The following is a 57212-nucleotide window of genomic DNA, read 5'->3' on the forward strand; positions in this document are numbered from 1 at the left end:
GCCGCACTCCACAGCTGACGAGCACCAGGCAGCTCAGCAATATTGCGATCGGGCGGATCACGTCGCCGCTCCGGAAACCGCGCGCACGATGTACTTTTGGAAGAACATGTAAACGATGAGGACGGGTAAGGACGCGAACACCGCCTGCGCCATCAGGTAGCCGAGACCGGCGGACTCGGCGAAATTCTGCTGGGTGGAGGCGATGCCCACGGTGAGCGTGTACATCTGCTGATTGGTGCCCGACACCATCGGCCACCAGTAATCGTTCCATGCGTGCAGGAACGTGAAGATGCCGAGCGTCGCTTGCGCCGGCAGCGTCATCGGCAATAGCACGCGCCAGAAGATCTTGAAGCGCGACGCGTTGTCGAGCATGGCCGCCTCGTCGATCTCGGTGGGAATCGCCTTGAAGTACTGAGTCATCAGAAACACGCCGAACGGCGCCGACATGCCCGGCAGCATCAGGCCCGCATAGGTGTTGTGCAGATCCAGATCGCTGAACAGCTGATGCCGCACCAGGATCACGGCCTGTTCGGGAATCGCCAGCCCGAACAGCACCAGCACGAAAATCACATTCCGTCCGGGAAACTCGAGACGGGCGAAGCCATAGCCCGCCAACGACGACAGCACGAGCACGCCCAGGCTCATGCCGGTCGAGACGATGATGCTGTTGAGCAGCCACCGGAACACGCCGGAGCCGATCAGGATGTCGTAGTAGTTGATGAGCGTCCACGGCGCTTTCAGCACCGACTGGGTATCCACCAGCAACTCTTGATTGGTCTTCAGCGACAGGCCGACCGCCCACAACATGGGAATCACCATGACGATGGCCAACGCAATCGTCGCCGCCAGGATCAGTCGATCGCCGAACGCGCGCCCCACGGCGCCCGATGCGAGCTGCGTCCTCATCAGAATGCCTCCTTGCGGCGCGCGACCAAATACTGCGCGAACGCGGCGATCGCGATGAAGCCGAACAGGATCTGACCGGCCGCCACGGCGTAGCCGACGTCCCAACGAGTGAAGCCCACCTCGAAAAGGAACAGCACCATGGGCCGCGACGCGTTGTTCGGTCCGCCCTGGGTCATCAAGTACGCCTGACCGAACAGCTGGAATTGCAGCACTACTTCGATGATCAGCACGAGCGCGAACGTGCGTCGGATCGATGGCAGCGTGACGTGCCACAGCGTCTTCCAACGACCGGCGTTGTCGAGCGCCGCGGCTTCGTACAACTCGCGAGGCACCTGCTGTAACGCTGCGAGGAACAGCATCATCGGCAATCCGATGCACCACCAGATCGTGGTGATCGCAATGGCCGGCAAGGCCAGCTCGGCGCTGCTCAGGAAAGCGATCGGCGGACGGCCGAAGGCTTCCAGCAGATTCGCGAGAAAGCCGCCCTCGGGCGCGAACACCACCTTCCACAGCAGCGTCACGATAGTCACGGACAGCACTGAGGAAGAAAAGAAGACGCCGCGCAACACGGCGGCCGTGCGCGTCTGGCGGTTTAACGCGAGCGCCAGGCCGAGGCCGATGATCGCCAACGCCGGCACCGTGAGCACAATGAAATAGAACGTGTTGCCGACGGCGCCGAGGAACACTTGGTCGTTAGATAGCCGTTCGAAATTCTCAAAGCCGACGAAGCGTCGGCCGCCGAAGAGATCGGCTTTGTGCAAGCTCAACCAGAAGCCGGCGAAGAGCGGGTAAACGAGTAACGCCGCGTACAAGAACAGAAACGGAGCCACATAGAGCATGTGACTCCAACGACTCTGCTGAGCACCGGCGCGCGCGGGTTGAACGCGCGTCCGGCCCAGATCGCTCAGCTGTCCAGCCGCGGTGCTCACGTCGCGCTCCCGTCCAGCACAGCGTGGTGGCCGCGGTCCTGATCATCGAATAGATGCGCCTCGCTGCCGTCGAACTTCACGCCGACCTGATCGTTGATGGCTACGCGGCTGTTGCCGGCGTCTTCGGCCACGATGGTCGCCCCATCGGCCAGCTTTACGTACACAAGCGTGCGATCGCCCAATCGCTCGACGAACTGAGCCACGCCCACTGTCTCGCCCTGCCCGGCCGGACAAATGTCCAGCGACTCCGCTCGAATACCCAGCTTGAACGACTGGGACGCGGGCAGCGACGCCTTGTCGATGCGCGTCGCGACGATCGCACCGTCCGGCAATCGCGCCGATACAAATCCATTCGGCCCATCGCTCAACTCGACCGGCGAGAAATTCATGGCCGGCGTGCCGACGAAACTCGCGACAAACGTGGTCGCGGGTCGCGAATAGATCTCCATCGGCGTGCCGATCTGCTCGATCTTGCGGTTGTTCATCACGACGATGCGATGCGCGAGCGTCATCGCCTCGATCTGATCGTGCGTGACAAAAATCATCGCCGCGTCGACGCGCTGGTGAAGTTGTGCGATCTCCAGGCGAGTGCGCACGCGAAGCGCGGCGTCGAGGTTGGAAAGCGGCTCATCGAACAGGAACAGATGCGGCTCTTTGACGATGGCGCGGCCGATCGCCACTCGCTGACGCTGACCACCGGAAATCTGCCCGGGCTTGCGATCCAGCAAATGCGTGATCTCCAGCATCTTCGCTGCCGCATCGACGCGCTTCTCGATCTCCGCATCGGGCAATCGAACGTTGCGCAAGCCGAACGACATGTTCTCGCGCACCGACATGTGCGGATAAAGCGCGTAGTGCTGAAACACCATGGCGACGCGTCGCTCGCCCGGCGCCAGCTGATCGACGCGGCGATCGCCGATCCAGATCTCGCCGGCGTCGACCGACTCCAGGCCAGCGATCATGCGTAACAACGTCGACTTGCCGCAGCCCGACGGGCCCAGGAACACCATGAACTCGTGCGGCCGGATGCTCAGCGACACATTGTCGATGACCGTGGCGGCCCCGAAGGTCTTGGTGACGTTCTTTAGCTCGATACCAGGCATGAGAAATCGCCGATGAAAAGTGAGATGGGGCGGAGCTAGGACTGCACGACCGGCCAGCCGTCGGCAGTCCATTCAATCGGCGAGATCCGCAGCGTCGCCCGGCCGTCGAGTTCCGCGTCGTACGCGTGGTACACGAGATAGTCGCGATCGCCATCGCGCAGGATCGCTTGATGCCCGGGGCCCCGAAACCGCCGGTTGCCTCGAATCACGACGGTGCCGTAGCCATCCATTTGCGACTTACCGTCACGGCCCACGTAAGGGCCAGTCACCTCGCGCGAGCGCCCGACGACGACGTAGTACGAACTGCTCGCTCCTCGGCAGCAGTAATCGAACGACGTGAACAAATAGTAGTAGCCGTTGCGCTCGACAAGGAACGGCGCTTCGATCGCGGCCGGCGCGTTTTCCGGCGCGGGCCGCCGGGCCAAGGAATATTTGCGCGAGTCATTCGAGATCGGCTTGCCGGTCGCGGGATCGAGCGGGAACAGCTTAATGCCGCTCCAGAAACTGCCGAGGCAGAGCCAGTGCTTGCCCTCGCGATCGATCAGATGGTTCGAGTCGATGGCATTGAAGTCGTCCTCGAGCTCGGACTTCACGACCAGCCCGCGATCTTCCCATTTGAAATCCTTGGACGCCCGATCCAATGTCTTGTTGGTCACCAGGCCAATGACGGAATGATTCGAGCCGAATCGCGAACACGAGTAGTAAAGGTGATAGAGCCCGTTGAAGTACGCGATATCGGGCGCCCACATGCCGCGCGTGCCGGGCACCGCGTCCTGCGCCCATTTGGGAATCTCATCGAACACACGGCCGTTGAGCTTCCAATTCACCAGATCCTTGGACGTGCGCCAGGGCAGCAGGCCGGTCGGATCATGGGCCTGACCGGTGCAGAATAGATGATAGGTATCGCCCTGCTTGACGATGCAGGGGTCATGCACGGGCGAGAGATCGCCGGCGAGGCGGTCGTTGAGACTTTGCTCGGGGGTAGCGGCGCTGGCCCAGACGCCGGTGGACAATCCCAGCGTCGAGCCCATGAACAGCGAGGCGCGTAGCAGGTCGCGCCTGTGGACGCTCACGTTCCGCACGTGAGCCTCGACTCGCCGTCGCGGCTTTGCATGGGTCCCCCGGTCATTCACGATTGTTCTGAGCAATATAACTCAGACAATTCATGGTAACGGCTTTCGATTTGTCAGGCAAACCGTGCCGCGGCATTTTGCAGATTGGCCGGGCGCCGACGCAATCGGCGCGGGCGATCCGGTGCAAATCGTTGCGGATCCTGCGAAATCCGCGCGCGGCGTGCGTAAACTACTGTCGTATGACGCTGCGCGCCGGGCCAAATACCCGCAGGCGTCGCGAGGGAAATCATCGATGTCGAGCAAAAAATCATCCGCGGCGAGGGCCAATGCACGGGCCCGACGCAAATCGTTGCGGCTGCATGGAACCATCGCGCGTGACCTCGGGGTGTTGATCGTGTCGGGCCGCTACAAGCCCGGCGACATCCTCAATGGCGAGATCGATGCGAGCGATCGGCTGCAGGTCTCGCGCACCGCCTATCGCGAGGCAGTCCGTATCCTCGCGGCGAAAGGCCTGGTGGAATCGCGGCCGAAGGTGGGCACGCGCGTCAGTCCGCAAGCCCGCTGGCACATGCTCGATCCCGATGTTTTGTCGTGGATTTTCGAGTTCGAGCCGGACGACAACCTGCTCGCGAATCTGTTCGAGCTGCGCAAGATCGTCGAGCCCGAGGCCGCCGCCCTGGCTGCATTGCGCCGGACCAATGAAGAACTGGAAGCCATGGAGAAGGCGCTCCAAGGCATGGCCGCGCACACGCTGGCCAGCGAAGCCGGCCGGCTCGCCGACCAGGAATTCCACTCGGCGATGCTGCGCGCGAGCGGCAACGCCTTCATCGTGTCGTTGACCAGCGGCGTCGGCGCCGCGGTGTCGTGGACGACGATCTTCAAGCAGCGGCACAACCCTCTGCGCCGCGACCCGATCCCCGATCATCAAAAGGTGTACGAGGCCGTCAAAGCCTCCGACCCGAAAGCCGCCCACGCGGCGATGTTGAACCTGGTCGAGCTCGCGCAGCTCGATACGACCAACTCGCGCAAACCCAAGGTCGCCAAGACTGCGACTTCGGCGCGCAGCTGACGTAACCCGCCCCCGAAACTCCCGCTGGTCGGCCCGAATTGAGGCTGGCCAGCGATGGATTTTGCGTCCGAGTCCCCCACCTTTCGTTGCACGGTCTTGTTGACGGCGGCCTCGGATGTCTTAATGCCGCAGGCGTTGTTAACGCTACCTTGCGCCCAGCGAGCCCTGGCAATTGCCCGCCACGGCATACTGGGATATTGTCTGAGTAAATCAACGGTACAAGTTTAGGCGGAGATCTCCCATGCCCCTGACCGGTCAGCTATTCATCGGTCGCGAACGCGTCGCGACCTCGCAAACCTTTCGCGCAGCGAACCCCACTACCGCCTCATTGATCGACCCGCCCTTCAGCTCGGCCGGCGCCGCCGAAGTAGAGCGCGCCTGCCAGCTGGCCAGCGAAGCGTTCGATCAATACCGCGCCCTGGATAACGAAACGCGCGCGAAATTCCTGGAAACCATCGGCGATCGCATCATGGCGCTGGGCGACGAGCTGCTCGAGCGCGCCAATGCCGAGTCCGGTCTGCCGCTCGCGCGTCTGACGGGTGAGCGCGGCCGTACCGTCGGTCAGCTGCGTCTGTTCGCGGACGAGTTGCGCAAAGGCGGCTGGCAGGGCGTTCGCATCGATCCGGCAATGCCCGATCGCAAGCCGTTGCCGCGCGCCGACCTGCGTCAGCGCAAAGTGCCGCTCGGCCCTGTCGTTGTATTCGGCGCCAGCAATTTCCCGCTCGCGTTCTCAGTCGCCGGCGGCGACACCGCCTCCGCGCTCGCGGCTGGCTGCCCCGTCATCGTCAAAGGTCACTCGGCGCATCCGGGCACGAGCGAACTGGTCGCGCAGGCCATCAGTGAAGCGGTCGCTCAGTGCGGTCTGCATCCGGGCGTGTTCTCGCTGTTGAACGGCGATAAGCGCGACCTGGGCGCAGGCTTGGTCGCCGATCCGCGCATCAAGGCCGTTGGCTTCACGGGCTCGCGTGGTGGCGGCGTCGCGTTGATGAAGATCGCCGCGGCTCGCAAAGAGCCGATTCCTGTTTACGCCGAGATGAGCAGCGTGAATCCGGTGCTGTTGCTGCCCGGTGCACTTGCCGCTCGCGCCGAAGCGCTCGGCAAGGAATTCGTCGGATCGCTCACCATGGGCTCGGGTCAGTTCTGCACGAACCCCGGTTTGGTGTTCGCGCTCGAAGGTCCGCACGTGGATACGTTCATTCAATCGGCTGCCGCAGCGCTCGGCGGCGCGGCCCCTCAGGTCATGTTGACCGCTGGCATCTACGATGCGTTCCAAAAAGGCGTGGATCGTCTCGCGACTAACAAGTCCGTGAAGACGATTGCTCGCGGCGCCGATACTCAAGGTGCGAACTGCGGCCGCGGCGCTTTGTTCTCCGTGCCTGCCGGCGCACTGACACACGAAATCGCCGAAGAAGTGTTCGGTGCTTCTTCCGTCATTGTCCGCTGCGCCAACGAAGCGGAGCTGGTCGATGCACTGGAAAAGCTGGAAGGCCAGCTCACCGCCACACTGCACGTCACCGAGCAGGATTATCCGATTGCGCAGAAGCTGCTTCCCACGCTGGAACGCAAGGTGGGCCGCATTCTCGCGAACGGCTGGCCGACCGGTGTCGAGGTCTCGCACGCCATGGTTCATGGCGGTCCGTACCCGGCGACGTCCGACAGCCGCACCACCTCGGTGGGCACGCTCGCGATCGAACGTTTCCTGCGCCCCGTCTGCTATCAGGACCTTCCGGATGCACTGTTGCCGCCGGCCCTGAAGCGTGACGCTCAATCTGCCACGCCGCATCGCTTCGACGGCGTCTACCGGAGCTAATATGAGTTTGCGTTTGATACAGGTGCGCGCTGCCGATGGGCAGCGCCTGGTGGCCGCCATCGACGACAACGGCGTCGCTCGTAAAGTGAAAGATTGCGTCAGCACTTATCAGCTGGCGCAAACCGCGCTGGACGGCGGGACGTCGCTGGAAAAGTGCGTGGCCACGCGGCTCTCCGACGAACGGCTCGATCTGGAGGAGTTGCAGAACTGGAATCGTCTGCTCGCTCCGATCGATCATCCGGACGTTGCGCACCTGTATCTCACCGGCACCGGCCTGACGCATCTCGGCTCGGCCGAAGGTCGCGACAAGATGCACAAGGCCGCTGCCGGCGGCACGCTCACCGACTCGATGCGCATGTTCAACATGGGCCTGGAAGGCGGCAAACCTGCCGCCGGCCAGGTCGGCGTGCAGCCCGAGTGGTTCTACAAGGGCGACGGCTCTTGCGTGGTCGGCACAGGTGAGGCGTTGCCCTCACCTGACTTCGCGCTCGATGGCAGCGAGGAGCCGGAGATCGCCGGCATCTACATCATCGACGCCGCGGGCAATCCGCGTCGCATCGGTTTCTGTCTGGCCAACGAGTTCTCGGATCACATCACCGAGCGTGGCAATTACTTGTGGCTGGCGCACTCCAAACTGCGCCATGCCGCGTTGGGCGCGGAGTTGCTCGTCGGCGAGTTGCCTGCCGACGTTCGCGGCATGAGCCGCGTGCTTCGCGATGGCAAGACGCTGTGGGAAAAGCCGTTCCTCACCGGCGAAGCCAACATGTCGCACACCATCGCGAACCTCGAGCATCATCATTTCAAGTATCGACTGTTCCGTCGGCCTGGCGACATTCACGTGCATTTCTTCGGCACGGCGACGTTGTCGTTCTCCGAAGGCATTCAAACCAAGGAAGGCGATGTGTTCGAGATCGAAGCGCCGCCGTTCCGCCTGCCGTTGCGCAATCCCCTGAAGCGCAGCGAAGCATCGACCGTGGCTGTGCAGGCGTTGTAAGTCATGAGCCCGATCAAACTCGCCATCGTCGGCTTGGGCAAGATCGCTCGCGATCAGCATCTGCCCTCGCTGGCCGCCAATCCGAACTATCAGCTGGTGGCCGTCGCCAGCCCGCACAACAAGCTCGAAGGCACGCCGAGCTATCCCAACATCGAGACCATGCTGCGCGAGCAGCCGGAGATCGAAGCGGTTTCGCTGTGCTGCACGCCACAGGTTCGTTACGAAATCGCGAACTATGCGTTGGAGCAGAACAAACATGTGATGCTGGAGAAGCCGCCCGGCGCGACGCTGAACGAAGTCGCGGGCCTGATGGATCTCGCCCAACAACGCCGGCTCGCTTTGTTTGCTACCTGGCATTCGCGCGAAGCCGCGGCCGTCGAACCGGCGCGCGATTGGCTCGTCGGTCGCAACATTCGCAAAGTGCAGGTGACCTGGAAGGAAGACGTGCGCGTGTGGCACCCGGGCCAGGCATGGATCTGGAAAGCCGGCGGTCTGGGTGTGTTCGATCCTGGCATCAACGCGCTGTCCATCATCACTCGCATCCTGCCGCAGCCTCTGGTGCTCAAAGACGCCGAGCTGCACGTCCCCTCGAATTGTGAAACGCCCATTGCCGCCGAACTGACCTTGCAGGGTCCGGGCGGATTGCCGGTGCGCGCGGAATTCGATTTCCGCCAGACCGGCCCGCAGAGCTGGGACATCGACATCGAAACCGACGACGGTCATCTGCTGCTCTCCAAAGGCGGCTCGGTGATGCACGTCGACGGCAAACAAACGGTGTCCGCGCCGGATCGCGAATACGCGAACCTGTATGCGCGTTTCGCCCCGCTGGTTCGCGAGCGTCGCATGGATGTCGATCTCGCCGCCTTCCGCCTGGTCGCCGATGCATTCATGTGCGGCCGGCGCTCCGTCGTCGATCCCTTCATCGAATAGAGGACAACAAGATGCCGATTCTTCAGGGGGCTCTCCGCCTGACCGCCGCGCTCGGTCTGGCGACGCTCAGTTTCGTTCCTTTGGCCGCCGGCGCCGCCGAATCGGCCGCCGTCTCGGTGACCATTCAGGCCGACAAGCCGGGCGCCAAGATCGATCGCAATCTCTACGGCCAGTTCGCCGAGCACCTGGGTCATGGCATTTACGAAGGCATCTGGGTCGGCGAGGACTCGTCGATTCCGAACACGCGCGGCTATCGCAATGACGTCGTCGCTGCGTTGAAGAAGTTGAAAGTGCCGGTCGTGCGTTGGCCCGGCGGCTGCTTCGCCGACGAATATCACTGGCGCGAAGGCATCGGCCCGCGCGACAAGCGGCCGGTGAAAGTGAACACGCACTGGGGCGCGGTCGAAGAGCCGAATACTTTCGGCACGCACGAGTTTCTGGATTTCGCCGAACTGATCGGCGCCGACGCTTATGTGTCCGGCAACGTCGGCTCCGGCAGCCCGCAGGAAATGGCGGAGTGGGTCGAGTACATCACCTCCGATACGAAGTCGACGCTCGCCGAGCTGCGTCGTAGGAACGGCCGTGAGAAGCCCTGGAAGCTGCCGTACTTCGGTGTCGGCAACGAAACCTGGGGCTGCGGCGGCAACATGCGGCCGGAATATTTCGCGGATCTCTACAAGCAGTTCGCGACCTTCATCAAAGCCCCGCGGGACAACACTCCGTTGAAGATCGCCAGCGGCGCGAATGTCGCCGACTATCACTGGACCGAAGTGATGTTGTCGCAGGCGGCCAAGCACATGGATGCCTACTCGCTGCACTACTACACGTTCCCCGGCCGTTGGGAGAACAAGGGTGCGTCGACCGGCTTCACCGAAGATGCGTGGGCGTCGACGCTCAATCACGCGGTGCGCATGGAAGAATTGGTGACCAAGCACTCGGCCATCATGGACAAGTACGACCCGGACAAGAAGGTCGCGCTGTATGTCGACGAGTGGGGCACCTGGTACGACCCGGAACCGGGCCGCAACCCGGGCTTCCTGTATCAGCAGAACACGCTGCGCGACGCGCTGGTCGCTTCGCTGACGCTCGATATTTTCCATCGCCACGCCGACCGCGTGAAGATGTCGAACATCGCGCAGATGGTGAACGTGCTGCAGGCGATGATCCTCACCGACAAGGAGAAGATGACGCTCACGCCGACGTATCACGTGTTCGAGATGTACATCCCGTTCCAGGGCGCGACTTCCCTACCCGCCGAAGTTCAGTCGCCGACGTACTCGCGTGGCGAGTGGTCGCTGCCGCAGGTGTCGGTGTCCGCTGCGCGTGATGTGAATGGCAAGTTGCAGATTGCGTTTACGAACGTCGATCCGAACAAGGGCGCTTCCGTGTCCGCGAAGATCAATGGCGCGAATGTGAAGTCGGCTTCTGGTCGCATCCTCACTGCATCTGCGCTCGATGCACGCAATACGTTCGATAAGCCTGAGGCTGTGAAGCCGGCGCCGTTCAAGGCGTCGAAGAAGGGAAATGAGCTCCGCGTTGAACTGCCGCCGAAGTCGGTGGTGGTTGTCGCTGTAGAGTAAAGGTTCTCTCAGAGGCTCAGTGGTTCGCGGTGCCGGGGTGGGTCCTCCCCGGCACCGCGCCCTCTCGGTCGCTCATCAAAACCCTGAATCCGCGCCGTCGTGCCGGATGTTCTGTTGACAGGCTCACGCGAGCGCTGAGATCGTATGGGCCAGGAATAATCCGGCACAGGATTGATCGTCGGCCTTTCAAGGAGGGATCCCCATGAACGTTTTGCTTCGATCCGCGGTCCTCGCAGTCGCATTCTGGTTTTCCGGAAACGCGATGGCTACGTGCACATCGATTTCTTGTGAGGATGAATCGATTCTCGCGATGATGACTACGTCCACCGGCGACGTCTACGTGAAAACGAGCGGCGACATGAGCAGCCTCAGCTGTACGCGATCACAGGGAGTGTATGCAACGCTGATTCATGGAACAGAAGGATTCAAGCAGATCTACGCCACGTTGCTCGCGCACTATATGGCGGGCATGCCGATCTCGATCAGAATCAACGAGAACTCGATCGGCTGCACCATCGGTTACGTTTATACCGAAGCCGGCTCCTGAGGCGGGGCATGCCTCCGTCTCAGCCGCCAAATAGTCCGGGCGGCAATCCACGCACCCCGCCGGCATCCACTTCGAACAGCGAACCGGCGAATGTTTCCTTACTCCGATCGAGTCCCTTCGCCGCCGAAGTAACAAACATCCGATCCAACTCCGGTCCCGCAAACGCGATGCTCGTAATCTGCGGCGCCGGCAATCGAATCTCCCGATCCAGCTTCGCGTCCGGCGACCAGCGGCTGATCCGCGAGCCGCCCCAGTGGGCGATCCAAAGGAACCCTTCGGCATCCGTCGTCATCCCATCGGGGAACCCGAGGTCGTCGGGGAACTTCAGCCACTCCTTCTTGTTGCTGAGCTCGCCCTCCGGCGACAGATCGAAGCGATAGATCGTCCGCGCCGGTGTATTGGTGTGATACATGAAGTCCTGCTTGGGACTGAACGTGGGTCCATTCGTCACCTTGTAGCCCTCGTCGACGCGCAGCACGCTCATGTCCGGCCGCAAGCAATACAGCGAGCCGGTGGTCTCGACGATGGCGGCATCCATCGTGCCCGCCCAGATCTGCCCGTGACGATCCACCTTCGCATCGTTCAAGCGATTGCCCGGAAGCTGCGGCTCGGGGTCGACGATCAGCCGCAAAGCCAGCGGCTCCAGGTCCAACTCGTAGAAGCCGCTTTGCAAGCCCGCGATGAAGCCGGGTTTACTGCTGCGCTCCACCACCCAACCGATGTTCTCGGGCATCGACCAACGGCGGATGCTGCCGTCGGCGAGCGAATAGCGATAGAGGAAGTGAGAAAGGATATCCACCCAGAAAAGGGCGTTGTGCTTTGCAGACCACAGCGGACCCTCGCCCAGCTCGTCCTTCTCCTCACGAGCAATGACTCGCCATGCTTCCGCCATGTTCTTACCCTCTCTACAAATGAAAAAGCTCCCGCGCAAGATGACCTCGCGCGGGAGCCCGAGAGTTTAAATCAGTGATTGTGTCGCGGCACGCCCTTGGTCTGGGCGAGGCGCTGATACTTCACTGCGGACTCGAGCACGGCGCCCGTCTCGGCCTGGCCGATGTCGGCGCGCTGCATTTCCTGCCATGGCGTCTGGCTCGGGGGATACGGGAAGCCGCCGGCGTCCTTCAACGCCTGACGGCGCTGATTCAGCTCTTCCTCGCTGATGAGGATATTCGCCTCGCCCTTGCGCAAGTCGATGCGCACGCGGTCGCCCGTCTTGAGCAACGCCAGGCCACCGCCCACTGCTGCTTCCGGTGAAGCATTGAGAATCGACGGCGAGCCCGACGTACCCGACTGCCGACCGTCACCGATGCACGGCAAGTTGTGAATGCCCGCTTTGATCAGGTTCACCGGCGGACGCATGTTCACCACTTCCGCCGCGCCCGGATAGCCAACCGGGCCCGCGCCGCGCATGAACATCAGCGTGCTCTCGTCGATGCCCAACGACGGGTCGTCGATACGCGCGTGATAGTCCTCCGGACCATCGAACACGATGGCGCGCCCCTCGAACGCTTCCGGATCTTTCGGATTCGACAGATAGCGCGCGCGGAACTCGTCGGAGATCACGCTCGTCTTCATGATCGCCGAATCGAACAGATTGCCGCGCAGGACAGTGAAGCCGGCGCGCTTCTTCATCGGCTCTTCAAACGGCTTGATCACCTTCGTATCGATGATGCTCGCACCGCGGCAGTTGTCGCCCAGCGAGCTGCCGTTCACCGTCAGCGCCTTCTCGTTGATCAGGCCCTGACGCATCAACTCGGCCACAACGGCGGGCACGCCACCGGCGCGATAGTAGTCCTCGCCGAGATATTCGCCGGCCGGCTGCAGGTTCACGAGCAAAGGGATATCCAAGCCGTACTTCTGCCAATCGTCGATGGTCAGCTCGACACCGATGTGCCGGGCGAGCGCATTCAAATGAATCGGCGCGTTGGTGGAGCCGCCGATCGCGGAGTTCACGCGAATCGCGTTGATGAAAGCTTCGCGAGTGAGGATGTCCGACGGCTTGCGATCGGCCCACACCATCTCGACGATCTGCTTGCCCGTGAGATACGCGCATTCCTGGCGATCGCGCAGCGGCGCGGGAATGGCCGCCGAGCCAGGCAGCGACATGCCGAGCGCCTCGGTCAGGCTGTTCATCGTCGTCGCCGTGCCCATGGTGTTGCAGTACCCGGTCGACGGCGCCGACGATGCGACCAACTTGATGAAGCCCTGATAATCGATCTCGCCCGCCGCCAGCAACTCACGAGCACGCCACACGATGGTGCCCGAACCCGTGCGCACGCCTTTGTACCAACCGTTGAGCATCGGGCCGACCGACAGCGCGATGGCCGGCATGTTCACCGTCGCCGCCGCCATCAAACAGGCGGGGGTGGTCTTGTCACAGCCGACCGTGAGCACGACACCGTCGAGCGGATAGCCGAACAACACCTCCACCAGACCGAGGTAGGCGAGGTTGCGATCCAAACCCGCAGTCGGACGCTTGCCGGTTTCCTGAATCGGATGCACCGGAAACTCCAGCACGACGCCGCCCGCCTCGCGAATGCCTTCACGCACGCGCTCCGCCAGCACCATGTGATGACGATTGCACGGCGACAGGTCGCTGCCGGTCTGCGCGATGCCGATGATGGGCTTGCCCGACTGCAGCTCTTGCAGCGACAAGCCGAAGTTCATGTACCGTTCCAGGTACAGCGCCGTCATGTCCGCATTGGCGGGATCGTCGAACCAGGCGCGCGAGCGCAGGCGACGCGTTGCGGACGGATTGGAATTGGATGGGCTCATGGGGTTCGCGTCAGGTTCGAAAGCTTAGGGAGCGGCGGAGAAACGCAGCACCATGGTGTTCACGTACGTCTGGCCGGGATTCAGGCGCGCGTTGGGGAAGTCGCTGCGATTCGGCGAGTCCGGAAACACTTGCGGCTCCAGACAGAAGCCATCGCCCTGCCGGTACACACGCTGGCTCTTGCCGGTGCTGGTGGCGTCCAGGAAGTTGCCTGAATAGAACTGCACGCCCGGCGCGTCCTGAAGCAACTCCAGTACGCGACCGGAGGTCGGCTCCTCGACGCGAGCTGCCGGCCGCAACTTCCCGGCCTCGCCGTCGACGATGTAGTTGTGATCGTAGCCACGACCGATGCGCAGCTGCTCGTCGCGGCCGTCACGAACGCGCTCGCCGATGGTATGAGGTTTGGTGAAATCGAACGCGGTGCCCGCGACAGCGCGGCGCTCACCCGTGGGAATCAGAGTTGCGTTGACTGGCGTGTACTTGCTCGCGAACAAGGTCAGGCGATGCCCGAACACGTCGGTGGGCGCCGCTTCACCCGCCAGGTTGAAATAGCTGTGGTTGGTGATGTTGACGATGGTCGGCTTGTCGGTCGTCGCGCGGTACTCGATCGACAGCTCGTTCTTGTCGTTGAGCGTATAGGTCGCCGTCACCTGCAGCTTGCCCGGATAACCGCCTTCGCCATCGGCGCTGCTATAGGTAAGCACCGCTTTGGCCGGCGAGCCGGCGCTGATGGACTCGATCTTCCACAGCACTTTGTCGAATCCCTGCTTGCCACCGTGCAAGTGATTCGGGCCGTCGTTGGTCTCGAGCTGATACTGCTTGCCGTCCAGCGAGAACTTGCCGGCAGCGATGCGATTGGCGTAGCGGCCGACCGTCGCGCCGAAGTACTGCGGCTGGTCCACATATTGTTGAGCGGTGGCATAGCCGAGCACCACGTCGGCGGATTTGCCGTTGCGGTCTGGCGCCTTCAACTCCTGAATGACACCGCCGAGCGCGAGGATGCGCACCGACATGCCCTTGGCATTGGCCAGCTCGACCGACTCCACTTTGCGGCCATCGGCCAGCGTTCCGAACTCGCCGCGACGGGCTTCCACCGCCCCCGCGACCGATGCACCCAGACTATTGACCACGAGCACTCCCACCAGCCATCGACCTGCCCTCCTGACACCCTCGCGCCGGTACTGACCGGACGCCATTGGGACCTTGCCAACCGCAGTGTTGCGGCCCGACGAAACTCGCTGTTCTTGTGTCACGAAAACCCTGGCCGGCGACTTGGATGGGACATTCTAATACTCAGACAAAATGTCATCAATTGTCTCGGCAGACAAGCCGGATTTTCCCGCCAAAAAGCCCGATCCAATGCGCCCGGCTGGCCGTTTGACGCGCCGATCGAGCACAATCCGCGTGGCGCCCCACCGCGCCCCCCCTCATGGAGCTGGTAGTGAAAGGAAGTCAAAAGGTCGGCGCTATGGCGCGCCTGGCAACCGGCGCCGCCGCCACTCTCGTCGGCCTGGCGCTGGCTCATCCGGCCGGGGCCGCGGAGCTCGTGATCGAGCAAGTGACGGTCGTGTCGCCCCAGCTGGCCGCGGCTCAACCCAAACAGAATGTGCTGGTTCGCGACGGCCGGATCGTGTCCGTCAGCTCGAAACCAGTCAGCGCGGCGGCGGGCGCAGTTCGCCTCGACGGTCGGGGCAAGTTTCTCACACCTGGACTCATGGACTCGCATGTCCATGTCGGCGACGTCCCCGGCTTCCCGGGCGGCGCCGACGCCGACCCGGCGATGGGCGCGATCCGCGATGCCTACGTGCGCCAGCAACCTCGCAGCTATCTCTATTACGGCGTCACGCAGGTCGTGAATCTGCTCAGCACACCCGATGCCGCCGCTGCGTTCGAAGCGCAGCCTCAGCATCCCGATTTTTATCGTTGTGCGGCGACGTTCGTGCTCGATGGCTATCCCTCGGTATTCATCGAAGACAAGGCCATTCGTTATCGCGCCATGCCGGACTTCATCTACGAGCCGGCCAACGCCGCGGAACATCCGCTACCCGCCGGCATGGACGCTGCTCAACACACGCCTGAAGCCGTCATCGGCAAGCTCGCCGAGAGTGGTGTCCGTTGCATCAAGATCTTCATCGAGAACGGTTTCGGCCCCGCCTCCGACTGGCCGGTCATGAGCAAAGAAACATTGCAGCGAGTGCGCGCCGAGACCCGGAAGCGCGGCTTGCTGCTGCTCGCGCATGCCAACGCCATCGACATGCAGCGCCTCGCCGTCGAGGCGCAGGTCGACGTGATCGCGCACGGCTTATGGAACTGGAATGAATATTCAACCGATCAAGGCGTGCCGCCGGCCATCGCCACGCATCTGCGCGAGATCCACGCGAAGAAGATCGGCTTTCAATCGACGCTACGAGTGATCGCAGGCCTGGCCGATTTGTTTCGTGAAGATACGTTGAAAGATCCGGCATACGCCAAGGTCGTGCCGCCCTCCTTGCTCGCGTGGTATGCGACACCCGCGGGGCAATGGTTCAAGGAAGAGGTGCGCAAGGGCATGGGCGGCGTACCGGACATGAAGGCCATGCACACCTACATGGTCATCAGCTCGTACGGCATGCGTGCCACCAAATATCTGTCCGACCTCGGCCATCCGTTGCTGCTCGGTAGTGACACGCCGTCGGCGCCGACATTTGGCAACCAGCCCGGCTATGACACCTATCGCGAGATGCGCATGATGGCGCAGTCCGGCGTGCCGCTACCTGCGATCTTCCGCGCCGGCACCATCAACAACGCCCGTCAGTTCGGCCTGGACAAGGAATACGGCACCGTGGAAACCGGCAAAGTCGCGAACCTGCTGCTACTAACGGCAAACCCGCTGGAAACCATGCGCGCCTGGACCAGCATCGACCGCGTCATCCTGCGCGGCTCGGTCATTAAACGCGAATCGCTGGCAGCGCCACGCGAATAGTTCCGCCTGACGGCATGGAGCCGCGCCGTTACAGAAGTGCAAAGATTCTTAACATTCATTAGTGCCATTTGGGCCGGGCGCGGATAGACACCCGCGCGGCCGCGGACGAGACTGCCCGGATAGAAGAATTACTGGCTCTCTCACAGGGGTTCCCAGCAATGAGCATGAAGCACGGATCCAAGCTGCTCGGTATCGCTACTGCCCTGGCGCTCTCGGGCGCAATCAGCCCGGCGTTGGCGCTCAATCCGGGCGACACCGTCGACAACTTCCGCCTGCTCGATCACACCGGCGCATCGCGCCAGCTCTACTATCTTTCCGACATGAAGGCCGTCGTGCTGATGGCCCAGGGCAACGGCTGCGAAGTCGTTCGCAAGTCGCTGCCGGAAATGCAGGCGCTGCGAGACAAATATCGCGCGCAGGGCGTCGAGTTGTTGATGATCAACTCCAACCTCGCCGACACGCGCGACGCCATTGCAAAGGAAGCGAAGGCACAGGGCATCGACCTGCCCATCCTGCTCGATGAGACCCAGATCATCGGCGAGTCGCTCGGCCTGAAGCGCAACGGCGAATTGCTGGTCATCAACACCAAAGGTTGGAAGGTTGCCTATCGCGGCCCGGTGTCCGCCGGCGGCACACCGTACGCGGCCAATGCGCTCGATGCAGTCATCAATGCCAAGGCGGTGACCACCGCGCAGGTCGATGCCAGCAACGGCAAAGGCTGCGACCTGAAATTCCCCGAAGCCGATCGCAAACAGGCGCACGCGAAAATCTCCTACGAGAAGACCATCGCGCCCATGCTCATCGACAATTGCGTGACCTGCCATCGCACCGGCGGCATCGGCCCGTGGCAGATGAGCAGCTACGACATGATCAAAGGCTTCAGCCCGATGATCCGCGAAGTGGTGCGCACCGAGCGCATGCCGCCATGGCACGCCGATCCGCATTACAACGTGTTCTCCAACGATCGTTCGCTCAGCAAGGACGAGATCAAGAACCTGGTGCACTGGATCGAAGCGGGCTCACCGCGCGGCAGCGGCAGCGATCCGCTCGCGGAACTGAAGAAACAATGGCCGGAGTGGGCGCTGGGCGAGCCGGACCTGGTCGTCGAGATTCCTGCGTTCGAGGTGCCGGCGACCGGCGTGATTCCGTATCAGATGCCGATGGTCGACAACCCGCTGGATCATGACGTATGGGTGCGCGCCGTCGACTTCCAGCCGGGCGATCGCACCGTGCTTCATCACATCATCGCGACCATGGGCACGAATGCCGAAAGCGTGCGCGATGGCGGCAGCCTCGGCGGTTATGTGCCGGGCGCCGGCCCGATGATGCTGCCCAAAGAGACGGGCGTGCTGATCAAGAAGGACGCGAAGTTCTTCTTCCAGATGCACTACACCGTGAGCGGCAAGCCCGCACGCGACGTGAGCCGCATGGGTCTGTATTTCCGGAAGGATGCGCCTGAATATCAGATGCGCAGCGCCGTGCTGCTCAATCCGCGCCTGAAGATTCCGGCGAACACCAAGGAGCACACCGAGTCGGCCTCGAAGACCTTCGACCACGACGTGATCGTCTACAACCTGCTGCCGCACTCGCATTTCCGCGGCAAGGCGTCGGACTTCATCGCGACTTATCCGGACGGGCGCACCGAAGTGCTGCTGTCAGTGCCGAACTACGACTTCAACTGGCAGACCACGTACGAGCTGAAGACACCGAAGCTGCTGCCCGCCGGCACCAAGGTCACTCACCACACAACCTGGGACAACTCGGTGCAGAACAAGGCGAACCCGGATCCCAACCGCGTTGTGCCCTGGGGTCAGCAGACTTGGGATGAAATGCTGTACGGCGTGGTTCGCTATCGCTATGTGAATGAGAGCGATGCGCCGACCGCGCCGCCGGCCAAGGTGTCGCAGACGGCGAGCGAATAGTTCTTCAATGAAACAACTGCAGCGCCCGCGGTATTGACGCCGCGGGCGTTGGCTTCCCTTCCAGAATCGCCGAGATGATGTCGATGCTCGGCGGCAGATCGGCCGGGTTGTAGGGCTTACCGATAAAGCCCAGTGCCAGATCCTGATTCTCGAACGCCGATGGATGTTGAGCACTGACGAACACGGCGGCGACGTGCAACTCGCGCAGCCGCTTCGCGAGCTCGACGCCGTCACCGGCGTGCATCAAATCGATATCGATGAGAGCGAGAGTCGGATGACCGGAGCGGGCCAGCTCCAGGCCCTCTTCAAGCGTGGCGGCGGGGCCTAATGTCTTGTGTCCTGCATGCTCCAGCTCGGCAACCGTGCTCAGCGCGCAGATCGGCTCGTCCTCTACTACCAGTATCAACATCTTCGTTTTGACTGCGACAGCATCTCCTGAAAATGCCAACGTCGCACAAACGCGAATCGTTCCTGCCCGAGAACGCAAAGTTGTGCGACGGCAGTCGGAGAATCAATCACATAGGCACTCGCGACTACGCGAAAGCCGAAGCGCTCAATTCACATAGATGGGATTGCCGAGCAGCGCCAGGTTGCCGGCGGCGTCGCGCACATCGATGCGAATCCAATGATGCTTGCCATCGGATGTTTCCTCGAAGGACCACGAGTGCGTGGCCGCCGGAATCGCGGTGCGCCGAGTCATTTTCCCGTCGCGAATGATTTCGGCGGTGCCGCCCGTCATGCGCTCGATGCGAGCCGTGAAGGTCACAGATTGCTTTTCCGGCACTGAGAGCTGACCGCCCATCGCGACCGTCGATTCCCGATACGTGGCGCTCAGCTCGAGCTTGCGATCGCGCGAACCCGCGGTGTCGACGAAGACATTGCCGGCGCGAATGCCCGCCATGATTCCATCGATGCTCAACTCCTGCGCATACACGACGGTCGTAGGTATGCCGATTCGTCCCGGTGGAGGGACGCTCTTCGACGTCACATCATGAGTGTCGCTGCCGCCGATCGCGGTGAGGCGATGGCCCTTTTGCAGTTGCTCGTGCCAGAACGGAATGCCCGTGACGGGGCTTTCCACATCGTTGCCGTTCACGACCTCTACGGCCTGGACGAGCGACAGGTCCGCCGGCGGATTCGGCGACCAGCCGCAACCCATGCAGGCTTCGCCGGTCGGCACTCGCGGATGATTGATCGACACCAGCGCGCCTTTGTTTTTTGCTTCCGTGAGCAGCGTGTTCCAATCGGGGACCTCTGCGCTGCCGACACGGAAGTCGACGACCTCGCGCAGATTGAATGCATTGGCATGACCTTGAAACGTCGTCATCTCCATGCCGGGGATCAAGAGCAATCTGTCGAAGTATGGCTGCAGCGCGGTCAGCTCTTTGACATGCGAATTGGTGTTGTGGTCCGTGAACGCGATGAAGTCGAGCCCGCGGTTGGCGGCCGCGTCCAGCGTCAGGAACAACGGACAAGGCACCCGCTTCTCGCCGCTCTTGGTCGCACAGTTGCCATCGCTGTGCTCGCTGTGCATGTGCAAGTCGCCGCGATACCAACCGGCTTCCGATTTGAGCGGCGCCGGCTCGGTCGGAAGCCCGTGCTTCTCGTTGCGCTGGAAATAAACTTCCGCGGTGAATTCGGAAGTTTGGCCGTTGCGAATGTTCGGCACACCGAGCAGCAGTTGCCATCGCCCTGGCGTGACCGGCCCGGATAGATAGGAAGGTGTCGCGTCGCTCGCCGAGAGCGTGAATGACCGCTTGTTTCCGCCGCTCCAGCCGCGGAACTCGTTCTCGAACTTTTCGCCCGGCCCGAGCAAGCCCACGTCGATCGTCGTGCGCGCTTCGCGGCCGGTGTAGTCGAAACGAATCTCCAGCGCCTTTACTCCATCCGGAACGTCGAACGGCAGCAGGCGATAGGTGCGATACGCCTTATCGGTGATGGTGTCGCGAAGAATGAGATCAGGCGCCGGCGTGGCCGCGTGCGAACTCGTCGCAACAGCCAAACAAACCAGTGCAAGCAGGGTGGCAAATCGCATAGAACCTCAAACGAAAAAGGGCGGCACGAAGTGCCGCCCCCTCAATCATGCCCGCGGTCGCGTTAGAAATCCCACGTCAGCGAGAAACGGAAGTTCCTGCCGTAGATCGGGCGCGCGATGAAGAATGGCGAATTCGCCTCGCCGCTGACGAACGTGCCAGCGCGCGGGTTGCCTTCTGTCAGGCCCACTTCATTCAACAGGTTCTCGCCGCGTACGTAGACCGTCATGCGCTCGATCGGCGACCAGCTCAGGTTCGCACTGAGCACGTCGTACGAAGGCAGCTTCGTGACGTTGGCTGCATCGGTAAAACGATCGCCGAAGTACTGATAGTCCACCTCGAAGCGCACCTGCTCGGCAAGTTTGAAAGCCGGCGTCACCCGATAGCTCACTTCCGGCACGCGCAGCAGGCGGTTGCCGGTGAAGTCGACCGTCGTCGGCGTGCCGTTGACCAACGTGGTCTGCACGAAGTCGCCGAACTCCGGATCCTGCCAGGTCGCGCTGAAGCCGATGTCCAACCAATCGGTCGCGACGACCGTGCCTTCGAGCTCGACACCCAGCGTTTCGGTATCGGTGAAGACGTTCACCTGATCGTAGTTGCCGGTCGTCGGGTTGTAACGAGTATCGCCGAACCGGAACTTGTCGTACTGGGTCTGGAACAGCGTCGCGTACAACGAGAAGCGGTCCGAGTCGTATTTGTAGCCGGCCTCGATGAAATCCATCGTGCGAATCACCGGCGTCGCGAAGGCGTTGGTGATGTAATCGCCGACGCTCGGCAGACGGAACGTCGAGGTATAGCGCGCGAACACGCCCATGCTCTCGAGGAATTGCCAGTTCACGCCCGCGGTCCAGCCGAAATCGTCGTAATCGGTGTCGAAGCGGTCGTACACGCCGGTGCCAGCGAGGACGGCGTCATCGGCCGTGCTCTGCAAAATGCCCAGGTTGCGCGCAGCGGACTGCTCTACCTTGCCTTCGACGTCGACCTGCTCATAGCGCGCACCCAGGTCGATGCGCCACTGGTCGTTCAAGCTCCACTCATCGGAGAGATACAACGCCTTGGTGAACGACTCGCCCTCGCCATTCGCGAACTCCGAGCCATAACGAATGAAGCCATTGTCGCTGAGCGTCCGCACCGGATTGCCCGCGGCGTCGACGGCGACCAGGTCGAGCAGGCGAGCATTGTCGCGAACGTCGATGATCGCATTCGCCGAGTAGCGATCGAATGCCTCGTCGACCTTGGCCAGATAGACGCCGATGGCAACGTCATGCTTCTGGCCCGCGATCTCGAAATTGCGCATCAGGCGCAGATCGTTGAGCAACTCGTCGAGGGGCACGTGCACCTGGCGGAAGGAACCGTCGCTGGTGAGCCCGTTGCCGTTCTGGTTCGCAACGTTGAAGACCTCGTTCGGCGCGTTCACATAGCGAAGTTGCACATCCACCGCACCAGGGACGAGCGTGCCGATGTTGGCGCGCGCCGCTGCGAGCCGAGCCGCGGCGGTGACCGGCGTGTTCGGGAACAGGCCGATGCGCGAGCTTTCCGATTCGCGATAACGCGTGCCATTGCTCAATTTCCAATCGCCAGGCAGCTGATATTCGAACCGCAACGTGTACTGAGTGAGCTCGACATCCGTGCCGCGATCGATATCGAGCGGGAACGTGCCATCGGCATCGCGCAGCGTGACCCGGCGGGTGTCCGGACCCGACAGCGTGCCGAAATGCTCATCGATGCCCGGCACGCCGACCACATCGCCGTCGGCGTCATAGGTCAGCGGCAAGCCGGTGTAGAAAATGACGCGGTCATCGATGCGCTTGACGTTGAAGTCCACCGAGCCGTTGTCGAACGAACGGCCGACCGCAAAGCGCAGCTGACCGCCCTTGTTCGCGGTGTAACCCGCATCGCGCACGCCATCGTCTTCACGATAGAAGCCGCCGAAGCCGAGGCGCCAGTCGCCGACCGGCAAGTTGTACCAGCCATCGACGCGACGCAGGCCGTAGTCGCTGCTCTCGACCTTGACGGTGCCGCCCGCGACGTCGCCGGGCTTGCGAGTGATGAAGTTCACGACGCCGCCGGGCGCGTTCGACGAGAACATCGATGCCGGTCCGCCGCGCACCACTTCGATACGATCGATGGTGTCATCGAGGCGGAACGATTGATCGGCGTTCAACCAGCCGAGGCCGGGATCGTGCTGCACCGGCAGGCCATCTTCTTCCATGGCTACCGCCGAGAACCCTTCTTCGGGAATGCCGCGCGCACGAATATTCGCGCTGGCTTCACCGCCGGTGGACTCGACCCAGAAGCCCGGCACCGAGCCGAGGGCGTCGGCGACACCGAGCGGTGCATCCATGCGCAACGATTCGGCATTGATGGTCGTGACGGCATAGCTCACTTCCACCTTGCGGATCTCTTCCACACCGGCACGGCCGGTGACGACGACTTCTTCTAAGTTGGCGGAGGTGCCGGCGTCCTGCGCCTGAGCAAACCCGGCAACAAACAAGGGCAGCGCTATGACGAGTTGACGACGAATAGCGTGGCTGAGCTGCGACATATGACCGTGGCGTCCTTCTATGTATTGTCGAAAGCGGCCGAGGCCCTTTCGACACGTCCGGCAAAAGGCGTGACTTTTGCCGGACTCTGCTTCGGAAATGCGGCGCATGCTCGTGCGAGCACGTTAAGGATCGATGACAGCATAGTGACGTGGGCGTGACAATCGTCAGTTTTCAGAAGAAACAAAATGTGATTTCCGGCCGACGTCCGTTGGAACGCAACCAATGCGTCATGGATTTACCCCGGTTCGTTTCAGGAGGTGATGCTCATGAACAAGTATGTCGGTCTCGTCGCAATCGCTGCCTTGATCGGCGCCTGTGGTCAAAAAGAGCACACCGCTCCGACCTCCGACGCGCCACCGCCTGCGGGCGACGGTCCATCGGTTGCAACTACTACCGAACCCGAGACGAGGGCGACCGCCGAAGCCACCGCTGGAGCGGCCGTGAAACTCTCGCCCACTCAAGGCAACACCGCGAACGGCGCGTTGAAGATCACCGCCGCGGGCACGGGAGTAAAAATTTCAGGAATGGTCCAGGGACTGAAGCCCGACAGCGAGTTCGGTTTTCATTTTCATGAGAAGGGCGATTGCAGCGCGCCCGACGCCACCAGCGCCGGCGCCCATTTCAATCCCACCAGCCAGGATCACGGCAACCCGCAAGCCCAGCCGCATCACGCCGGCGACATGTTGAATGTGAAGTCGGACGCGCAGGGCGTCGCCGAGGTCGACATCGACAATCCCGAGGTCTCACTGCAATCGGGTCAGCCCAACGATGTCCTCGGCATAGCGCTCGTGGTGCATGCGAAGCCCGACGACTACACGACGCAGCCGTCCGGCAACTCCGGCGACCGCATCGCTTGCGGTGTCATCGCGGTTCAAACGAACTGATCGATTCAGTCGAAACTCGAGGCGGCGGCGCGTAGCGATACAGCGCCGCTGCTTTGCCTTGCGCCACGCATTTCGCATTCGGCTTGCCTCGCACGATGAACCACTCCATGCGATTGGCCATGCCCAATGACTGGGCGGCGGTTTCGCCGAAACATAGCTGCCGGGCGTAATCGTTGACGACCAGCTGGCGCTGCTCCGAGCCGCTCAACCACAGCGCCGCGTCCGCCGCTTCCTGATCCGCTTCTCTCCAACGCGCGTGCCCGAAGTGAACGATGGGACGATGCACGTTGAGCAGATACTGCTCCTTGAAGCCGACGAAGCCGAGCTCGGCGGTGGGATCGTCGATCTGCTCGACCCGCTTGATGAAGGCAGCACCCGAACGAGTGCTGTTCATCACGGGATTGACCCAGTAGCTCACCGTGAGCAACGCGGTGGCAAGCAAGCCTGCGTAAGCCAGGATTCCCCGCGCCGGCCTGACGAGCGCGCAGATCAAGACGCCCGCGATGCCGATCGACAGCAGCGGACCGAAGACGTCGATCTCATAACTGGCAATGAGCTCGAGGCGCTTGGCCGGTTGTATCTGAACGTACGACGCGCCGAGCAAACAAAGCAGTGCGATCGCCGCGGACAGAATGAACAACGTTCGCTGCACCGAGCGACGTTGCATCAGATCCAATAGATAGGGACCGCTCGCGAGCGCGACCGCCGGCAGCGCGGGCAGAATGTAGACGCCGCGCTTGCCGCTGCTGAAACTGAAGAACAACACGACCAGCACGATCCAAGCCGTCAGCAGCCCGACGCGCAAGTCGCCCGCCTGCCACGCTTTGCGCCAATGAGGCACGAGCCAGGGCAGCAGCAACGTCAGCGGCAGCCACAAGCCGGGAATCACTTCGACGATGAAATACCAGAACGGCTCGCGGTGATGCCACGCATCCGTGTAGCGGCCGACGGTTTGATGAAACAGGATTTCGTCGCGGTATGCCGCGAGTGTCGGATCGCCATTGGCTGCCAACAGCATCGGCACGAGCCACGTGCTCACGGCCAGCAGAAATGCCAGCGGCCCGATGAACCACAGCCCGACACTCGTGCTCCGCATGCGTGGCGACCAACGCGGGCCACGCATTGCTGCGAAGGGAATCAACATCAACAACGGCAGAAAGCCGACGCCCTTGGTGATCACACCAAACCCGGCGGCAGCCCAGCCCAGCGCGTACCAACCCCACGCTGGCCCAAGTAATAAATGCCGGACCAATCCATAGAGTCCGAGCACGACCCAGAACAACAGTGTCGCGTCGATCTGCGCCTGGCGCACTTGCCAGACAAATTGAACGGTCAGCAGCAGCGCCAGCGCGGCGGCGAGGCCCGTCTCGCGATTCCACAGCCGACGGCCGAGGTCATGAATAAGGAGCAGACAGGCGAGGCCACTGAGCAATGACGGCAATAAGAACGCGATGCGCAACGAGCCGGTCGCCAGCAGCGACAGCCCCATGATCCAGAAGTACAACGGCGGCTTGTCGGCATAGACATCGCCGCCGACGCGAGGCAACAGCCACTCGCCGGTCGCCACCATGTCACGGACGATCAATGCGAAGCGCGGCTCATCCGCAGGCCAGGGGTCGCGCAGCCCGATGCCGGTCGCGATCAGTAGTAACCCAAGCCCCAGGAGCCAAAACAAGTCGAGCCGGACATCGCGCGCGCCAGTGTCGCCGACGCGAAACACCTTCTGGATCCAACTCGCCTGCATCTTTCACCTTGCGTCTGAAAGTGCGGCGATTATGCCTAAGCCGCCGCAAATTGGTGTTGGACGAGACTTGTGGAAAAAACCAATCGCGTTCGGCGCAAATTTATTTTCGATTGGGCGCAGCGCGGCCGGCCGTCCAACGGTCGATGCACACACAACACCTTCCGGCCGCGCCGCTCCCCTTATCCCTACGGCTTCGCGAGCGTTGGGCCGCTGGCATTCCCTGCTCCTCCGATGTCACGTTCGCATTCGGCGTGTCATTCATTTGGCTGGCGCTGTACAACGTCCGCTTCTGGGAGCTGTCGGCCGCGGCCATGTGGCATCCGAGCGCAGGCGCGGTGCTGTTCATGGCGTCTCTGTTCGTGCTCGCCTGGGTCGTGCTGGCACTGCTGCTGCTCTTGTCGCCGACTCGCGGGGTAATGCGCGCCGCCGCCAGCGCGATGTTCGTCATCGCTGCGTTCAGCGCGTATTTCATGAGCGAGTATGGCGCCATCATGAACCAGGAGATGATGCGCAACGTGCTCCAGACCGACCACGCCGAAGTCGCAGCACTGTTGAACGCAGACATCGCTCTGCATGGTGTGCTGCTCGGAATCGTCCCGGCCCTGCTGGTATGGCGGGTGCGTTTGCCGGAAACGAGCTGGCGCACTCAAATAGGTCAACGCGCAATAGCTGTTGTTGTCGCACTCGGCGTAGCGGTCGCGGGGATGTTTGCCAGCTCGGCCGACTACGCCACCTTCTTTCGCGAGCACAAGCCGGTTCGTTACACCCTCAATCCGATGGCGCCGATCGTCAGCATGGTCGGCCTGGTTGCCGGCAGCAACAAGACGAACGCCAACGCGCCGCTGATCGATCCCGCCGGCAAGATCGAGCGCACAGCCGCGCCTGCAGCCAAACCGCTGGTGTTGTTCCTGGTGATCGGCGAAACGGCGCGTGCCGCGAACTTCCAGCTTGGCGGATATGCGCGCGAGACCAACCCCGAGCTCGCGCAGATCTCCGGGCTGACCTATTTCTCGAACACCTCGTCGTGCGGCACGTCGACGGCGATCTCCGTGCCCTGTCTGTTCTCGCACCTGCCGCGCACCGCGTTCAAAGTCGATGCGGCCGGCCGCTACAAGAACCTGCTCGATTCGCTGGTCCAGGCCGGCTTCGACGTGCAATGGCGCGATAACAACTCCGGTTGCAAAGGCGTCTGCGCGCGCGTGACCAACATCGACTACAACCGGCAGCCCGATCCGAAGTATTGCCACGACTCGAACTGCTTCGATGCCGTCATGCTCGAGGACCTGCCGGAAACCTTACGCAAGATCGAGCGCGACACCGTGATCGTGTTTCATCAGAAAGGCAGTCACGGTCCGTTCTACTCGGAACGCTATCCGCCGCGGTTCGAGAAATTCCAGCCGGCGTGCCGTTCCAATCAGCTCCAGCATTGCAGCCAGCAGGAAATCGCCAACGCGTACGACAACACGATCGCGTACACCGATCATGTGCTGGCCAGCCAGATCAGGCTGCTCCGGGAGGCCAGCTCACGGGTCGACAGTGTGCTGATCTATGTTTCCGATCATGGCGAATCGTTGGGCGAGAACGGCATCTACTTACACGGCATGCCCTACGCCTTCGCCCCGGCGGCCCAGAAAGAGGTGCCCATGCTGCTGTGGACCTCCGAAGGTTATGTCCGACGCGCGCACGTCCAGCCGGACTGCCTGCGCACCGAGGCCAAACTGCCCGTGAGTCATGATTTTTTCTACCACACGGTGCTGGGGGCGGCCGAGTTGCGCAACCAGGCTTATGATCGGCGCCTGGACCTGATCGCCGGCTGCCGCCGCGGAGGTGGCAGCGAATAGCGACGATTGATTTATCGACGGTATCCGTCCTACTGGTTGAAGTGAGCTCCGAACCAAGCACCGACAGCGTATTGATCGCCGCCATGTTGCGCGGGGACGAGGCCGCTTTTCGCCGGTTTTTCGAGACTTATTTCCCGCGTGTCTACCGGTTCGCGCTGCCGCGGCTGGGTAACGATGCCGAGGCCTGCAAAGAAGTGGTGCAAGCAACCTTGGTCAAAGCCATGCGCGGCCTGGCCGGCTTTCGCGGCGAGGCGGCGCTTTTCAGCTGGTTGTGCCAGATCTGTCGCCGCCAGATCGTCGATTACCTGCGCGCTCACAAGCGCCACCATGAGAATGTAGTGCTGATCGACGACACTCCGGGCCTGCGCGAAGCGCTGGAATCCATCGCCGCGCCGGCCTCGGACGAGCCCATGCAGGGCTATAGCAACGCCGAAGCGCGCCGCCTGGTGCAGTCGGTGCTCGATCGGTTGCCGGCACGCTACGGCGATGTGCTGGAATGGAAATATATCGAGGGACGCAGCGTCGAGGAGATCGGCGATCTGCTCGGCGTGGGGCACATAGCGGCGCAATCGCTGCTGGCCCGCGCCCGCACGGCATTCCGCGAGGCATTGGAAACGGTTTTCGGTTCGACTGCGAGCGATGTGCTCGCCGGTATGAGAAAGTAGCGCCATGACGACGGTACGAGACGAACCCGAGTCTAACGACGCCAGCATCGAAGCGTTGCTTCGAGAGGTTGGCGCGCGCGACGAGCCTTCCGCCTCCGCAACGAGCGAGGTCATGTCGGCCGTGCACGCCGAATGGCTCACCATCGTGCAACAACGCCGGCGGCAGCAACGCGTCGTTGCCTGGCGGCTCGCCGCGGGTGTGGTGCTCGCTGTATTGGTCACCACTTTCGCATATCGATTCATGGCGCCCGGGCCCGAGCAATTCGCCAGCATCGCAAGCGTCGATGGGCGCCTGCTGGCAAGCACCGGCGACACGGCGGTCGAAGCTCGCGACGTCGGGCAGCTCATTCGCGTCGGCGACACCATGCAAACCGATGCCCGATCGCGCGCCGCCGTTTCATTCCCTGACGGATTGTCGTTGCGGCTCGATCACGATACCCGGCTCACCGTGGCCGCGACCGATCGAGTCACGCTGGCGTCGGGCGCTGTGTATATCGATGCGCCTCCTGGCGTCGGCAGCGCCAACGCTCTGACGATCGACACGACTGCGGGATCGGTCCAGCACGTCGGCACTCAGTACGAAGTGCGGACCCACGCCGACGCCATGGTGGTCAGCGTGCGCGAAGGCCGCGTGCTTGTCAGCAACGCTTCGACCTCGAACACCGGCGAAGCCGGTCAGGTGCTGCGGCTGACGACCAGCGGCAATCTCACCCGGACCTCGCTCGCGGCCAGCGATCCTCACTGGCAATGGACCCTGGAAGCCGCTCCCGTTTTCGACATCGACAACCAGTCGCTCGCAGCTTTCCTGCAGTGGATCGCCCGTGAGACCGGTCGGCACGTCGTTTACTCCACGCCGCAAGCCGAAGCGGCTGCGGAAGCCGTGAAGCTGCGCGGCTCCATCGCGGGCCTCGATGCCGACGTAGCTTTGACCACCGTGCTTGCGACAACCCAGCTGCGTCGCTATCGAACAGACGCGACCGAGATCGGCATCGAGCTCACGCCGATTGATTCGAGCGCAGCCACGCGTCAAACCCACTGAGCGCCGAGCCGGACGCGAATCATCGCGGCCGAATACGGCGGCGATGGGGGCGCGATGAAATGTTTCACCAGGATTGCCGTTACGACCGCCGCGTCGACGCTGCTCGCCGCACCGCTGGTTCACGCCGCCGATGCGCTGGTCGCGATGCTTCCTGGCAGGACCGCTCTGGACCAGTCACTGCTCCCCTCGGATGCCGAGCTCGAGCAACGCGGCGCCAGCATCGGGCGTATCGACATTCGAATCGACGACGTGTTCGAAGATACCGAGTCGTTGTCGGCGCCCTATCGCATGGTCAATGGCTTGCATGTCTCCACGCATAGCGAGACGGTGCGTCAGCAGTTGCTGTTCCGAAGCGGCGAGCCCTTTCACCGCCGCGTGCTCGACGAGACCGCGCGCATGCTCCGCCATCAGCGCTATTTCAACGAAGCCTCCGTCAACGTGATCCGTTACAACGAGGACAACACCGTCGACGTCGAGGTGCGCGTTCATGACGTGTGGACGTTGAGTCCCGGCTTTTCCTTCGGCCGCAAGGGCGGCGAGAACAAGACGCGCCTGGAATTCGAGGACACCAATTTCCTCGGCTTGGGCAAACAGATCGCAGCGGAGCGCACCAACGACGTCGATCGCACTGCCTGGCGCCTGACTTACACCGATCCTCATCTGTTCGGCAGCTGGTGGACGCTCTCCACCGCCTACTCATCCATGAGCGACGGCGCGGAGCAGGCAATCGGTTTGTCCCGGCCGTTCTACGCGCTCGATTCCCGCTGGAGCGCGAACCTGGGCGCCTCCGACGTCGACAGTGCGATCTCGCGCTACTCGCTCGGCAAGCGCATCGAACGCTACGACATGCAGGAACGGCAGTTCGACATCGGCGGCGGTATTTCTTCCGGCCTGCACGATGGCTGGACCGTGCGGTATCTCGGCGGCTTTCGCTACGACGCGCGCGCATTCGCGACGCGCTTGAACGAGCCCGACGTGGCGATTCCGGACGATCGCACCGTGGCCTATCCCTGGGTCGGCATCGAAGTGCTCCAGGACAGCTATCTGAGCACCCGCAATCTCGATCAGATCGGCCGGACCGAAGATCTCCATCTGGGCCGTAGCGCCCGTCTCGAAGCCGGCTTCGCAAGCACCGCCTTTGGCTCGACGCGCGACGCCTTCATCTTGAACGGCGTGTTGCAGGCGGGCGCCGATCTCGGTCACGAGCGCTATCTCATCAACGGCCTGGGCTGGCGCGGACGCCTGGAAGACGGTTCGCTCCACGACGCCGTGCTCGACGCCAGCAGCCGGTTGTATCTGCGTCAGTCCGAACGACGCGTGTTCTTCGCGTCGATCTCGGGATCGATCACGTCACACCTGGACCCGGAGAATCAACTCCTGCTCGGCGGTGACAATGGACTGCGCGGCTACCCCCTGCGCTATCAGGCGGGCAAGACCAATGCGCTGCTGACGCTGGAAGAACGTTTCTACAGCTCATGGCAGCCGCTGAAGCTGTTCAACGTCGGCGCCGCGGTGTTTTACGACGCCGGTCGCGCGTGGGGCCAGGACGAATATGCCGCTCCGCCGGCAGGCTGGCTGCAGGACGTAGGCATCGGTCTGCGGCTTGGCAGCGCCCGCTCCGGCCTCGGCAACGTCCTGCACATCGACCTGGCGATGCCGCTGAATCGACCCGACAACATCGATTCCCTGCAACTGTTGATCGAAACCAAGAAATCCTTCTGAAGCATGCCGACTGCAATGTTCTATTGGCGCCACGTGCGCGCGCCCTTGGTGATGTTTGTAGTGCTCGCCGCCCTGCTCGCCAGCACCAGCCTCGATATCTCCATCGCGCATGCGCTGTACTTCGACGAAGCTCACTCGCGCTGGCTGGGCGCGACCAGTTGGTGGACCAACGAGCTGATCCACCGTGACGGCGCCTGGCTCATGCGCAGCGTGGCGGCGCTGGCGCTGGGACTTTGGATAGCGACCTGGGTGCATCCCCAACTGCACGAATTGCGTAGACCCGCTCTGTACTTCTTCGTTTCGATCGTGCTGTCGGTGGGTCTGGTCGGGCTGCTGAAATCGCTGACCAACGTCGATTGCCCGCGCGACCTGACCGAGTTTGGCGGGGCGTTCCCGTTCATTCATCTGTTCGAGCATCGTCCCGCAGCGTTGCGTCACGCCCGTTGCTTCCCCGCCGCGCATGCCAGCTCCGGTTACGCGCTGCTGGCCTTATACTTCGTGCTTCGCGAGCGTAGTCGAATAGCCGCGCGCTTCGGCCTGGCAGCCGGCCTGGCGATGGGTCTGGTGTTCGGCATCGCTCAGCAGTCGCGCGGCGCGCATTTCGTTTCACACGATGTGTGGAGTGCGATGCTCGTATGGACGGTCTCGCTATCTCTGTACACTTTCGCTTTCAAGGCCCGGCTGTGGAATGCCGCGCCTCCTCGATCTCAATGGGAGTGCAATGAAGTCAGCGCTGCGGCGCGTCGCCTGCCTGTCGACGGGACTGTTGATGTGCCACCCAGCGCTGGCGCAACTGCAGGGCCGTAACGTCGGCGATGTGCTCAAGGATCTGCGCGCCCAGGGCCTGATCTTTATTTACAACGACCAGATCGTGCCGGCGAATCTGCGCGTCGAGGCCGAACCGGGCGCGACTCGTGGACTGGAACTGGCTCGGGAAATCCTGGCCGCGCACGGATTGTCGCTGTCCGAGGCGGCGCCGCGCGTTTACGCAGTGGTCCGCGATTCATCCAACGCTTCGACGCGACCGCCGCCGCCGCGAAAGCAGGAGCCCGAGCGGCTGGAAGAGGTCGTCGTTCAAACCAGCCGTTACGTGCTGGCGACCGATAACATCGCGCCCAAAAAATTCCTGACCCAGGACGAAGTGCAGGCGATGCCGCGCCTGGCGGATGAAACATTGCGCGCCGTGCAAAGGTTGCCTGGCGCGGCGACCAACGGTGTATCGAGTCTCGGGCCGATTCGCGGCGGCGAACCGAACGAGACCGCCATTCTCCTGAACGGGCTGCGGTTGTACGAGCCGTTTCATCTCAAGAATTTCTACAGCCCGGTCAGCTTGCTCGACTCCCGCCTGATCGACGGCATCGAGTTCTACTCGGGCGGCTTTCCTGCGCCGTACGGCGATCGCATGAGTGCCATCATCGATGCGCGCACCATTCGCCCGGCGGAGCGCTATTACGAAGCCGGGATCAGCTTCTTTCATACCAGCGCGCTCGCCGCGACCGGCTTCGGCGACGGCCGCGGCCGAGCGCTGATCTCCGCCCGTCGCGGCAACCTTGGCGATCTCGCGCAGTTCGCGGAGGAGGACTTCGGCAAGCCGGACTATTCCGATGGGTTCGCGCGTGCCGAATACGCGCTGACCGACTCCACGCACATTTCCTTCGACGCACTCGCCTCCGGCGATCAGATTACCGCCAAGCGCGACGATGGAACTCAGCAGGCCCGCGCCAGGTATCGCAACGCCTATCTCTGGCTCACGCTCGAGCACGATTGGTCGCCCGACCTGTCGAGCCGGGTCATCGGATCATTCACCGACCTGGTCAACGAGCGGCGCGGCTCGGTCGAGCAGCCCGGCCAACGCTCCGGCCGGGTGAAGGACGACCGAACCTTTCACATCGCCGGACTGCGCTTGGAAAACACCTGGGACACCGGCGCATTCACGCATCGCTTCGGCGGTGAAATCCGCAAGCTGTGGGGCGACTACGACTACTCGCTCGATCTCACCGTCTCGCCCGACTATCCGTTCCCTGGCTCGCCAGGCTCCGTGACTACGCGTCGCGCCTCGCCGGCGCCGGAGGGCTATGAGAACTCGGCGTATTGGGACATGCGAACGACGCTCGGCCAGCGCTGGACCATCGAGACCGGCCTGCGCGTCGATGTGCAGACTTATGACGGCAGCGACGATGGCGAACAAGTGAGCCCGCGCTTGAGCGTGCTTTATCAACTCTCGCCTGCCACCACGCTGCGCGCCGGCTGGGGACGGTTCTTCCAATCCCAGGGCATCAACGAGCTGCAGGTCGAAGACGGCATTTCGACGTTCTATCCCGCGCAGCATGCGGACCACGTCATCGCCAGTCTCGAACATGCTTTCGACGAAGGGTTCAATCTGCGCGTCGAGGCTTATCGAAAATACTATCGAGAGCTCAATCCGCGCTTCGAAAACATGTTGGATCCGCTGGTCTTGTTTCCGGAGGCGGAGTTCGATCGCGTCAAGGTCGACGCGCGTGGCGCACGCGCCGAGGGCATCGAAGTACTGATGCAGATGCGGCCGCGAGGCCCTTGGAGCGGTTGGCTCAGCTACACGTGGTCACAAGTGACGGATCGCATCGGCAGCGAAGACGTGCCGCGCAGCTGGGACCAGCGACATGCCATCAATCTCGGCGTGACCTGGGCGAGTGGCCCGTGGACCGCCACCGTCATCAACAGCTTTCACAGCGGCTGGCCGACCACGGAACTTCCGATAGATCCCACCACGGGAGTGCCCCGCATCGACGTGTCGGTGCGCAATCGCAGCCGTCTGGAGGACTTCAATTCCCTGGACATGCGGCTGACTCGCACGTTCCTCATGCCGCGAGGCGCGCTGGACGTCTTCATCGAGCTGACGAACGCGACTTCGCGGGACAATCCTTGCTGCGTGGAGTATGAGCCGCGGCAGAACGCGGACGGCTCGACCAGCTACGTCCGCGACTTCAGTTCCTGGCTGCCGCTGATCCCGTCGGCAGGAGTGCTGTGGCGATACTGACGATCGCGGAAAATACCTAGCCGCTTCTGCTTCCGATCGTGACCGAGCGCACACGCCGCGCTCGCGCCGGTCGCGAAGATTCGCAACCGCAGCCAGTATTAGAAAACTCCCTGGATCGCCCATCCGGGGCTGCGAGGAATAGAGGTTAGATGAAGATCCTGCATCTCGAGGACAACCCGAGCGATGCGCTCATCATTGAGCGCGGCATTCAGCGACAAGGCATCCCGGCGACATTCATTCAAGCACGCGGTCCCAGCGAATATTCCGCCGCCTTGCAGGCCGGCGGCTTCGATGTGGTGCTGGTCGACAACAATCTGCCGGGCTACAGCGCCGAGGATGCGATCCTCGAAGCCAAGACGGCCTACCCCGATGTGCCGGTGATCGTGTGTTCCGGGGCGGCGCTCGAATCCGAAGTGGCGGCGAGCTTCGCGGCCGGCGCCAACGACTACGTGCTCAAGGATCATCTTTGGCAGCTGAGTGCAGCACTGCGCCGGAATATCAAACCGCCCGCGCCGGTGGTCGCTCCTCCACAAGCGGCGATGATGTTGCTGGTCGATGTCGTGCAGAAGCTGTCTCTGGCTCGCGGGCTCGACGCCATCGTCGACATCGTTCGCAAGGCAGCCCGCCAGCTCACCGGCTGCGACGGTGCGACGTTCGTATTGCGCGATGGCGCACACTGTTACTACGTCGACGAGGACGCGATCTCGCCGCTGTGGAAAGGCCAGCGCTTTCCGCTGGAGACCTGCATCAGCGGCTGGGCCATGCTCAACAGCCAGTCCGCCGTCATTCCCGACATATATAAGGACTCGCGCATCCCGCACGCCGCCTATCGGCCGACGTTCGTGCATAGCCTCGCGATGGTGCCGATCCGCTCTTACGCACCCATCGGCGCCATCGGCAACTATTGGGCGAGTGAACACGAGTGCACACCCCAGGAATTGATGCTCCTGGAAGCCCTGGCCAACACGACCGCGGTGGCGATGGAGAACGTCGAGGTCTATCAAAACCTGGAACGTCAGGTCCGCGAGCGCACGCGCGAGTTGCAGACGGTGAACCAGGAGCTCGAAGCGTTTTCATCGGCGGTATCGCACGATCTGCGGGCGCCGCTGCGAATCATGAATGCGGAGCTGGATATGGCTCGCGAGCATGCCGGCGTGCTGCCAGCATCGTCGGTCGCTCGACTGCGAGACTCCACAGCGCGCATGGGTTCGCTCATCGACGACTTGCTCCGCCTGTCTCACATCGCTCGCACCGAGCTGTATTTACAGACGACCGAGCTCAGTGAAATCGCCGGCAAGATCATGACCCGGCTGCGCAACGCCGAGCCGAAACGGGATGTCGAGGTCAGCATCGCGCCGGGTCTGAAGGTGACGGCAGATGCGGGGCTGATGAGCGTGGTGCTGGAAAATCTGCTGTCGAATGCCTGGAAGTACAGCTCCAGACGCGAGCGCGCCCGCATCGAGCTGAGCTCCTATGTCGACGGCGCGGGCCGGGTCGTTTATCGGGTGCAGGACAACGGCGCGGGCTTCAATCCGAATCAAGCGGACCGGCTGTTCAAGCCGTTCACTCGCCTGCACGACGCTCGGCAGTTCCCGGGTGTGGGTATTGGCCTGGCCACCGTCCAGCGTATCGTGCACCGTCACGGCGGCGAGATCTGGGCGGCCAGCGACGGCCGCACCGGCGCGCAGTTCATGTTTACTCTTGGCGAGCAAACATGATTTCTTACTTTGCGGCGTCTTCGAAACCTTGCAGGACGTGCGCGACGTTGTGACCGATCTCGGCGACGGCATAGCCGCCTTCGAGGATGAACACGGTCGGCAGGTTCAGCGCCGCGATCTGCGCGCCAAGTTTCAGATACTCCGGCTCGCGCAGTTGGAACTTGGAGATCGGATCGTCGGCGAAGGTGTCGACGCCCAGTGAAATCACCAGCGCGTCCGGCTTGAACTCGTTGATGCGCCGGACCGCATCGCCCAACGCATCGAACCACAGCGCATTGCTGCTGCCGGCCGGCAATGGATAGTTCTTGTTGTAGCCGAGACCTTCGCCGCTCCCGGTCTCGTCCGCGTGACCGAGGAAGAACGGATACTCGGTGCGCGGATCGCCATGGATGGAAAGGAACATCACGTCGCTGCGATCGTAGAAGATGGTCTGCGTGCCGTTGCCGTGGTGATAGTCCACATCCAGCACGACGACTCGCTTGGCGCCGTTGTCACGGAACGCCTGAGCCGCGACCGCGGCGTTATTGACGAAGCAGTAGCCGCCAAAAAAATCCGGCCCCGAGTGGTGCCCGGGCGGCCGCGACAACGCGAACGCGGCGCGCTCACCGCCACCAACGATCTGCTGCGCGGTCAGCGCGATATCGGCGCCGGTTTTTGCCGCTGCCCAGGTGCCCGCCGTAAACGGCGTGCCGCTGTCGTAGGAATACAAACCGAACTTGCCGGCGAAGTGATCGGGCTCGATGTCAGTGCGGTGACCGCGCACTGGCCACACCGCCGGCAACGCATCGTTCGTGTAACCCTGAGCGCTCCACAGATCCCACGCTTTTTCGAGAAAGCGAATGTAGCGAGGCGCATGCACCCGCTCGATGGCGGCGACCGCAAATTCCTTCGGCTCGAGGATCGGCCCGAAGTTGCGCGCTTTCACCGCGTCGTACACGAAGTCGGCGCGCTCTGGCTTCTCGAAGCACGGCACCAGCTGGCCACGATACATTTCCTTGTCACCGGCATGCAGTCGGTGACGGTCGCTATAGATGATTTTCATGAGCGCGCCTTGAGACCCACGGCGACCAGGTTGGCGATCTCGCGGGCGATGTGTTGCTGTTGTAGTGGGTCGGTAGGCACGTCGTCCTTGACCAGCCAGCTGAGCAGGCCGGGCAGCATCAGTGCGCGCGCATGCACGTCCACATCCTTGATCGTGCTTTCGCGCATGCCTTGACGGATCAGCTCGTGATAAGCGTCGCCGAGCTGATCGGAGCGCACCGCGAACTTCGCCTGACCTTCCGGCGACAACGCGCCGTGCCCGACGAGCGGCGACAGTGGATTCAAGTCTTCGTTGGGATAGGCGCGCGCCAACGCATCCATCGACGCCGACAGCGCTTCCATCCGCGTACCCGAATATTCGAGCATGCGGTCTTTGATAAAAAGAAAGATGCGAAACGCGCGCTCGTAGCACGCCGACACCACTTCCTGCTTGCTGCCGATGTGATGATGGAACGTGCGCTTGGTCGTACCCAACTGGCCGGCGATCTCTTCGAGCGAGGTTGCGTCGATGCCCTTGCGATTGAACGCACGCGACGCGGCTCGCAGCAGCGCTTCGCGCTTGGCCTCGAGCGCGGCATCTCGATCGAACGCGCTCACGACTTGGGGCGCGAGCGCGGAAAGATCCAAAGGCTGATAATTCGGCAACTCCGCCCGCGTCGAAAATCCTTCGAGCACAGTCGCCATCACCGCGGACCGCAGCCGTTCCGCGCCCATGGGACCGACGGCGTGCGCCCACGGTCGAGCCAGCGGCGCCCAGGTGACCAGACTGAGAATGACTCGCGCGTTCACCTCGATATCGCAGGCTCGCAGGACACCTTCGCGGTGCCCGGTCTCGAGCAGGTGCGCCAGGCGGGCGGTCAGCGCGTCGTACAGCCCCTGAATGGTGTCGCGCTGAGTCTGGTTCATCATCGCGATCTCGGCCCGGGCCGCGATTTCCGGCTCTTTCGGGTCGAGCATGCGGCTGATGAAATCGACCAGGATGTTGGCCGAGGTGCCGCCGACGCGCTCGGCTTCCCGCAGGTGGCGCGCAATGATCTCGGCCGCCCGGCGATAGCACTGGAACACCAGGTCCTCGCGATCGGCGACGTAGTGGTACATCGCCCCACGCGTAACGCCCAGTTTCGCGGCAATTTCCGCTAGCGAGGTGAGCAGCACGCCCTTCTGATTCAATTGACGAGCGGCCTCGTCGAGCACGCGCTCGTGACGATTGACCGAGGTTGGCGCCTCGGCGGTGGGCTGGGCCGCGCTGTCTTTGGAGTTCGAGGTCATGGCAGTAAACCGGAGTTACCCATAGTAACCCGCAGCGACGCTCCCGTTCACCCCGCCCGCGTTGTCTGCCATTGGCGGCGCCTCACGGGGCGACGAGAGCCGGTTCACAGTTCCGCAACCGCAGCGGCACGGACGGGGGCTAACTTTCCTACGGCTGCGGTACGCTTTACCCCGAATCCCGGGTGACGTAAGCCACTACCCGCTCGCCTGCCACAACCAACAACACGGCTGACATGGAGTCTTTTTTCAGCTCACAGGGCCCCTCCTCCGACGCTGGGGCGACTCGTATCAAGGCCATGCGCTGGCCGGCCAGCGTGCGCCTGGGCCATGCCACCGTGCTGGCCGGCAAGGCCATTCAGATTTCCAACACCGGCGTCGGCCTGCTCATGGATCGGACGATTCGGGAAGGCGAGACTGCGCTGGTGCGTGTCGACGCCTATGTGAGCGGCAACCCGGTGCGGTTACAGGCGCGGACCAGCGTGGTCTGCTGTACCTGTGTGGGAATGGATGGGTTCCGGATTTCGCTGCGCTTCCAGGAACTGGACGAAGACGCGCAGAACGCCGTCGAAGCGATGCTGCGCGCCCGCTGACGCGCAGCAATCAGATCGGATCCGAGCCGGATCACTTCAACAGACTGCGCAGCATCCACGCGGTCTTTTCGTGCACCTGCAAGCGCTGGGTCAGCAGATCGGCGGTCGACTCATCGCCACCTTTCTCCGCAGCTGGGAAGGTCGCACGAGCGGTGCGCGCCACCGCCTCGTGACCGGCAACCAATAGCCGAACCATATCCATTGCTTCCGGCACGCCCTCGGTCTCCTCGATCGAGGTGAGACGGGCGAATTGGCTGTAGGTGCCCGGCGCCGGGTAACCCAGCGAACGAATGCGCTCGGCCACCGCATCCAGCGCGTTCCACAACTCCGTGTACTGCTCCATGAACATCAGGTGCAGCGTGTTGAACATCGGGCCTTCGACGTTCCAATGGAAATTGTGCGTTTTCAAATACAGCGAGTAGGTATCGGCCAGCACCTTGGCGAGGCCGTCGGCAATCTTTTCCCGGTCCTTACCGCTGATGCCGATGTCGATGGCAACCGCGCTGCCTTTGCTGCCGTTTTTCTTGGAACTTTCTTTGGCCATACAGATTCTCCTGACGAAGCCGAGCTTACGGAACTGAACTTATTCATGATCGTACTCAATCGTTCCACAGCGCTCCAACAGCGAAGCTCTATGTTGACGATCGACGACATCTCGCCGCTGGTGGATGCGTGGCTGCCATATTCAGTGAGCATTCATAGCGCATAACTTGCAATACGCGTGGCGGGCCCGCGGACGCCACGACCACGAACGGATGAGACATTTCGATGACAGTGAAATTTATTTTTGCCGCGCTGGCAGGTAGCGCGTGTCTGCTGGCGACCGCCGGCGTATTTGCCAACGACGCCAAGGACAAGGTCGCGGTTTCCGGCTCCTTCGCCACGTTCGATCGCAATGGCGACAATCGCATCAGCCGCTCGGAAGCCGGCTTCGACCGTAAGCTGTCGGAGACCTTCGCCGAGCTCGACACCGACGGCGACGGCTTCGTGTCCGCTGCCGAATTCGCCACTGCCGAAAAAAATCGCACCACTGTCGGCAAGCTCACGCAGCAGTAACCGCTGCGGCCGCTTGACGATCTATCGGCCGGCCGCGCGCCTGCCAGGCTTCGATACCTCCGGCCAGCGGCCGGACTCGCTTGAAACCCAGCTCCTGAAGCTTTCTCGCCACGACGGCCGCCGAAGCGTCGTTCGGGCAATCGCAGTAGACGATGACGTCCTCGCCGGGCTCGAGTCGTAAGTCGGAGACGTCGCGCACGCTGATGCTTCCCGGAATCCAACCGGACGCCGCGCGGCGCTCCGGACTGCGCACATCCAGAATGGTTGCGGCCGAGCCGGAGTCGAGCAGCGTCGTCAGCTCATCGATGGAAATGCGCGACATGCGGATCTGCGCCATGAATCTCTGGCGCTGCCACCACTTGAACAACACGAACAGCGCGATGGCGACGATCAACAACAACAGCGCGAGATGACCCAGCTGCTCCAGTTGCGCCAGCAACGCCTCGACGGCTTCGTGAAACATCGCGCCCAACGCGATTGCACCAGCAGCCCAGAGCGCGGCGCCGATGCCGTCATAGACAATGAAGCGCCGCCAACTGGTGCCCGACTCGCCCGCGAGTGTCGTCGACACCGCCGCGAAGCCCGGAATGTATTTCGCAAGAATCAACGACGGCGCGCCCCACTTCGCATAGATGTTACGAGTCATGCCGACACATGAATCGGGTGACAACGAGACACGGCACATCAAGCGCAGCAGCTTGTTGCCAAAGCGCCGCCCGCCCGCGAACCACGCCAGATCGGCGAGCAACGCCGCCAGCGTCGCGACCAGCAACACCGGCCACAGCGACTCGTGTTTGTCGGTGGCGAGCGCGGCGGTCACGATCATCGGCGCATACGAAGGAAACGGCAGGCCGCCCTGATCCAGCAGCACGCAAAAGAACACGACCCACAGGCCGTAGCTCTCGATGACGTGCAGCAGCGTATCCATCCAACCTCACTGGCGAATTGTGCACCCGATGTCGCGCGCGAACTGGCATCGGCGTGCGCTTATTGTGCCGGAATGAGGCTGTAGTTATGGCAGCAAGCGCGTCTTTTCAATATCGTTGGGGTCGATGACCAGTCGCTTCTGATAGTTGGCGCCGCCGTGCTTGAGCTCGCCGCTCACCCGGACCCGTTGCCCGAGGAGGTCCCGGTAGCGCTGGAACTGCTCCGGCGTCAGCGCCAGCTCGATCTCCAACTGGATGACTTCCCTCGGATAACGAGTGTTGGCGTCGACGCAGATGCGCTCATCGAGCTGCAACACCCAGACAGTGCGCGGCTCGTCGCCCTTGGTCACACTCTCGTAATCGGGCGGCCCCGCGTAGGTGTGTCGCACGATGGTGCCGGCGATGTCGATCGGGCCGTACTGAAGACAGGCATATTCCAGCGCCACCGCCGGCAGCGCGGGACTGAAAAGCACGATGACAAGCAGCGCCCGCCACCTGCGCCTATCACGGCAGCTCATAACGCAACTCACCATCGCCCGTCACGTCTACTCGGCGCCAGCCTGCCCTTTCATAGAAACGCGAGGCGCGAGTCTCGGGTCCGGTCGTCAGCCATAAACGATCTTGGCCCTGTTGCCGGAGCCAATCGACCATCGTGTCGTGCAGCTGGCGGCCGTAGCCTTTGCCTTCATGCCCAGGCTCCACGAACAGCGCCCAAATACCGCCGGTCGCGGCGTTGCCGACAGCGAAAGCGACGATGTTTCCTTCCAGCTCGATCACCCAGCCCCGGCCCGTCGTTTCGATCTCTACCCGATAGTCCTGTTCGGACAACTGTCGAGACACGAGGCGGTTCTCGAGCACGGACATGCGCACGCGATGCATGCCCGCGATATCCGAAGCGACTGCTTGCCTGATGATGTCTGCCGGAGTGTCCATAGATTTTGGGCGGATGCGGAGCGCGACAAAGCAACCAGCGCAACCGGCCATGGGGCTCGCATCCTGCCAATCTCCGCTATCGTTCCCTGACCTGGAGTATGCCCCAATGAGTCGATCCGATCTTGACTGAACCCCTTCCCGCCAAAGTCCTGCAGCTCGGCGCAGATGAACGGCCGCAGCTGGTCTGGACCAATGAGCGCGGCGGCACGACGTATCAAGCCGGCACGCGCTTCATCAAGTGGAGTCCTCACACGACGCGGCTCGATCTGGATGGGGAACGACGCCGGCTCGAATGGGCGGCGCCTTATCACAATGTTCCTCGCGTGCTGGAATGGGGCTCGAACGACGAAGCTCAGTGGCTGGTCACTGCGGCGCTCGCCGGCACGGGCGCCGTGATGGAACCTTGGATCTCTCAACCGCTGGTCGCGGCGCGCGCCATCGGACGGGGCTTGCGCATGCTTCACGAAGCACTGCCGGTCGCTGAGTGTCCGTTCGAATGGTCGCCCGAAAATCGCACCGGTCGACGCGTTCCTTGGGCGGAGCTCGGCGTACCCCCGATCGACCGCCTGGTCGTATGTCACGGCGACCCGTGTTCCCCGAACACCATCATCGGGGCCGACGGCAGCCCCATCGGCCACGTCGATCTCGGCTCACTCGGCATCGCCGATCGCTGGGCCGACCTGGCGGTGGCGAGCATCAATCTCGATTACAACTACGGCCCGGGCTGGGAACAGGAATTCTTCCGCGCCTACGACATCGAGCCCGATCCGAGGCGGATTGCCTACTATCGTTTTCTCTGGGACAACGAAGACCGGATCGGTGTCTCGCCCGAAGCGGCACGCGACCTGCGAGCCAGCTACAGTTCATCCTGACGCAGAAGGAAGCTCACATGACGAATTGCTGCTCCAGAATCGCGCGCCTGGCTTCGTTGATTTTTGTAGCTGCATGGATGACGGTCGTGCCCGCCGCGCACGGTGAGCCCGGATCCGGCTCGGTCACGCCCCTGATTCGGCAGATGGCCGGCAACTGGCGCGTCGAGCCGAAGATGTGGCCGGGGCCGGACGCCAAGGCCATCGAATTGCCGAAAGCGACCGCTCAGCGACGCATCGTGAATGACGCGTTCCTGGATGAAGAGATGACGCCTGCGGCGGACTCGCAGCAGGAAGCGTTCACGCGCGTCGCCTATGTGAGCTTCAACACCATCAACCAGCAGTACGAATATTTCTCGCTGGATAGCCGCTTGCCGCAGATGATGAGTTACACCCTGCCGGGCGCCAACGAAGCACACGCCGGGCAGCTCGAGCTGCGCGGAACCAGTTTTGTGGCCCCGGTGTGGGGCCAGGCCAGGAACGTGCCCTTCATGTATCGCCTCACGATCGGCGCAGTCGAGGGCGACCGGCAGATCGTGCGCTTGTTTCTCAAGGAGCAGCGGGCACAGGCCAACGAGTTCCTGGCCTTCGAATATCTATATATCCGTCAACCCTGACTCAAGTCGACGGCAACAACCGGCGCCAGAACTGACGCAACGTCCCCGTCGACGAGGAGCGAACGGCCGGCGCGGGACGACCCACGAACGCCTGTTTGCGAGCGCTGTACGCCGCCTGGTTGCCCGTCTCACCGTAGATCGCGCGACCCTCGTACCGCTGCTGCTCCACCAGCTGCAAACTCGCGTTCTCCAGGCGAGCGAGCTGCTCGTCGCTCACGTGACGCTCGAACACGCCGGTGGCCGTCTGCCATTCCCACACCGTGCGGTTTTCATCGAACACCGCGCGACCGGACTTCCGCTCCGATCCCGGCGCCGACACCGGTTTCTCTGCCGACTGACTCATGACTCTCCCACTTCTTCTTGTCCGGCGGTCCCGCGAGCACGTCGTGCCCGTTGCTGATCGGGTAACTCACCAGTAGAAGGAGTTATCGTTGCGTAAGGGAAAATCGTGGATGAGATCAACCCTGAATGCACCCCTAAGGTCGACTATCAAGCGAGCCTTACTGCGGATCCTCCCCAGTCTCACGGCGGCCCCTTGCCGCCTCGCGGCAATCCATTGCCGCATTGTTCAGTCAACGTTTCTCTGTAGGCGCGAGAACTCGCGAGGTGTAAGTCCAGTCATTCGTCGGAACGTGCGCGTCAAGTGGCTCTGATCGCAAAAGCCCAGTGACGCTGCGATCTCGCACACCGGCCGATCGTCCTGTAACAGCATTTGTTTGGCGCGCTCGATGCGCGACTTGAGCAGGTAAGCCATCGGGCTCTCACCCATGCTGACGCGAAACAAGCGTGCAAAGTGAAAGCGACTGACTCCGGCCTGGCGCGCCAGATCGTCCAACGTGAAGCGCTCCCCCAGATTCTCGGCGATGTAGCTGCAGGCTCGATTGAGCGCCCGGCGACTGAGTCCTCGTGGCGTCCTGGCGACGCGATGGCCGGCCAGGCTGGCGAGATCGCTCCACGCGCGCGGCGGCAGAGTGTCATGCGTCTGTAGTTGCGTAGTCATGGATCCTCGCGAGGACAGCGGATGACATCGATAGTCGTTCAGGGCCGCGTCGGCGAACACCCCAGAAGGAGCGGACGGGACATCACCCGATTGGGGAAGTGACTGCTACGCCCCGCCCGCCACCACGCCAGTGAATACCGCCCTGCTATGATCGGCGCGAGATGAGCGACACCGCCCCACCGATCCGGATCCTGACCGTCGACGATCACCCCATGCTGCGCGAAGGAGTCGCGTCGGTGATCGAAGCCCAGCCCGACATGGTGCTGATTGGCGAAGCCGCCAACGGCCGCGAGGCGATCGAGAGCTTTCGCCAGCATCGTCCCGACGTGACGCTGATGGATTTGCAGATGCCGGACATGAACGGCATCGACGCGATCAACGCCATCCGCGGCGAATTTCCCGATGCCCGCATCGTCGTGCTCACCACCTATAAAGGCGATGTGCAGGCCTTGCGGGCGTTGAAAGCCGGCGCGATGGGTTATCTGCTCAAGAGCATGCTACGCAAAGAGCTGCTGGAGACCATTCGCGCGGTGCATGCCGGCCGCCGCCGCGTGCCGCCGGAGATCGCAACGGAGATCGCCGAGCATGCCGCCGATGACGCGCTCACCGAGCGTGAAATCGTCGTGCTCAAGCGCGTAGCGGTCGGCAGCGCGAACAAACAAATTGCCGCGACGCTGGGCATCTCCGAAGAAACCGTCAAGGCGCACATGAAGAGCATCATGGCCAAGCTGTCGGCCAACGATCGCACTCACGCGGTGACGATTGCCCTGAATCGGGGCATCATCGAGATGTGACGTCTCGCAGCTCCCGGCCGGCGGCCAGGCAGGCGCTCTTCACTTCTTCCTTGATGATCTCCGCCAGACGCAACGCGCCCGGCCCCGCGCCGTCGCGATCAGCAAACGCCAGGTACAAGGACTGCATGCGATGGGTCATGTCGCGCATCGGCAGCAGCTTCAGCTCGCCCTTCTGTAGCTCGGTGCGAATCTTGTCTTCAGGCAGCCACGAGAATCCGTAACCGCGCGACACCGCGCCAATGGACGTGGCCATGTTGCTCACCGTCCAGCGACGCGCCACATCGAGCGTCAACGCTTTCTTATCGCGCTTGGCGCTGGAGTCGCGCACGATGATGTGACGATGCTTGCGCAGGTCGCGATATTCCACCGGCCGGCCGAGCTTGTGCAGCTCGTGATCCGGATGGGCGACGGCACTGGCACGCACCATCATCAAGTGCTCCGCCGGCACCCCGGGCGGCACGATGCCGGTGATCGCCAGATCCGCCTGGCCGGTGCGCAACGCTTCGGGCGTGCCGTCGAGCACGGTTTCGAACCATTCGATGCGAGTCTGCGGACTCTCTCTGCCGAACCGGTCCAGGCATTGAAACATCAGCCAGGTTGGAAACAGAATCTCCACCGCAATAGAGATTTCTGCCTCCCAGCCTGCCGAGGCCCGACTGGCGGCGCGCTCGATGGCGTCGGCCTCTTCGAGCAGCAGACGCCCACGTCGATACAACATCTCGCCAACCGGCGTGAGCTTCGCCTTGCGGCCCTGGATCTCGAAAGCTTTCACCTGCAACGTCGATTCGAGCTTCTGGACGGCGTAGGTCACGGACGACTGGCTCTTATGCAACGCCTCCGCCGCGCGGGCGTAGCCGCCGGCCTCGACGACCGCTATCAGGCAGCGCCACTGCTCCATGCTGATGTGGGGTAACCGCATGGTTTGCAACGGCTTTTTGGCCGTCTCCGCAGGTGCTTTGGTAACCATCTATCGAGCCATTCGATGAATAACCTCGAAATCTTCGGCTTTTTTATCGACTCACTCAATACTTAAATAGTGACCACTGAAAACAAAGCCGATTCGGAGGTCACATGAGCACTTTGCTACAGATCAATGCCAGCCTGGCCGGCGCCAACGGTCAGTCGTCCCATCTGGCCCAGCGCTTCGTCGCCGACTGGCAGGCCAAGCATCCCGAAGGCCGCGTCGTTACGCGCGACCTCGCCAGCGATCCGGTGCCGCACCTGACGGCCGACCGCTTCCAGGCGTTCCTGTCGCAGCCCGACGCCCGCACCGATGAACAGCGCGCGCACGCTGAGTATTCGGATGCGCTGATCGAGGAGATCAAGAACGCCGACACCATCGTGTTCGCCGTGCCGATGTACAACTTCAGCGTCCCCTCGACGCTGCGTGCGTACTTCGATCACATCGCTCGCGCTGGCGTGACGTTCCGCTACACCGCCAACGGTCCGGAGGGATTGTTGAAGGGCAAGAAGGCGTATGTGTTCATCACTCGCGGCGGCTTCTATGCCGACGCGACCGACACGCAGACGCCGTACCTGAAGCAGTTCCTGGGCTTCATCGGCATCACCGATGTGAACTTCGTGTTCGCCGAGGGTCTGGGCATGGGCGAGGAGTCGCGCGAAAAGAGCCTGGCTCAGGCGCACAACGCGATTGGAGAGTTGCTCCCTCGCGCAGCGTAACCGCCCCGCTAACGGACATCTTGACAGCCGCACGTTCGTCCACGAACGTGCGGCGCATGCGCGTCCTGCTGGTTGAAGATGACAACATGATCGGTCAGAGCCTGAGGCAGGCACTGGCCGAGAATGGGCTGACCGTCGATTGGGTGAAAGACGGCGTGCTGGCGCAAGATGCGCTGGCACAGGGCGGCTATGCCGCCGTGTTGCTGGACCTCGGATTACCGCGCCGCTCGGGGCTCGAAGTCCTGCGGCGAGCCCGACAGGACGGTGACCGCACACCCATGCTCGTGCTGACGGCGCGGGACGGCGTCGATGATCGCGTCGAAGGTCTCGATGTCGGCGCGGATGATTATCTCGTGAAGCCCTTCGAGATGCGCGAACTGCTCGCTCGCATGCGGGCCATCGTTCGCCGCGTCGGCGGCCACGCACAATCCACCATCGGCACGGCGCAAACCCAGCTGGATCTTTCCAGCCGCGAATTGACTCACGCCGGCGCTTCGATCCTGCTTTCCGCGAAGGAATTTCGTCTCATGCACGCGCTGCTCGAACGGCCCGGCGCGATCCTGTCTCGCACTCAACTCGAAGAACGGCTGTATGGCTGGGGCGAAGAAGTCAGCAGCAATGCCGTCGAAGTGCTCATACACGGCGTACGACGCAAACTCGGCGCGGACGTGATCCGCAACGTCCGCGGGCTCGGCTGGCGCGTCAGCAAGGATGCGTCATGAGAAAGGATTCGCTCCGCAAACAACTGATGACCTGGCTGCTGCCGCTGTATGTGGTGGCGGCAATCGTCGCGGCGACTGTGACGTACTACGTGTACGGCAACATGGTCAGCGTCTTCATGGACAACCAGTTGCGCTTGTTCGCCGATTCGCACGCCGGCGCCTCCGGCTCCGCGCCGACTTTGCGTCCGCTCACTCGTCACAACGTGGTCGAGAAGGGCGACATGTTCGTGCAGGTCTGGGATCGCCGCCATCGGCTGGTCGCAACGTCGTGGCCCGAGCTGGATTTGCAGCGCCAACCTGCCCAAGGCTTTCACGATGTCACCATCGGCGACTCCCGCTGGCGCGTTTACACCTTGCAGTCGCCGGATCGCACCGTACAGAGCGCGCAGAGTTTGCGGTTCCGCCGTCACCTGGTGAAGTCACAGGCTTTCCAGGTCGCTCTGCCCGTGCTGCTGATGATTCCGATCTCGGCCTGTTTCCTGTGGTTCGGCATGCGCCCGGCCGTTCGCCGGCTGGAACTGATTTCCCGGGCAGCGGCGCAACAGGACGAGCATCGTTTGACCGAGCTGCCCGCCGAGCATGCGCCTTGTGAGATTCGGCCGCTCGTGCTGGCCGTGAATACGTTGCTGGCACGTTTGCGGAATGCTTTCAGCGCACAGCGACGGTTCGTGCAGGATGCGGCACACGAGCTGCGCACGCCGATCACGGCGATGAGTTTGCAGCTGGAGAATCTGAAATCCCGGATGCCGGACTCGGCCTCGACGGAGCAACTGAAGCAGCTCGAAGCCGGCTTGGCGCGCACCAAACGCCTGGTCGAGCAGTTGCTTCGCCTCGCACGCCAGGAATCGCCGCGACCGGCCGATCCGCCGATTGCGATTCAGTTGGATGGGCTGCTGAAGTCGACCATCGCGGACTTCATGGTGCTCGCCGACAAGCGCAATATCGATCTGGGCTATGCGGCCGATATCGATGCGACCGTGCATGCGAACGAGGACGAGCTGCGCAGCCTGATCCATAACTTGCTGGACAATGCCTTGCGCTACACACCGCCCGGCGGGATTGTCGATGTGACGTTGCACCGGGACACAGGCGTCGTGACCATCGAGATCGCCGACAACGGCACCGGCATCCCAACGGAGCTGCTGCCGCGCGTGTTCGACCGCTTCTTCCGCATCGAAGGCGCGGAGACCGAAGGCAGCGGACTCGGCCTTGCCATCGCCAAGAATGCGGCGGATCGGAATCGCATTGGCTTGGAGCTGATCAATCGCGTCGATGGCTCGGGATTGATTGCCCGGATGCGTTTCGAAACAGCGACGATCACACCGCCGCCTGTCGCCAAACCGTTAGTTACGGATTCGGAAGAAACAACGTCCGCACCGGAGCTCGCTGCCGAAACTCAGCCGCCGGCCTGACGCGAGCGCGCTAAGTCTGCGCTAAGTCTCCTTCCCTATGCTGGTCTCGCCTATCGGGAGACCGCCATGCACTTGCCTCGCCTCGCGCTGCTGATATTCAGCGGCGTCGGCCTTTGTTACGCCGGAACTCTGCTTGCTCAAAATCACGACGACGCACACGACGAGTCGTGGCAAGTCAGCGCCGGCGCTGGCGTGATCGCACGGCCGGACTTTCCGGGCAGCGACTCGGTCGAAGTGCTGCCGCTGCCGGCACTCAATGTCACCTATGGCGACCGCTGGTTCCTGAATGCAGACGGGTTAGGTGCGTATCTTGTCCAGCGCGACCACAGTTCGTTGACCTTGTCGCTCGCACCGGATGTCACGCAGCGCGATGAATCCGACTCCTCTCACCTGCGCGGCCTCGGCGACGTGGACCGCACGGCTGTCGCGCGACTCAAGGGCGCGTACAACATCGGCCCGGTAACGGCGACTGCAGCCGTGTCGACTGACATTGCCGATCAAGGCCACGGCACGGTCGCCGAAGTGACATTGCAGAGCCGCTCGGATATCACGCAACGATTCTCACTGAGTTACGGAATCGCGGCCCGCTGGATCGACGACGAATACGCGCGAAGCTTTTTCGCCGTCGACCCGCAACAAAGCCAACGATCGGGGTTATCCCTCTATGAGGCGCAGAACGGCATCGGCGACGCGCGGCTGTTCGTCAACGCCGTCTACGCACTCAGCCCGCGCTGGATCGTCGCCGCCGGCGCATCGGCGGCGCAGCTACAAGGCGACGCGCAAGACAGCCCGATTGTCGAAGACGATTCGTACTTTCAGTTCGATGCGGCCGTGATGTATCGATTTTGATCCGGAGGCTCGAGTGATCAAACTTGCCCCGGCGAGCCTTGCCAGCGTAGCGCTGCTGCTGATCAGTACTGCGACGCCGGCTGCACCCGACTACATTCCCGCAGTCTGGCGTCAGCAATCACTCGAGTTCGCGTATCAAGGCACGGCGACCGCCTATTCGTGCAATACGCTGCAGCGACGACTCGAAGCCATCCTCCGCAGCGTCGGCGCTCGCGATGGGATCTCCATCGTCATGCAACGATGCACGGATCAAGCGGACGCGTACATGCAGATCAAGTTGGAGTCGCCGGTGGAAGCGACGGAAGCGAACATCGCCGCCGTGACTCAGCACACCCGCACGGACGAGTTGGTCGCCAAGGTTCGGCATGAGGCGTTGGCGACACCAGAGAACATTGAGCGATTTCCTGCCGAATGGAAAACCGTTTCCATGGCGAGAGATACAACGCTCAAGCTCGACGCGGGAGATTGTGAGCTGGTGAAACAGCTCCGACGCGATGTGTTTCCGCGCATGTCGATACGTGTGGTGCACGACAACTTGCGTTGCTCGGTGGCGTTCGGCAACTTAGGTCAGCCACAGCTCTCCGTAGCTGCATTAGTGCCCTCGCCACTCGCGCCCTGAATCGGAAGGCTTCGGCTCATTCGCATTATTTGCGCGAAGCAAATATATCGTTGGAGTGGAACAAATGGTTTGGTCGACGGTTCCGTCGGCACGCCAAGGAGATTCTCGTGCCACTGACGAAACATTTGCAGAATCGTCACTACGCGGTCCTCGAAGCGCCATCTACGCTGGGACTGCGTTCGGAGGGGGTCGATCGGCTCCCCGAAGTCCTGCTCGAGCAGGGCTTGGCTGAGCGGCTATCGGCACGCCACGCCGGCTGCATCAAGCCAGACTCGCGGAGCTCACAGCGCGATCTGGAGACGAATGTACTGAACGGAAAGGACATCGCGAGCTACTCGTACAAGCTGGCGGATGCCATGGGCGCGCTGCTCGATGCCGGCGACTTCCCTGTTGTGCTCGGCGGCGATTGCTCCATCGTGCTCGGTTCCGCGTTGGCTCTGAAGCGACGGGGCCGCTATGGCCTGCTGTTCGTCGACGGACAGGCCGACTTCTTTCAACCCGAAGCGGAGCCGTATGGCGAGGCCGCGTCGATGGATCTCGCCCTGGTCACGGGCCATGGTCCGACTTTGCTCACGCACTTCGACGGTGACTCACCGCTCATCAGACCCATGGATGCGGTGGCGTTCGGCTATCGCGACCACGAGGATCAGGCCCAGTTCGGCAGCCAGCCGCTGCCGAGTGAGCTGCGCGCATTCGATCTTCCTGCCATTCAACGCCTCGGTGTGGGCCGCGCCGCCGAAGAGGCCGTTCGGCATCTGAGCCGCGGCGATCTCGACGGATTCTGGATCCATGTCGATGCCGATTGTCTCGACGATGCCGTCATGCCCGCAGTGGACTTCCGTCTGGCCGGTGGCTTGTCCCCCGACCATCTCGAAACTGTCCTGAAGACGGCCCTCGATAGCGGCAAGGCTGTCGGAATCGAGGTCACCATCTACAACCCCGCTCTGGATCCCGATGGGCGCGCAGGAAAGCTGTTGACGGACTTGCTCGTGAGCGCGTTGTCGGGCGATACGGCTAGGGCCTGATCACATCGGCTGCGCCGCCGGCGGCGGATCCTCCGGCAACGGAATGAACTCCCGATCGTCCCCCACCGGCAACTTGATCCGGCCCGCCTTCCAATCCGCCTTCGCCTGCTCGATCCGATCCTTGCTCGATGAAACGAAGTTCCACCAGATGTGCCGAGGCCCGACGGCCTCGCCACCGAGCAACATCACAATCGACGGCTCGATCGCAGTAATCCCCGGCATCGCGCCCGGCGACAGCACCGCCATCTGCCCCGCGTCGTACTGCTCGCCTTCAATGCGCACCGATCCCTTCGCGACATAGACCGCACGCTCGCTATATCCGCCGCACACATCCGTCGTGCGCCCCGCATCCAATTCGAGATGCACATAGAACAACGGCGAATGCGTGGTCACCGGACTCGTCAGTCCATACGCCGAGCCCGCGATCACCTTGATGCTCAATCCCTTGTCCGTATGCGACGGCAATTGATTCGCATCGAAATGCACGAAGCCCGGCGCTGTTTCTTCCACCGACTCCGGCAATGCGACCCACGCCTGAATGCCATGCATCGAGCCGCCCTGCTCACGAATGCTGTCGAAGCGCTCCGAATGACTGATGCCGCTGCCGGCCGTCATCCAGTTCACTTCACCCGGCCGGATGGTCTGGTGAAACCCGACGCTGTCCCGATGCACGATCTCGCCATCGTAGAGGTAGGTGATGGTGGAGAGGCCGATGTGAGGATGCGGCCTCACATCGGTCTTGCGCGGCACCTGGGGCGGAAAGTTCACCGGCCCCATGTGGTCGAAGAAAATAAACGGCCCGACCATGCGCCGCCTGGTCCAGGGCAGGACCCGGCCGACTTCGAAGCCGCCCAGGTCCTTACGCCGCGCAGGAATCATCAACTCGATCGTCACTGCCGCACTCCACTAGCTCGCTGCAGATCGAACACTATCACCTCGGCGCCGTGGCCATCAGTCAGGGACAACGCAGCCGTGTCCGTCAGCGCCAGCGCATCGCCGGCGTTGAGCACGTTGCCGTTCGCCGTGACCTTGCCGCGCGCCACGTGCAAATACACCTGACGATCGGCGGCGATCGCAAGCTCAACCTTCTCGTCGCCGTCCAACAGGCCGGCATACACCTTCGCATCCTGGTGGATGCTGACCGAGCCGTTCGCACCGTCCGGCGAAGCGATCAGCCGCAACTTGCCGCGCTTCTCCGCCTCCGGAAAGTGCTTCTGCTCGTAGCTCGGCTGCACGCCCTTCTGGTTCGGCTGAATCCAGATCTGCAGGAAATGCACCGGCTTCTCGCGCGACGGATTGAACTCACTGTGCGTCACGCCGCGCCCCGCGCTCATGCGCTGGACATCGCCGGGACGGATGGTCTCGCCCGTGCCCATCGAATCCTTGTGCGCCAACTCGCCATCGAGCACGTAGCTGATGATCTCCATGTCCCGGTGCCCGTGCGTCCCGAAGCCCGCGCCGGCAGCGACGCGATCTTCGTTGATCACGCGCAGGGCGCCGAACTCGATGTGCCGGGGATCGTAGTAGTCGGCAAACGAAAAGGTGTGGAACGACTTCAGCCAGCCGTGATCGGCGTAGCCGCGTTCGTTACTGCGTCGGATGTTCTGCATGGTTGGCTCCTCGTTCTCGATGGGGCCAAGGTACGCCGCGGCCGTCCGCGGAAATAGCACGCCCATGCGATAAATCTTATGCTCGGAGGCAGCTTTTGGCCCTGACCCCCTCATAGCCCCAGAACTCCCCAGAATCCATCCGGGAAACGTCGCACCGACATGCCCTCCGGCCGCAGCCAACGCATCGCCGAGTGGGCCCGCCACTGGAACGCGGGCCTGACGCGCTATCTGCGCCGCCGCCTGCCCGGCCGCATCGACCCGGAGGACCTGGCGCAGGAGGTCTATGTCCGCCTGCTCCGGATCGAGCAGATCGAGCACATCAAGGAGCCGCAGGCGTACCTGTACCGGGTCGCCAGCAACGTGGCGCAGGAATGGCGCCTGCGGGCCGTGCACGCCAAGCCCCACAGCGACGCCGAGCTGGAAAGCCTGGTCGCCGCGGCCACGCCGGAGTCGCTGCTCGACGATGCGCAGTTCAAGGCGCAACTCGACGCGGCGTTACAGACGATGACACCCATGGTGCGAGCGGTGGTGTACCTGAAGCTGCGCGAGGACATGTCGCACGATGAAATCGCCGGCCATCTGGGCATCACGCCGCGGATGGTCCGCAGAATGTTGACCACTGGTTACGCACACCTCCGCGAGCACATCGAGTTCGATTGACGCATGCAACCCGATCAAGACAACACCCGAGACCCAGCGACGGCGCACGCCCGGCAGTGCGCCGCGCATTGGCTGTCGGTGCTGTCGGATGAGAACTGCACCGAGGCTGAGCGCAAGCAGTTCTTTGCGTGGCTGCGAGCGTCGGGGCAGCACGTCGATGAGTTTTTGCGACTGAGCCGGCTCACGGGCCGGATGAGTCAGCGGGAGCTATGGCCCGATATGACCGTGGCGGAGCTCATCGCGGCGGCGAAGGCGAGTGGCGACGGGAACGTCACAGCGCTCGACCTCCAACCGGAGGTCATCGCAGCTCGGCCTGAGCGCAAGACTGTGCGATGGCCGCTCGCGGCGGCGATTGCCTGCGTGTGCGTTTTGGTTGGATTGATCGCGGGCCGGTCGCAACTCCAGCAGTGGCTTGCGCCGGAGTATGTGACGGCGGTCGGCGAGCAGCGCTCCATCACTTTGGAAGACGGCTCGGTCGTCGAACTGAATAGTCGGTCACGACTGCGAGCGCATTTCAAAGCGGATCTGCGAGCGATCGAGCTGTTGGAGGGTGAAGCGATCTTCCGAGTCTCGAAAGATCCGCACCGCCCGTTCCGAGTCCGCACCGGGGCGACAGATATTGTCGCGGTGGGCACGGCCTTCAACGTGAAGGCGAGTGACTCACGCACGGTGGTCACGGTGTTGGAAGGTCGCGTGCGAGTGAATCAGCGAGACGCCGCCGCGCGATCGGCTGCGGCCACGGATAAGGCGATCAGCGAATACGAGCTCGCGGTCGGCGATCAACTGATCGTCGCGAAAGCACAGCCGGCGATTCGTGTGTCGCTGCGTGATACGGAGAAAGTGACTTCGTGGACGGAACGGAGACTGATATTCGAAGACACTCCTCTGTCGGCGGCTATCTCCGAATTCGCTCGCTACAGCCCGCGCGCAATCCGTATCGAAGATCCGGCGGTGGCGGAGCGGAAGATCAATGGCGTGTTTGATGCGACGGATCCGGCGTCCCTGGCTGAGTTCCTGCGCGGGGATGAGACGCTCAGCGTTCGAAACGAAGCGGACGGGTGGGTGGTTAGCTCGCGTCTGCCGGACTAAGAGGCGTCGGATGGCTCGCGTCGCCGTTTAACGCTGCGTTGCTGTAAGAGGCGTGGTGGTTTGCGTCGCCGAAATGTCACAGCGGCTTCGCGCGTGACTCTGCTCCGACCGTGCAACCCTCGGTTGTGAGTTTGGCGTTGCGCGATGTCGTGACGGCAGTTGCGGCCGCGCCATGCGCGGCCGCTCTGGTGACGTTGCGGCCGGAATTTCGGGCGGTGGATGTCGGGGGGACTCTCGGGAAGTTCGCAACCACAGTGACTCGGCGACCGCCGTCATTCGAGAGCCGCCCCGGCAGCCGCCGCGAACCACCGACGTCTCAGCTTCTTATCTATCCAGAACCGCCGCGAGCCAGTGAGGTCCCTCTTAAATTCCTTACTCCGCCAACTTCGGATACATCGCCAACAACTTCCTCAACACGCCGTTGGTCCACCCGAAGCCATCCTGCAACGGATACTCCCCGCCCCCACCGGCTTTATCCGAAACGACGTCGTACTTCTCGACGAGCTTGCCAGTCGCCTTGAACACCTGAAGGTTCGTGCCAACCCAGCGCTGAGCGATAGTCGCCGCGAGCTGATCCTCGCCGTAATTCTGCAATCCTTTAATAGCCAACCATTGCAGCGGCGCCCAGCCATTGGGTGCATCCCACTGTTCGCCCGTAGTGATAGTCGTCGTGGCCACGCCATGAGGTTTCAGCAGGCTCGTACGCACAGTGGCCGCAATCAACTTAGCTTGGTCCTTGCTGGCGACGTTGAAGTACAGCGGATACACCGTCGCTGCAGTCACCTGTGAGTTGAGCCGCTTGGCTCGCCAGTCATAGTCGGTGAAGGCGCCCACCTTGGCGTTCCACAAATATTTCGTCATTGCCGCCTGCCGGGTCGCGGCTTTGGCCTTCATGTCGGCGGCACACGCCGGGTCGGCGGTCACTTCGCAACCTCTGGCGATCGTCCGCTCCAATTGATACAGCAGGCTGTTCAGATCCGGCGGGATCAAATCCGTGGTGTGGATGGTCGCGAGTTCCTTGCCCGCGAACCAGCGTGAGCTGAAATCCCAGCCACTCTCCGCAGCAGCGCGCAAGTTCCGATAGATCTCAGGCGACCCGGCCTGCTTCGCCGTCGCAACGTCTTCTTTGAAAGCTTCCTCGCGCGGCACGTTGCGATCGTCGTAGTAACGATTCAGCAACGTGCCATTCGGCAGCTTCACGACGCGGCGGTGCGCGGAGCCGGGCTTGAGCGATTCGGAGCCGTCCATCCAGAACTGGTATTCGCGAATCAGCTGCGGCAGATATTTCTTGTAGATCGCCTCGCCTTCTTCATCGGCCGCCAGCTCGATCATCGCGGCGAAGAACGGCGGCTGGGAGCGGCTGAGGAAATAGCTGCGATTGCCGTTGGGGATGTGGCCGAACTGGTCGATCAGCCAGCCGAAGTTGGCGATCATGTCCAGGGTCAGGTCGTGGCGGCCGCTTTCCTCCAGGCCCTGCATGGTGAAGTACGAGTCCCAGTAATAGATCTCGTTGAAGCGCCCGCCCGGCACGATGTAGCGATACGGCAGTGCTATACGCGACGTGTACTCGCGCTGGTCCTCGGGCTTGCGCTCGAGCACTTTCCATAGCGCGTCGATGTGCTGACGAACGTCCTGCCCGGCGACAGTGTGGAAATCGGAAGCGACATTTGGCGGCGGTGCGAAGCGCTCGGCGACGAACTTCTTCAAGTCGAAGCCGGGTTGACCCTTGAGCTGGCGATATTCGCTCAGGATCTGCTCGGGCGGCCGATTGGGCAGCGCGTCGGTGAACGCCTTGCTGTCGGGGAACACGGCCTCGAGCTGCACGTCTTTGAACAGCTCGCCATAAATATCAGCCGGCGTGGGCACGGCCTCCTGCGCCGACGCGACCGCCGCGCCAGCCAACCAAAGACCCATGCAGGCGACTCTCAGAACTCGTTGAAGCATGCCTCGCAGTGTCAACCGGGACGGCGGACACTGCAAGGCGCAGGAATCGCAATTCATCGTCAGGGCCAGCGGTACGTCACCGAGCCCATGAACGAGCGGCCGAACAACGGGCGCACCATATAAATGTTGCCGATCCCGCCCGAACCCACATCGGTGCGGGGATTGCCTTCGGTCAAGCCGATCTCGTCGGTGAGGTTGTCGCCGGTCACCTGGAAGGTCCAATTGGCGCCGACATCGAACATCACACCGGCGTCGAGCTTGGTGTACTTGGGCAGCTCGATGCTGTTCTCGTCGTTCGCGAAACGCTTGCCCGCGTACGTATACGTGAAGTACGCGCGCGCCGCGCCGTCCATGAATGTATACGTCGGCGTGATTCGCGCCATGGTCTTCGGAATGCGACGAATCACGTTGCCGGTGTTGCCCGCCGCCGAGCCCGTGAATCCTTCGTAGGTCGGATCCTGCTGAGTGATGCTGAAGCGAATGCCCAGCGCGTCGCTGGGCTGGAACTCGCCTTCGAGCTCGACGCCGCGCGTGCGTGTTTCCGCCCGACGCACGATGGTCTGGCCGTTGGCAAGAATGTCCTGGAACGGCACGTTGTCGAACTCGGTCTGGAACAAGGTCGCGAACACCACCAGCGTCTCCAGCGACGCCTTGTAACCCAGCTCGATGTTCGTCACCTGATCCTTCTGCAGCACACCGTT

General features: G+C 62.6%; 53 protein-coding genes (1 of these 53 running past the window's edge). 29 read left to right on the forward strand and 24 right to left on the reverse strand.

Going from position 1 to position 57212, the window contains the following annotated elements:
* Positions 1 to 57 precede the first annotated feature (57 nt).
* The 4 genes from GYH35_RS19600 to GYH35_RS19615 form a co-directional block, all read right to left on the reverse strand.
* Positions 58 to 906: a carbohydrate ABC transporter permease gene (locus GYH35_RS19600; protein WP_161829283.1), complete on the reverse strand. Its 849-nt coding sequence runs from the start codon at positions 904 to 906 to the stop codon at positions 58 to 60.
* Complete coding sequence (locus GYH35_RS19605) at positions 906 to 1745, reverse strand: carbohydrate ABC transporter permease (protein WP_161829413.1); 840 nt, start codon at positions 1743 to 1745, stop codon at positions 906 to 908. Before GYH35_RS19605 ends, GYH35_RS19600 begins: the two co-directional genes overlap by 1 nt.
* Before the next feature lie 86 nt (positions 1746 to 1831).
* A complete protein-coding gene (locus GYH35_RS19610) occupies positions 1832 to 2938 on the reverse strand; it encodes an ABC transporter ATP-binding protein (protein ID WP_161829284.1) in 1107 nt (368 codons plus the stop codon).
* 35 nt (positions 2939 to 2973) lie between these two features.
* Positions 2974 to 4011, reverse strand: a complete 1038-nt coding sequence (locus GYH35_RS19615) for an arabinan endo-1,5-alpha-L-arabinosidase (RefSeq protein ID WP_202624430.1) — start codon at positions 4009 to 4011, stop codon at positions 2974 to 2976.
* Between the two features lie 292 nt (positions 4012 to 4303).
* Here GYH35_RS19615 and GYH35_RS19620 point away from each other — a divergent pair, with 292 nt between their 5' ends.
* The 6 genes from GYH35_RS19620 to GYH35_RS19645 all read left to right on the forward strand — a co-directional run bounded on the left by GYH35_RS19620 (position 4304) and on the right by GYH35_RS19645 (position 10941).
* The gene (locus GYH35_RS19620) at positions 4304 to 5080 is read left to right on the forward strand and encodes a FadR/GntR family transcriptional regulator (protein ID WP_161812842.1); all 777 of its coding nucleotides are present in this window, start codon (positions 4304 to 4306) and stop codon (positions 5078 to 5080) included.
* 241 nt (positions 5081 to 5321) lie between these two features.
* Complete coding sequence (locus GYH35_RS19625) at positions 5322 to 6890, forward strand: aldehyde dehydrogenase (NADP(+)) (RefSeq protein WP_161812841.1); 1569 nt, start codon at positions 5322 to 5324, stop codon at positions 6888 to 6890.
* A gap of 1 nt (position 6891) precedes the next feature.
* On the forward strand, positions 6892 to 7884 hold the full coding sequence (gene araD1, locus GYH35_RS19630; protein WP_161812840.1) for an AraD1 family protein: 993 nt from the start codon (positions 6892 to 6894) through the stop codon (positions 7882 to 7884).
* A gap of 3 nt (positions 7885 to 7887) precedes the next feature.
* The gene (locus GYH35_RS19635; RefSeq protein ID WP_161829285.1) at positions 7888 to 8814 is read left to right on the forward strand and encodes a Gfo/Idh/MocA family protein; all 927 of its coding nucleotides are present in this window, start codon (positions 7888 to 7890) and stop codon (positions 8812 to 8814) included.
* An 11-nt stretch (positions 8815 to 8825) separates the two neighbouring features.
* Positions 8826 to 10394 carry an alpha-N-arabinofuranosidase gene (locus GYH35_RS19640; protein ID WP_161829286.1) on the forward strand — a complete coding sequence of 523 codons (1569 nt, stop codon included), beginning with the start codon at positions 8826 to 8828 and terminating at the stop codon, positions 10392 to 10394.
* 262 nt (positions 10395 to 10656) lie between these two features.
* Complete coding sequence (locus tag GYH35_RS19645; RefSeq protein ID WP_161829287.1) at positions 10657 to 10941, forward strand: hypothetical protein; 285 nt, start codon at positions 10657 to 10659, stop codon at positions 10939 to 10941.
* Positions 10942 to 10960: 19 nt separating this feature from the next.
* Here the strand turns inward: GYH35_RS19645 and GYH35_RS19650 are convergent, their stop codons facing one another.
* From GYH35_RS19650 to GYH35_RS19660, 3 genes are all read right to left on the reverse strand, one after another.
* The gene (locus GYH35_RS19650) at positions 10961 to 11833 is read right to left on the reverse strand and encodes an SMP-30/gluconolactonase/LRE family protein (protein ID WP_161829288.1); all 873 of its coding nucleotides are present in this window, start codon (positions 11831 to 11833) and stop codon (positions 10961 to 10963) included.
* 71 nt (positions 11834 to 11904) lie between these two features.
* Positions 11905 to 13716, reverse strand: a complete 1812-nt coding sequence (locus GYH35_RS19655) for an IlvD/Edd family dehydratase (protein WP_161812835.1) — start codon at positions 13714 to 13716, stop codon at positions 11905 to 11907.
* 24 nt (positions 13717 to 13740) lie between these two features.
* Positions 13741 to 14844, reverse strand: coding sequence for an aldose epimerase family protein (locus GYH35_RS19660; protein ID WP_202624431.1), 1104 nt, complete (start codon positions 14842 to 14844; stop codon positions 13741 to 13743).
* 311 nt (positions 14845 to 15155) lie between these two features.
* Between GYH35_RS19660 and GYH35_RS19665 the strand changes: the two genes are divergently transcribed.
* Both GYH35_RS19665 and GYH35_RS19670 read left to right on the forward strand, forming a co-directional pair.
* The gene (locus GYH35_RS19665; RefSeq protein ID WP_161829290.1) at positions 15156 to 16676 is read left to right on the forward strand and encodes an amidohydrolase family protein; all 1521 of its coding nucleotides are present in this window, start codon (positions 15156 to 15158) and stop codon (positions 16674 to 16676) included.
* A gap of 158 nt (positions 16677 to 16834) precedes the next feature.
* Positions 16835 to 18598, forward strand: a complete 1764-nt coding sequence (locus tag GYH35_RS19670) for a redoxin domain-containing protein (RefSeq protein ID WP_161829291.1) — start codon at positions 16835 to 16837, stop codon at positions 18596 to 18598.
* 4 nt (positions 18599 to 18602) lie between these two features.
* Here the strand turns inward: GYH35_RS19670 and GYH35_RS19675 are convergent, their stop codons facing one another.
* From GYH35_RS19675 to GYH35_RS19685, 3 genes are all read right to left on the reverse strand, one after another.
* Complete coding sequence (locus GYH35_RS19675) at positions 18603 to 19007, reverse strand: response regulator (protein ID WP_161812831.1); 405 nt, start codon at positions 19005 to 19007, stop codon at positions 18603 to 18605.
* 144 nt (positions 19008 to 19151) lie between these two features.
* Positions 19152 to 20633 carry a CehA/McbA family metallohydrolase gene (locus tag GYH35_RS19680; protein ID WP_161812830.1) on the reverse strand — a complete coding sequence of 494 codons (1482 nt, stop codon included), beginning with the start codon at positions 20631 to 20633 and terminating at the stop codon, positions 19152 to 19154.
* A 62-nt stretch (positions 20634 to 20695) separates the two neighbouring features.
* Complete coding sequence (locus GYH35_RS19685) at positions 20696 to 23176, reverse strand: TonB-dependent receptor (RefSeq protein WP_161812829.1); 2481 nt, start codon at positions 23174 to 23176, stop codon at positions 20696 to 20698.
* A gap of 267 nt (positions 23177 to 23443) precedes the next feature.
* Between GYH35_RS19685 and GYH35_RS19690 the strand changes: the two genes are divergently transcribed.
* Positions 23444 to 24061 carry a superoxide dismutase family protein gene (locus GYH35_RS19690; RefSeq protein WP_202624432.1) on the forward strand — a complete coding sequence of 206 codons (618 nt, stop codon included), beginning with the start codon at positions 23444 to 23446 and terminating at the stop codon, positions 24059 to 24061.
* On the opposite strand, the gene GYH35_RS19695 is transcribed toward GYH35_RS19690, so the two are convergent.
* Positions 24039 to 25805 (reverse strand): ArnT family glycosyltransferase, encoded by a 1767-nt coding sequence (locus tag GYH35_RS19695; RefSeq protein ID WP_161812827.1) that lies wholly within the window; start codon positions 25803 to 25805, stop codon positions 24039 to 24041. The two genes, GYH35_RS19690 and GYH35_RS19695, sit on opposite strands and share 23 nt — an antisense overlap.
* A 251-nt stretch (positions 25806 to 26056) precedes the next feature.
* Between GYH35_RS19695 and GYH35_RS19700 the strand changes: the two genes are divergently transcribed.
* The 7 genes from GYH35_RS19700 (at position 26057) to GYH35_RS19730 (ending at position 35806) form a co-directional block, all read left to right on the forward strand.
* On the forward strand, positions 26057 to 27646 hold the full coding sequence (locus GYH35_RS19700) for a phosphoethanolamine transferase (RefSeq protein ID WP_161812826.1): 1590 nt from the start codon (positions 26057 to 26059) through the stop codon (positions 27644 to 27646).
* 41 nt (positions 27647 to 27687) lie between these two features.
* Positions 27688 to 28311, forward strand: coding sequence for an RNA polymerase sigma factor (locus GYH35_RS19705; RefSeq protein WP_161829293.1), 624 nt, complete (start codon positions 27688 to 27690; stop codon positions 28309 to 28311).
* A gap of 4 nt (positions 28312 to 28315) precedes the next feature.
* Positions 28316 to 29350 carry a FecR domain-containing protein gene (locus GYH35_RS19710; protein WP_161812824.1) on the forward strand — a complete coding sequence of 345 codons (1035 nt, stop codon included), beginning with the start codon at positions 28316 to 28318 and terminating at the stop codon, positions 29348 to 29350.
* A 54-nt stretch (positions 29351 to 29404) separates the two neighbouring features.
* On the forward strand, positions 29405 to 31072 hold the full coding sequence (locus GYH35_RS19715; RefSeq protein ID WP_161812823.1) for a BamA/TamA family outer membrane protein: 1668 nt from the start codon (positions 29405 to 29407) through the stop codon (positions 31070 to 31072).
* A 3-nt stretch (positions 31073 to 31075) separates the two neighbouring features.
* Positions 31076 to 31879: a phosphatase PAP2 family protein gene (locus GYH35_RS19720; RefSeq protein WP_161812822.1), complete on the forward strand. Its 804-nt coding sequence runs from the start codon at positions 31076 to 31078 to the stop codon at positions 31877 to 31879.
* Entirely contained in the window at positions 31794 to 34088 is a 2295-nt protein-coding gene (locus GYH35_RS19725) for a TonB-dependent receptor plug domain-containing protein (protein WP_161812821.1), read from the forward strand. Before GYH35_RS19720 ends, GYH35_RS19725 begins: the two co-directional genes overlap by 86 nt.
* Positions 34089 to 34237: 149 nt before the next feature.
* Positions 34238 to 35806, forward strand: coding sequence for an ATP-binding protein (locus GYH35_RS19730; RefSeq protein ID WP_161812820.1), 1569 nt, complete (start codon positions 34238 to 34240; stop codon positions 35804 to 35806).
* 4 nt (positions 35807 to 35810) lie between these two features.
* Here the strand turns inward: GYH35_RS19730 and GYH35_RS19735 are convergent, their stop codons facing one another.
* On the reverse strand, positions 35811 to 36848 hold the full coding sequence (locus GYH35_RS19735; RefSeq protein ID WP_161812819.1) for a histone deacetylase family protein: 1038 nt from the start codon (positions 36846 to 36848) through the stop codon (positions 35811 to 35813).
* Positions 36845 to 38116 (reverse strand): TetR/AcrR family transcriptional regulator, encoded by a 1272-nt coding sequence (locus GYH35_RS19740; RefSeq protein ID WP_161812818.1) that lies wholly within the window; start codon positions 38114 to 38116, stop codon positions 36845 to 36847. The genes GYH35_RS19735 and GYH35_RS19740 overlap by 4 nt, the downstream gene beginning before the upstream one ends.
* A 296-nt stretch (positions 38117 to 38412) precedes the next feature.
* Here GYH35_RS19740 and GYH35_RS19745 point away from each other — a divergent pair, with 296 nt between their 5' ends.
* Positions 38413 to 38706 carry a PilZ domain-containing protein gene (locus GYH35_RS19745; protein ID WP_161812817.1) on the forward strand — a complete coding sequence of 98 codons (294 nt, stop codon included), beginning with the start codon at positions 38413 to 38415 and terminating at the stop codon, positions 38704 to 38706.
* 31 nt (positions 38707 to 38737) lie between these two features.
* Here GYH35_RS19745 and GYH35_RS19750 read toward each other — a convergent pair whose 3' ends face one another.
* Positions 38738 to 39250, reverse strand: a complete 513-nt coding sequence (locus GYH35_RS19750) for a Dps family protein (RefSeq protein ID WP_161812816.1) — start codon at positions 39248 to 39250, stop codon at positions 38738 to 38740.
* 224 nt (positions 39251 to 39474) lie between these two features.
* On the opposite strand from GYH35_RS19750, the gene GYH35_RS19755 reads away from it, so the two are divergent.
* A complete protein-coding gene (locus GYH35_RS19755) occupies positions 39475 to 39762 on the forward strand; it encodes an EF-hand domain-containing protein (RefSeq protein ID WP_161813507.1) in 288 nt (95 codons plus the stop codon).
* Here the strand turns inward: GYH35_RS19755 and GYH35_RS19760 are convergent.
* From GYH35_RS19760 to GYH35_RS19770, 3 genes are all read right to left on the reverse strand, one after another.
* Complete coding sequence (locus GYH35_RS19760) at positions 39749 to 40690, reverse strand: rhodanese-like domain-containing protein (protein ID WP_161812815.1); 942 nt, start codon at positions 40688 to 40690, stop codon at positions 39749 to 39751. The genes GYH35_RS19755 and GYH35_RS19760 overlap by 14 nt on opposite strands.
* Before the next feature lie 84 nt (positions 40691 to 40774).
* Positions 40775 to 41161, reverse strand: coding sequence for a DUF4431 domain-containing protein (locus GYH35_RS19765; protein WP_161812814.1), 387 nt, complete (start codon positions 41159 to 41161; stop codon positions 40775 to 40777).
* Positions 41162 to 41192: 31 nt separating this feature from the next.
* A complete protein-coding gene (locus GYH35_RS19770) occupies positions 41193 to 41621 on the reverse strand; it encodes a GNAT family N-acetyltransferase (RefSeq protein ID WP_161812813.1) in 429 nt (142 codons plus the stop codon).
* A gap of 122 nt (positions 41622 to 41743) precedes the next feature.
* On the opposite strand from GYH35_RS19770, the gene GYH35_RS19775 reads away from it, so the two are divergent.
* Positions 41744 to 42493, forward strand: a complete 750-nt coding sequence (locus tag GYH35_RS19775) for an aminoglycoside 3'-phosphotransferase (RefSeq protein ID WP_202624433.1) — start codon at positions 41744 to 41746, stop codon at positions 42491 to 42493.
* Between the two features lie 17 nt (positions 42494 to 42510).
* Positions 42511 to 43107, forward strand: coding sequence for a DUF1579 family protein (locus GYH35_RS19780; protein ID WP_161812812.1), 597 nt, complete (start codon positions 42511 to 42513; stop codon positions 43105 to 43107).
* 1 nt (position 43108) lies between these two features.
* Here the strand turns inward: GYH35_RS19780 and GYH35_RS19785 are convergent, their stop codons facing one another.
* A complete protein-coding gene (locus tag GYH35_RS19785; protein ID WP_161812811.1) occupies positions 43109 to 43450 on the reverse strand; it encodes a hypothetical protein in 342 nt (113 codons plus the stop codon).
* 225 nt (positions 43451 to 43675) lie between these two features.
* Positions 43676 to 44107, reverse strand: coding sequence for a helix-turn-helix domain-containing protein (locus GYH35_RS19790; protein ID WP_161812810.1), 432 nt, complete (start codon positions 44105 to 44107; stop codon positions 43676 to 43678).
* Positions 44108 to 44268: 161 nt separating this feature from the next.
* On the opposite strand from GYH35_RS19790, the gene GYH35_RS19795 reads away from it, so the two are divergent.
* Complete coding sequence (locus GYH35_RS19795; RefSeq protein ID WP_161812809.1) at positions 44269 to 44901, forward strand: response regulator; 633 nt, start codon at positions 44269 to 44271, stop codon at positions 44899 to 44901.
* Here GYH35_RS19795 and GYH35_RS19800 read toward each other — a convergent pair.
* Positions 44888 to 45868 carry a LysR family transcriptional regulator gene (locus GYH35_RS19800; RefSeq protein WP_235936817.1) on the reverse strand — a complete coding sequence of 327 codons (981 nt, stop codon included), beginning with the start codon at positions 45866 to 45868 and terminating at the stop codon, positions 44888 to 44890. The genes GYH35_RS19795 and GYH35_RS19800 overlap by 14 nt on opposite strands.
* Before the next feature lie 104 nt (positions 45869 to 45972).
* Between GYH35_RS19800 and GYH35_RS19805 the strand changes: the two genes are divergently transcribed.
* The 6 genes from GYH35_RS19805 (at position 45973) to GYH35_RS19830 (ending at position 51208) form a co-directional block, all read left to right on the forward strand.
* Positions 45973 to 46581 carry an FMN-dependent NADH-azoreductase gene (locus GYH35_RS19805; RefSeq protein WP_161829294.1) on the forward strand — a complete coding sequence of 203 codons (609 nt, stop codon included), beginning with the start codon at positions 45973 to 45975 and terminating at the stop codon, positions 46579 to 46581.
* A gap of 56 nt (positions 46582 to 46637) precedes the next feature.
* Positions 46638 to 47303, forward strand: coding sequence for a response regulator transcription factor (locus GYH35_RS19810; RefSeq protein ID WP_129642027.1), 666 nt, complete (start codon positions 46638 to 46640; stop codon positions 47301 to 47303).
* Complete coding sequence (locus GYH35_RS19815) at positions 47300 to 48715, forward strand: ATP-binding protein (RefSeq protein ID WP_161829295.1); 1416 nt, start codon at positions 47300 to 47302, stop codon at positions 48713 to 48715. The genes GYH35_RS19810 and GYH35_RS19815 overlap by 4 nt, the downstream gene beginning before the upstream one ends.
* 66 nt (positions 48716 to 48781) lie before the next feature.
* The gene (locus tag GYH35_RS19820; RefSeq protein ID WP_161829296.1) at positions 48782 to 49564 is read left to right on the forward strand and encodes a MipA/OmpV family protein; all 783 of its coding nucleotides are present in this window, start codon (positions 48782 to 48784) and stop codon (positions 49562 to 49564) included.
* A gap of 13 nt (positions 49565 to 49577) precedes the next feature.
* Entirely contained in the window at positions 49578 to 50183 is a 606-nt protein-coding gene (locus GYH35_RS19825; RefSeq protein ID WP_161829297.1) for a hypothetical protein, read from the forward strand.
* A gap of 125 nt (positions 50184 to 50308) precedes the next feature.
* Positions 50309 to 51208, forward strand: coding sequence for an arginase family protein (locus tag GYH35_RS19830; RefSeq protein ID WP_161829416.1), 900 nt, complete (start codon positions 50309 to 50311; stop codon positions 51206 to 51208).
* Here the strand turns inward: GYH35_RS19830 and GYH35_RS19835 are convergent, their stop codons facing one another.
* Both GYH35_RS19835 and GYH35_RS19840 read right to left on the reverse strand, forming a co-directional pair.
* A complete protein-coding gene (locus tag GYH35_RS19835) occupies positions 51209 to 52087 on the reverse strand; it encodes a pirin family protein (protein WP_161829417.1) in 879 nt (292 codons plus the stop codon). It abuts the gene before it with no gap.
* 11 nt (positions 52088 to 52098) lie between these two features.
* Positions 52099 to 52818, reverse strand: a complete 720-nt coding sequence (locus tag GYH35_RS19840) for a pirin family protein (protein ID WP_161829298.1) — start codon at positions 52816 to 52818, stop codon at positions 52099 to 52101.
* 159 nt (positions 52819 to 52977) lie between these two features.
* Here GYH35_RS19840 and GYH35_RS19845 point away from each other — a divergent pair, with 159 nt between their 5' ends.
* Complete coding sequence (locus tag GYH35_RS19845; protein ID WP_161812803.1) at positions 52978 to 53478, forward strand: RNA polymerase sigma factor; 501 nt, start codon at positions 52978 to 52980, stop codon at positions 53476 to 53478.
* 3 nt (positions 53479 to 53481) lie between these two features.
* On the forward strand, positions 53482 to 54567 hold the full coding sequence (locus tag GYH35_RS19850) for a FecR family protein (protein ID WP_161829299.1): 1086 nt from the start codon (positions 53482 to 53484) through the stop codon (positions 54565 to 54567).
* 372 nt (positions 54568 to 54939) lie between these two features.
* Here the strand turns inward: GYH35_RS19850 and treA are convergent, their stop codons facing one another.
* Both treA and GYH35_RS19860 read right to left on the reverse strand, forming a co-directional pair.
* Positions 54940 to 56511, reverse strand: a complete 1572-nt coding sequence (treA, locus tag GYH35_RS19855) for an alpha,alpha-trehalase TreA (protein ID WP_161829300.1) — start codon at positions 56509 to 56511, stop codon at positions 54940 to 54942.
* A 59-nt stretch (positions 56512 to 56570) separates the two neighbouring features.
* Positions 56571 to 57212, reverse strand: partial view of a TonB-dependent receptor domain-containing protein gene (locus GYH35_RS19860; RefSeq protein WP_161829301.1) — the 3' portion only. 2106 nt of this gene lie beyond the right edge of the window; 642 of the gene's 2748 nt are visible here — the last part of the coding sequence; its start codon lies beyond the right edge, outside the window; it ends in the stop codon at positions 56571 to 56573.

Origin of the sequence: Steroidobacter agaridevorans, assembly GCF_009932555.1 — a bacterium.
Classification (GTDB): domain Bacteria; phylum Pseudomonadota; class Gammaproteobacteria; order Steroidobacterales; family Steroidobacteraceae; genus Steroidobacter; species Steroidobacter agaridevorans.

What these genes read in the sequence shown, in the direction of transcription:
- GYH35_RS19600 (WP_161829283.1), bottom strand. Translation starts at nt 906, where the DNA reads ATGAGGACGCAGCTCGCATCGGGCGCCGTGGGGCGCGCGTTCGGCGAT.
- GYH35_RS19605 (WP_161829413.1), bottom strand. Translation starts at nt 1,745, where the DNA reads ATGCTCTATGTGGCTCCGTTTCTGTTCTTGTACGCGGCGTTACTCGTT.
- GYH35_RS19610 (WP_161829284.1), bottom strand. Translation starts at nt 2,938, where the DNA reads ATGCCTGGTATCGAGCTAAAGAACGTCACCAAGACCTTCGGGGCCGCC.
- GYH35_RS19620 (WP_161812842.1), top strand. Translation starts at nt 4,304, where the DNA reads ATGTCGAGCAAAAAATCATCCGCGGCGAGGGCCAATGCACGGGCCCGA.
- GYH35_RS19625 (WP_161812841.1), top strand. Translation starts at nt 5,322, where the DNA reads ATGCCCCTGACCGGTCAGCTATTCATCGGTCGCGAACGCGTCGCGACC.
- araD1 (WP_161812840.1), top strand. Translation starts at nt 6,892, where the DNA reads ATGAGTTTGCGTTTGATACAGGTGCGCGCTGCCGATGGGCAGCGCCTG.
- GYH35_RS19635 (WP_161829285.1), top strand. Translation starts at nt 7,888, where the DNA reads ATGAGCCCGATCAAACTCGCCATCGTCGGCTTGGGCAAGATCGCTCGC.
- GYH35_RS19640 (WP_161829286.1), top strand. Translation starts at nt 8,826, where the DNA reads ATGCCGATTCTTCAGGGGGCTCTCCGCCTGACCGCCGCGCTCGGTCTG.
- GYH35_RS19645 (WP_161829287.1), top strand. Translation starts at nt 10,657, where the DNA reads ATGGCTACGTGCACATCGATTTCTTGTGAGGATGAATCGATTCTCGCG.
- GYH35_RS19650 (WP_161829288.1), bottom strand. Translation starts at nt 11,833, where the DNA reads ATGGCGGAAGCATGGCGAGTCATTGCTCGTGAGGAGAAGGACGAGCTG.
- GYH35_RS19655 (WP_161812835.1), bottom strand. Translation starts at nt 13,716, where the DNA reads ATGAGCCCATCCAATTCCAATCCGTCCGCAACGCGTCGCCTGCGCTCG.
- GYH35_RS19670 (WP_161829291.1), top strand. Translation starts at nt 16,835, where the DNA reads ATGAGCATGAAGCACGGATCCAAGCTGCTCGGTATCGCTACTGCCCTG.
- GYH35_RS19675 (WP_161812831.1), bottom strand. Translation starts at nt 19,007, where the DNA reads ATGTTGATACTGGTAGTAGAGGACGAGCCGATCTGCGCGCTGAGCACG.
- GYH35_RS19680 (WP_161812830.1), bottom strand. Translation starts at nt 20,633, where the DNA reads ATGCGATTTGCCACCCTGCTTGCACTGGTTTGTTTGGCTGTTGCGACG.
- GYH35_RS19685 (WP_161812829.1), bottom strand. Translation starts at nt 23,176, where the DNA reads ATGTCGCAGCTCAGCCACGCTATTCGTCGTCAACTCGTCATAGCGCTG.
- GYH35_RS19690 (WP_202624432.1), top strand. Translation starts at nt 23,444, where the DNA reads ATGAACAAGTATGTCGGTCTCGTCGCAATCGCTGCCTTGATCGGCGCC.
- GYH35_RS19695 (WP_161812827.1), bottom strand. Translation starts at nt 25,805, where the DNA reads ATGCAGGCGAGTTGGATCCAGAAGGTGTTTCGCGTCGGCGACACTGGC.
- GYH35_RS19710 (WP_161812824.1), top strand. Translation starts at nt 28,316, where the DNA reads ATGACGACGGTACGAGACGAACCCGAGTCTAACGACGCCAGCATCGAA.
- GYH35_RS19715 (WP_161812823.1), top strand. Translation starts at nt 29,405, where the DNA reads ATGAAATGTTTCACCAGGATTGCCGTTACGACCGCCGCGTCGACGCTG.
- GYH35_RS19720 (WP_161812822.1), top strand. Translation starts at nt 31,076, where the DNA reads ATGCCGACTGCAATGTTCTATTGGCGCCACGTGCGCGCGCCCTTGGTG.
- GYH35_RS19725 (WP_161812821.1), top strand. Translation starts at nt 31,794, where the DNA reads ATGAAGTCAGCGCTGCGGCGCGTCGCCTGCCTGTCGACGGGACTGTTG.
- GYH35_RS19730 (WP_161812820.1), top strand. Translation starts at nt 34,238, where the DNA reads ATGAAGATCCTGCATCTCGAGGACAACCCGAGCGATGCGCTCATCATT.
- GYH35_RS19735 (WP_161812819.1), bottom strand. Translation starts at nt 36,848, where the DNA reads ATGAAAATCATCTATAGCGACCGTCACCGACTGCATGCCGGTGACAAG.
- GYH35_RS19740 (WP_161812818.1), bottom strand. Translation starts at nt 38,116, where the DNA reads ATGACCTCGAACTCCAAAGACAGCGCGGCCCAGCCCACCGCCGAGGCG.
- GYH35_RS19745 (WP_161812817.1), top strand. Translation starts at nt 38,413, where the DNA reads ATGCGCTGGCCGGCCAGCGTGCGCCTGGGCCATGCCACCGTGCTGGCC.
- GYH35_RS19750 (WP_161812816.1), bottom strand. Translation starts at nt 39,250, where the DNA reads ATGGCCAAAGAAAGTTCCAAGAAAAACGGCAGCAAAGGCAGCGCGGTT.
- GYH35_RS19755 (WP_161813507.1), top strand. Translation starts at nt 39,475, where the DNA reads ATGACAGTGAAATTTATTTTTGCCGCGCTGGCAGGTAGCGCGTGTCTG.
- GYH35_RS19760 (WP_161812815.1), bottom strand. Translation starts at nt 40,690, where the DNA reads ATGGATACGCTGCTGCACGTCATCGAGAGCTACGGCCTGTGGGTCGTG.
- GYH35_RS19770 (WP_161812813.1), bottom strand. Translation starts at nt 41,621, where the DNA reads ATGGACACTCCGGCAGACATCATCAGGCAAGCAGTCGCTTCGGATATC.
- GYH35_RS19780 (WP_161812812.1), top strand. Translation starts at nt 42,511, where the DNA reads ATGACGAATTGCTGCTCCAGAATCGCGCGCCTGGCTTCGTTGATTTTT.
- GYH35_RS19785 (WP_161812811.1), bottom strand. Translation starts at nt 43,450, where the DNA reads ATGAGTCAGTCGGCAGAGAAACCGGTGTCGGCGCCGGGATCGGAGCGG.
- GYH35_RS19790 (WP_161812810.1), bottom strand. Translation starts at nt 44,107, where the DNA reads ATGACTACGCAACTACAGACGCATGACACTCTGCCGCCGCGCGCGTGG.
- GYH35_RS19795 (WP_161812809.1), top strand. Translation starts at nt 44,269, where the DNA reads ATGAGCGACACCGCCCCACCGATCCGGATCCTGACCGTCGACGATCAC.
- GYH35_RS19800 (WP_235936817.1), bottom strand. Translation starts at nt 45,868, where the DNA reads ATGGTTACCAAAGCACCTGCGGAGACGGCCAAAAAGCCGTTGCAAACC.
- GYH35_RS19805 (WP_161829294.1), top strand. Translation starts at nt 45,973, where the DNA reads ATGAGCACTTTGCTACAGATCAATGCCAGCCTGGCCGGCGCCAACGGT.
- GYH35_RS19810 (WP_129642027.1), top strand. Translation starts at nt 46,638, where the DNA reads ATGCGCGTCCTGCTGGTTGAAGATGACAACATGATCGGTCAGAGCCTG.
- GYH35_RS19815 (WP_161829295.1), top strand. Translation starts at nt 47,300, where the DNA reads ATGAGAAAGGATTCGCTCCGCAAACAACTGATGACCTGGCTGCTGCCG.
- GYH35_RS19820 (WP_161829296.1), top strand. Translation starts at nt 48,782, where the DNA reads ATGCACTTGCCTCGCCTCGCGCTGCTGATATTCAGCGGCGTCGGCCTT.
- GYH35_RS19835 (WP_161829417.1), bottom strand. Translation starts at nt 52,087, where the DNA reads ATGATTCCTGCGCGGCGTAAGGACCTGGGCGGCTTCGAAGTCGGCCGG.
- GYH35_RS19840 (WP_161829298.1), bottom strand. Translation starts at nt 52,818, where the DNA reads ATGCAGAACATCCGACGCAGTAACGAACGCGGCTACGCCGATCACGGC.
- GYH35_RS19845 (WP_161812803.1), top strand. Translation starts at nt 52,978, where the DNA reads ATGCCCTCCGGCCGCAGCCAACGCATCGCCGAGTGGGCCCGCCACTGG.
- GYH35_RS19850 (WP_161829299.1), top strand. Translation starts at nt 53,482, where the DNA reads ATGCAACCCGATCAAGACAACACCCGAGACCCAGCGACGGCGCACGCC.
- treA (WP_161829300.1), bottom strand. Translation starts at nt 56,511, where the DNA reads ATGCTTCAACGAGTTCTGAGAGTCGCCTGCATGGGTCTTTGGTTGGCT.